General features: G+C 55.9%; 48 protein-coding genes, 1 tRNA gene, 1 pseudogene and 1 riboswitch (1 of these 51 only partly in view). Of the genes and pseudogenes, 16 read left to right on the plus strand and 34 right to left on the minus strand.

Annotated elements, in window-relative coordinates; translation table 11 throughout:
* The 6 genes from IDH45_RS21315 to IDH45_RS21340 all read right to left on the minus strand — a co-directional run.
* Positions 1 to 454, minus strand: partial view of a CAP-associated domain-containing protein gene (locus IDH45_RS21315; protein WP_190930157.1) — the beginning only. 1,061 nt of this gene lie to the left of the window's left edge; only the first 454 of its 1,515 coding nucleotides appear in the window; the start codon lies at positions 452 to 454; its stop codon lies off the left edge, out of view.
* A gap of 305 nt (positions 455 to 759) precedes the next feature.
* Positions 760 to 2,073: an extracellular solute-binding protein gene (locus tag IDH45_RS21320; RefSeq protein ID WP_190930158.1), complete on the minus strand. Its 1,314-nt coding sequence runs from the start codon at positions 2,071 to 2,073 to the stop codon at positions 760 to 762.
* A gap of 272 nt (positions 2,074 to 2,345) precedes the next feature.
* On the minus strand, positions 2,346 to 3,692 hold the full coding sequence (locus tag IDH45_RS21325; RefSeq protein WP_190930159.1) for an ABC transporter substrate-binding protein: 1,347 nt from the start codon (positions 3,690 to 3,692) through the stop codon (positions 2,346 to 2,348).
* Positions 3,693 to 4,575: 883 nt separating this feature from the next.
* Positions 4,576 to 5,451 (minus strand): carbohydrate ABC transporter permease, encoded by an 876-nt coding sequence (locus IDH45_RS21330; RefSeq protein ID WP_190930160.1) that lies wholly within the window; start codon positions 5,449 to 5,451, stop codon positions 4,576 to 4,578.
* A 28-nt stretch (positions 5,452 to 5,479) separates the two neighbouring features.
* Positions 5,480 to 6,430: an ABC transporter permease gene (locus IDH45_RS21335; RefSeq protein WP_190930161.1), complete on the minus strand. Its 951-nt coding sequence runs from the start codon at positions 6,428 to 6,430 to the stop codon at positions 5,480 to 5,482.
* Positions 6,431 to 6,558: 128 nt separating this feature from the next.
* Positions 6,559 to 8,214 (minus strand): extracellular solute-binding protein, encoded by a 1,656-nt coding sequence (locus IDH45_RS21340; RefSeq protein ID WP_190930162.1) that lies wholly within the window; start codon positions 8,212 to 8,214, stop codon positions 6,559 to 6,561.
* 488 nt (positions 8,215 to 8,702) lie between these two features.
* Here IDH45_RS21340 and IDH45_RS21345 point away from each other — a divergent pair, with 488 nt between their 5' ends.
* Positions 8,703 to 8,975, plus strand: a complete 273-nt coding sequence (locus IDH45_RS21345; protein WP_190930163.1) for a transposase — start codon at positions 8,703 to 8,705, stop codon at positions 8,973 to 8,975.
* A 269-nt stretch (positions 8,976 to 9,244) separates the two neighbouring features.
* Here the strand turns inward: IDH45_RS21345 and IDH45_RS21350 are convergent, their stop codons facing one another.
* From IDH45_RS21350 to IDH45_RS21370, 5 genes are all read right to left on the minus strand, one after another.
* On the minus strand, positions 9,245 to 9,433 hold the full coding sequence (locus IDH45_RS21350; RefSeq protein WP_190930164.1) for a hypothetical protein: 189 nt from the start codon (positions 9,431 to 9,433) through the stop codon (positions 9,245 to 9,247).
* A gap of 58 nt (positions 9,434 to 9,491) precedes the next feature.
* Complete coding sequence (locus IDH45_RS21355; protein WP_190930165.1) at positions 9,492 to 10,688, minus strand: acyltransferase domain-containing protein; 1,197 nt, start codon at positions 10,686 to 10,688, stop codon at positions 9,492 to 9,494.
* A 37-nt stretch (positions 10,689 to 10,725) separates the two neighbouring features.
* The gene (locus IDH45_RS21360; RefSeq protein WP_190930166.1) at positions 10,726 to 11,397 is read right to left on the minus strand and encodes a GNAT family N-acetyltransferase; all 672 of its coding nucleotides are present in this window, start codon (positions 11,395 to 11,397) and stop codon (positions 10,726 to 10,728) included.
* Positions 11,398 to 12,007: 610 nt separating this feature from the next.
* Entirely contained in the window at positions 12,008 to 14,449 is a 2,442-nt protein-coding gene (locus IDH45_RS21365; protein WP_190930167.1) for an EAL domain-containing protein, read from the minus strand.
* Between the two features lie 128 nt (positions 14,450 to 14,577).
* Complete coding sequence (locus IDH45_RS21370) at positions 14,578 to 16,521, minus strand: MFS transporter (RefSeq protein WP_190930168.1); 1,944 nt, start codon at positions 16,519 to 16,521, stop codon at positions 14,578 to 14,580.
* Between the two features lie 326 nt (positions 16,522 to 16,847).
* Between IDH45_RS21370 and IDH45_RS21375 the strand changes: the two genes are divergently transcribed.
* Both IDH45_RS21375 and IDH45_RS21380 read left to right on the plus strand, forming a co-directional pair.
* Complete coding sequence (locus tag IDH45_RS21375) at positions 16,848 to 18,602, plus strand: ABC transporter ATP-binding protein (RefSeq protein ID WP_190930169.1); 1,755 nt, start codon at positions 16,848 to 16,850, stop codon at positions 18,600 to 18,602.
* The gene (locus tag IDH45_RS21380; protein ID WP_190930170.1) at positions 18,599 to 20,356 is read left to right on the plus strand and encodes an ABC transporter ATP-binding protein; all 1,758 of its coding nucleotides are present in this window, start codon (positions 18,599 to 18,601) and stop codon (positions 20,354 to 20,356) included. Before IDH45_RS21375 ends, IDH45_RS21380 begins: the two co-directional genes overlap by 4 nt.
* A 999-nt stretch (positions 20,357 to 21,355) precedes the next feature.
* Here IDH45_RS21380 and IDH45_RS21385 read toward each other — a convergent pair.
* The 5 genes from IDH45_RS21385 to IDH45_RS21405 all read right to left on the minus strand — a co-directional run bounded on the left by IDH45_RS21385 (position 21,356) and on the right by IDH45_RS21405 (position 23,667).
* A complete protein-coding gene (locus IDH45_RS21385) occupies positions 21,356 to 21,682 on the minus strand; it encodes a hypothetical protein (protein ID WP_190930171.1) in 327 nt (108 codons plus the stop codon).
* A 167-nt stretch (positions 21,683 to 21,849) separates the two neighbouring features.
* Complete coding sequence (locus IDH45_RS21390; protein WP_190930172.1) at positions 21,850 to 22,362, minus strand: GNAT family N-acetyltransferase; 513 nt, start codon at positions 22,360 to 22,362, stop codon at positions 21,850 to 21,852.
* Between the two features lie 26 nt (positions 22,363 to 22,388).
* Positions 22,389 to 22,715 (minus strand): MazG nucleotide pyrophosphohydrolase domain-containing protein, encoded by a 327-nt coding sequence (locus IDH45_RS21395; protein ID WP_190930173.1) that lies wholly within the window; start codon positions 22,713 to 22,715, stop codon positions 22,389 to 22,391.
* 32 nt (positions 22,716 to 22,747) lie between these two features.
* Positions 22,748 to 23,356, minus strand: a complete 609-nt coding sequence (locus IDH45_RS21400) for a nucleotidyltransferase family protein (RefSeq protein WP_317891251.1) — start codon at positions 23,354 to 23,356, stop codon at positions 22,748 to 22,750.
* 14 nt (positions 23,357 to 23,370) lie between these two features.
* Entirely contained in the window at positions 23,371 to 23,667 is a 297-nt protein-coding gene (locus IDH45_RS21405; protein ID WP_190930214.1) for an antibiotic biosynthesis monooxygenase family protein, read from the minus strand.
* Positions 23,668 to 24,027: 360 nt separating this feature from the next.
* On the opposite strand from IDH45_RS21405, the gene IDH45_RS21410 reads away from it, so the two are divergent.
* Positions 24,028 to 24,981, plus strand: a complete 954-nt coding sequence (locus IDH45_RS21410; protein WP_190930174.1) for an SPL family radical SAM protein — start codon at positions 24,028 to 24,030, stop codon at positions 24,979 to 24,981.
* Between the two features lie 52 nt (positions 24,982 to 25,033).
* Here IDH45_RS21410 and IDH45_RS21415 read toward each other — a convergent pair whose 3' ends face one another.
* The 3 genes from IDH45_RS21415 to IDH45_RS21425 all read right to left on the minus strand — a co-directional run bounded on the left by IDH45_RS21415 (position 25,034) and on the right by IDH45_RS21425 (position 27,530).
* Positions 25,034 to 25,723 carry a glycoside hydrolase family 73 protein gene (locus IDH45_RS21415; RefSeq protein ID WP_190930175.1) on the minus strand — a complete coding sequence of 230 codons (690 nt, stop codon included), beginning with the start codon at positions 25,721 to 25,723 and terminating at the stop codon, positions 25,034 to 25,036.
* 144 nt (positions 25,724 to 25,867) lie between these two features.
* Entirely contained in the window at positions 25,868 to 27,130 is a 1,263-nt protein-coding gene (locus tag IDH45_RS21420; protein ID WP_449583248.1) for a DNA polymerase IV, read from the minus strand.
* Between the two features lie 10 nt (positions 27,131 to 27,140).
* Positions 27,141 to 27,530, minus strand: coding sequence for a hypothetical protein (locus IDH45_RS21425; protein ID WP_190930177.1), 390 nt, complete (start codon positions 27,528 to 27,530; stop codon positions 27,141 to 27,143).
* Between the two features lie 313 nt (positions 27,531 to 27,843).
* On the opposite strand from IDH45_RS21425, the gene IDH45_RS21430 reads away from it, so the two are divergent.
* Both IDH45_RS21430 and IDH45_RS21435 read left to right on the plus strand, forming a co-directional pair.
* Positions 27,844 to 28,254: a hypothetical protein gene (locus IDH45_RS21430; RefSeq protein ID WP_190930178.1), complete on the plus strand. Its 411-nt coding sequence runs from the start codon at positions 27,844 to 27,846 to the stop codon at positions 28,252 to 28,254.
* A gap of 15 nt (positions 28,255 to 28,269) precedes the next feature.
* Positions 28,270 to 28,896: a LysE family translocator gene (locus tag IDH45_RS21435; protein ID WP_190930179.1), complete on the plus strand. Its 627-nt coding sequence runs from the start codon at positions 28,270 to 28,272 to the stop codon at positions 28,894 to 28,896.
* Between the two features lie 344 nt (positions 28,897 to 29,240).
* Here the strand turns inward: IDH45_RS21435 and IDH45_RS21440 are convergent, their stop codons facing one another.
* From IDH45_RS21440 to IDH45_RS21450, 3 genes and pseudogenes are all read right to left on the minus strand, one after another.
* On the minus strand, positions 29,241 to 29,462 hold the full coding sequence (locus IDH45_RS21440; RefSeq protein ID WP_190930180.1) for a hypothetical protein: 222 nt from the start codon (positions 29,460 to 29,462) through the stop codon (positions 29,241 to 29,243).
* A gap of 319 nt (positions 29,463 to 29,781) precedes the next feature.
* Positions 29,782 to 30,276, minus strand: a pseudogene (locus IDH45_RS21445) (C40 family peptidase); the annotation flags it as partial.
* Between the two features lie 328 nt (positions 30,277 to 30,604).
* Positions 30,605 to 30,677: transfer RNA gene (locus tag IDH45_RS21450), tRNA-Thr, on the minus strand.
* A 285-nt stretch (positions 30,678 to 30,962) separates the two neighbouring features.
* Between IDH45_RS21450 and IDH45_RS21455 the strand changes: the two genes are divergently transcribed.
* The 8 genes from IDH45_RS21455 to IDH45_RS21490 all read left to right on the plus strand — a co-directional run bounded on the left by IDH45_RS21455 (position 30,963) and on the right by IDH45_RS21490 (position 43,406).
* The gene (locus tag IDH45_RS21455; RefSeq protein ID WP_190930181.1) at positions 30,963 to 33,263 is read left to right on the plus strand and encodes a helix-turn-helix domain-containing protein; all 2,301 of its coding nucleotides are present in this window, start codon (positions 30,963 to 30,965) and stop codon (positions 33,261 to 33,263) included.
* 583 nt (positions 33,264 to 33,846) lie between these two features.
* Positions 33,847 to 34,809 carry an ABC transporter permease gene (locus IDH45_RS21460; RefSeq protein ID WP_190930182.1) on the plus strand — a complete coding sequence of 321 codons (963 nt, stop codon included), beginning with the start codon at positions 33,847 to 33,849 and terminating at the stop codon, positions 34,807 to 34,809.
* A 55-nt stretch (positions 34,810 to 34,864) separates the two neighbouring features.
* Entirely contained in the window at positions 34,865 to 35,734 is an 870-nt protein-coding gene (locus tag IDH45_RS21465; protein WP_190930183.1) for a carbohydrate ABC transporter permease, read from the plus strand.
* Positions 35,735 to 35,862: 128 nt separating this feature from the next.
* Positions 35,863 to 37,440: an extracellular solute-binding protein gene (locus IDH45_RS21470; protein ID WP_317891252.1), complete on the plus strand. Its 1,578-nt coding sequence runs from the start codon at positions 35,863 to 35,865 to the stop codon at positions 37,438 to 37,440.
* A 114-nt stretch (positions 37,441 to 37,554) separates the two neighbouring features.
* Positions 37,555 to 39,360 (plus strand): hypothetical protein, encoded by a 1,806-nt coding sequence (locus IDH45_RS21475; RefSeq protein WP_190930184.1) that lies wholly within the window; start codon positions 37,555 to 37,557, stop codon positions 39,358 to 39,360.
* Positions 39,361 to 40,606: 1,246 nt separating this feature from the next.
* Positions 40,607 to 41,689: a sialidase family protein gene (locus IDH45_RS21480; RefSeq protein WP_190930185.1), complete on the plus strand. Its 1,083-nt coding sequence runs from the start codon at positions 40,607 to 40,609 to the stop codon at positions 41,687 to 41,689.
* 89 nt (positions 41,690 to 41,778) lie between these two features.
* A complete protein-coding gene (locus IDH45_RS21485; protein ID WP_190930186.1) occupies positions 41,779 to 42,363 on the plus strand; it encodes a DNA-3-methyladenine glycosylase I in 585 nt (194 codons plus the stop codon).
* A gap of 66 nt (positions 42,364 to 42,429) precedes the next feature.
* Positions 42,430 to 42,574: riboswitch (cyclic di-AMP (ydaO/yuaA leader) on the plus strand.
* A 7-nt stretch (positions 42,575 to 42,581) separates the two neighbouring features.
* Positions 42,582 to 43,406: a 3D domain-containing protein gene (locus IDH45_RS21490; protein WP_317891253.1), complete on the plus strand. Its 825-nt coding sequence runs from the start codon at positions 42,582 to 42,584 to the stop codon at positions 43,404 to 43,406.
* A 12-nt stretch (positions 43,407 to 43,418) separates the two neighbouring features.
* Here the strand turns inward: IDH45_RS21490 and IDH45_RS21495 are convergent, their stop codons facing one another.
* A complete protein-coding gene (locus IDH45_RS21495) occupies positions 43,419 to 44,438 on the minus strand; it encodes a polysaccharide deacetylase family protein (protein WP_190930187.1) in 1,020 nt (339 codons plus the stop codon).
* A gap of 54 nt (positions 44,439 to 44,492) precedes the next feature.
* On the opposite strand from IDH45_RS21495, the gene IDH45_RS35035 reads away from it, so the two are divergent.
* Positions 44,493 to 45,101 carry a DnaJ family domain-containing protein gene (locus IDH45_RS35035; RefSeq protein ID WP_190930188.1) on the plus strand — a complete coding sequence of 203 codons (609 nt, stop codon included), beginning with the start codon at positions 44,493 to 44,495 and terminating at the stop codon, positions 45,099 to 45,101.
* A gap of 74 nt (positions 45,102 to 45,175) precedes the next feature.
* Here IDH45_RS35035 and IDH45_RS21505 read toward each other — a convergent pair whose 3' ends face one another.
* The 4 genes from IDH45_RS21505 to IDH45_RS21520 form a co-directional block, all read right to left on the minus strand.
* A complete protein-coding gene (locus IDH45_RS21505) occupies positions 45,176 to 45,691 on the minus strand; it encodes an acyl-CoA thioesterase (RefSeq protein ID WP_317891254.1) in 516 nt (171 codons plus the stop codon).
* A gap of 253 nt (positions 45,692 to 45,944) precedes the next feature.
* Positions 45,945 to 46,379 carry a chemotaxis protein CheW gene (locus tag IDH45_RS21510; protein ID WP_317891255.1) on the minus strand — a complete coding sequence of 145 codons (435 nt, stop codon included), beginning with the start codon at positions 46,377 to 46,379 and terminating at the stop codon, positions 45,945 to 45,947.
* Between the two features lie 22 nt (positions 46,380 to 46,401).
* Complete coding sequence (locus IDH45_RS21515; protein WP_190930191.1) at positions 46,402 to 47,991, minus strand: methyl-accepting chemotaxis protein; 1,590 nt, start codon at positions 47,989 to 47,991, stop codon at positions 46,402 to 46,404.
* Positions 47,988 to 48,674, minus strand: coding sequence for an HD-GYP domain-containing protein (locus IDH45_RS21520; RefSeq protein WP_190930192.1), 687 nt, complete (start codon positions 48,672 to 48,674; stop codon positions 47,988 to 47,990). The genes IDH45_RS21515 and IDH45_RS21520 overlap by 4 nt, the downstream gene beginning before the upstream one ends.
* 316 nt (positions 48,675 to 48,990) lie before the next feature.
* Here IDH45_RS21520 and IDH45_RS21525 point away from each other — a divergent pair, with 316 nt between their 5' ends.
* Positions 48,991 to 49,554, plus strand: a complete 564-nt coding sequence (locus tag IDH45_RS21525) for a site-specific integrase (RefSeq protein WP_190930193.1) — start codon at positions 48,991 to 48,993, stop codon at positions 49,552 to 49,554.
* A gap of 592 nt (positions 49,555 to 50,146) precedes the next feature.
* Here the strand turns inward: IDH45_RS21525 and IDH45_RS21530 are convergent.
* The 7 genes from IDH45_RS21530 to IDH45_RS21560 all read right to left on the minus strand — a co-directional run bounded on the left by IDH45_RS21530 (position 50,147) and on the right by IDH45_RS21560 (position 57,044).
* Positions 50,147 to 50,665: a Ger(x)C family spore germination C-terminal domain-containing protein gene (locus tag IDH45_RS21530; protein ID WP_190930194.1), complete on the minus strand. Its 519-nt coding sequence runs from the start codon at positions 50,663 to 50,665 to the stop codon at positions 50,147 to 50,149.
* The gene (locus IDH45_RS21535; RefSeq protein WP_449583250.1) at positions 50,634 to 50,975 is read right to left on the minus strand and encodes a Ger(x)C family spore germination protein; all 342 of its coding nucleotides are present in this window, start codon (positions 50,973 to 50,975) and stop codon (positions 50,634 to 50,636) included. The genes IDH45_RS21530 and IDH45_RS21535 overlap by 32 nt, the downstream gene beginning before the upstream one ends.
* Positions 50,965 to 51,402, minus strand: coding sequence for a hypothetical protein (locus IDH45_RS21540; RefSeq protein WP_190930196.1), 438 nt, complete (start codon positions 51,400 to 51,402; stop codon positions 50,965 to 50,967). The genes IDH45_RS21535 and IDH45_RS21540 overlap by 11 nt, the downstream gene beginning before the upstream one ends.
* Before the next feature lie 195 nt (positions 51,403 to 51,597).
* A complete protein-coding gene (locus IDH45_RS21545) occupies positions 51,598 to 53,079 on the minus strand; it encodes a sensor histidine kinase (protein ID WP_190930197.1) in 1,482 nt (493 codons plus the stop codon).
* The gene (locus IDH45_RS21550; protein ID WP_190930198.1) at positions 53,076 to 53,759 is read right to left on the minus strand and encodes a response regulator transcription factor; all 684 of its coding nucleotides are present in this window, start codon (positions 53,757 to 53,759) and stop codon (positions 53,076 to 53,078) included. Before IDH45_RS21550 ends, IDH45_RS21545 begins: the two co-directional genes overlap by 4 nt.
* Before the next feature lie 326 nt (positions 53,760 to 54,085).
* Positions 54,086 to 56,326 carry a YhgE/Pip domain-containing protein gene (locus IDH45_RS21555; RefSeq protein WP_190930199.1) on the minus strand — a complete coding sequence of 747 codons (2,241 nt, stop codon included), beginning with the start codon at positions 56,324 to 56,326 and terminating at the stop codon, positions 54,086 to 54,088.
* A gap of 142 nt (positions 56,327 to 56,468) precedes the next feature.
* Complete coding sequence (locus IDH45_RS21560; protein ID WP_190930200.1) at positions 56,469 to 57,044, minus strand: TetR/AcrR family transcriptional regulator; 576 nt, start codon at positions 57,042 to 57,044, stop codon at positions 56,469 to 56,471.
* Positions 57,045 to 57,671 lie beyond the last annotated feature (627 nt).

Here is a 57,671-nt window from a genome sequence, read left to right on the forward strand (position 1 = left end):
GCAGGCGAGCGGCAAGCCCCCTCTTATATGGCGTATTCGCGCGTGCCTCATCGACAGGCCAATGCATCTCGCCGGCGTAGGCGTAATACTTGGCGTACCAGGGCGCGTTCGGCTGATCGGCAATCGCCGAGCTCCCGACGTAGGCGCGAAGCAGCATCGTGACGAACTCCGCCTCGCTGACGAGCTTGTCCGGCTGAAACGTACCGTCAGCGAACCCGTCGACGACTCCCTGCTTCACTGCCCATTCGATAGACGCTCTCCCCCAGTGGGTGGTGACGTCGGAGAAGACGGAAGCTTCTGCGGCTGACACCTGCAGGAGCAGCCCCGGTCCTTTTGCCCCGTCGGCACTTGGCCATCCGGATGAACCGGCGCTTACTAGCAGCGCGGACGCCACCAGGGCGGATAAGCTCCACCGAACCATTTTCCTATTTAACCGTACATGGCTTTCACTCATAAATAGTTCCTCCTTCAATACAAGCTCTGCGAATGCTTGCGACTCCCCATCTGCGTTCGCGTTCCCCTCTTTCTTGCTTTACCCGTTTCCTTGCGGCACTCTAGCAAAAACATAAGTATTCTTCATTATAATATTCGAAAGAATTGCAGAATAGAGTCTTTTTACGCAATACGCGGCCGATTGTTCTCGTTTTTGGCCGAATGACGCATACAGAAAAACCCGGCCGTGCTCTAAAGAGCCGCAGCCGGGGCAACGTTCCGAACATACCGCGCTCGCGTAAGCGGACGGCTGCCGTTCGTCCATCCTTACTTGTTCTTATCTTCCTGAATCACTTTCTTCACCGCTTCCTCCGCTTCCCGAAGCGCCGTGTTGATATCTTTGCCTTCGTACAAAATGCCGCGCAGCGCATGAACGCCGAGCTGGGTCGTGGCGGTAGAATAATATTTGCTTTGCGGAGAAGGCGCCGCCATGTTTTTGAGCGGAATGGCCGAGATGTTCTTCCCTTTGTACAGCGCCGTATCCTGGGCGAACACCTGCTGGATGTTTTGGCTGTTCAGAGCGGGAATGAACGTGGCCGCCTTCGCCTTTTCGGTCAGGAATTCCTCGGACGTCAAGTAGTCCATCACCTGGTACGCTTCATCCGGGTATTTGCTTCCAATGTTCAGATACACGAACGTCGGGTAAGGCTGCGCCCCCTTGCCGTTAAGCGGCGGATACGAGACGATGTCCCAGTTCAGCGGAGCCAGATCCTTCTCGACGTGCAGACCGCTGATCGGAGTCCACATCGCCGATACTTGTTCCTGGAAAAACATTTTGACGAGACTGTCCATCTTCGTCTTATCCGGATTAAAGCCTGGGATCTGATAAAACCGCGCGATGTTGTTCATCAGGCTTTTCACTTCGTCGTTCGCCAGCTTCACTTCCAGCGTCTTCGGATCGACGAGACTGAGCGACTGCTGGTTGCGCAGGAAGTAATGGGTCGGGGACAAGGTCAGCCCGTAATACTGCTTGCCGCCTTCGTTGCGCGTCAGCTTGACGGACATCTCGTACAGCTCATCCCAGGTGACCCCTTCTTTCGGATACGGGACGCCGAACTTGTCGAACAGATCTTTATTGTAATAAATAACGGCCGCCTGATTGTCGAACGGGAGCGCATACAGCTTGCCGTCGCTCATCTGCCGGATCATCTCCAGCGTCTTCGGCTCGAAGCGGGACAGATCGGTTTTATACTTTTTGGCTAGCGGCTCGATATCCACCTGCATGTTGTTCAGGAACACACTGTTGTACGACAAGCCGACCGAGCCGAATACGACGTCGATTTGCTCTCCTCCGGTCAGCAGCTTGGCGAGATTGCCGCTCGTCGAAGGGATGAAGTCCGGCGTAATATGAGGGAATTTCGCTTTAATATATTTGCCGAACTTTTCCTCCCAGTATCCTTCCGCGTTGAAGTTGCCGCCGACATTGTAGAAAACAAGCCTTACCGGATCTTTCGGCTTTGGCGGTTCCGCCGCGGCCCCGTCCGCCGGCTGCGGCTGGCTGCCGCCGGAACCCGAGCCGGAGCAGGCGGATACGAGCACCAATACCGCCGCCGCTGCAAGCATAACCGATCTTCTGAGCATGAGAAGCACCCCTTACGATCTGGAATCGTTATCAGATACGAGCATGAACGAATGGTCTAAGGCCAGATGACGGACAAGATGGCGGCCGCCCCGGCTGCGGCAGCTGTAGCTTGTTGCACGGTGCGCCGGTTTATCGGTTTATTACATGTATATGGGAATTAGCGGACGATTTTGCCAACACGCGGCCGGAAGTTAGTTTCAGCACCGGTTTAGAGATCACGGCAGAGCTCTTCCGAATAGCCGCAAGCCGGATTACACCGTTTGCGCTTTGCTTACTTGGCCTGCTTCTTCTCCTTCTCTTCCGCCAGCTTCGCTTTGAGCGTCTCGTCGAGCTTGCGGAGCACGGTGTTCAGATCGTCCTTGCCGGTGGCAAAGTCGACGAACGAAGCGATAATGAACGATTGCTGATTGCCGAGCGGGATGTCGATCAGGCCCTGCTTGCGCTTCACCGTCGGATCGGTCGGCGGGTAGTAGGACACCGCCTTCATGTTTTTACTTTTGTAGATCGGATGCTCCTTGCCAAGCGCTTCCTGAATCTGCTTGCTCGCCAGCGTAGTCGGAATGCCCTGCAGTGCGTCCTTCATCTGGATCTCGTCGGACAGCATCTCCATCACGACCTCGAACGCCTCGTCCTTATGCTTGCTCGTGGCCGTGATCGCCCAGTAGGCAGGCCCGCGCTGGCTTACCCGTTTAGGCGCCCCGTTCATCGTCGGCAGCGACACGATATCCCAGTTGATTTCATTCGGGATTTTCAAGTAGACGCTGTGCAGATTGGCCGCCATCGCCGACAAACCGGTTCCGAAAGCCGCCGATTCATCCGCCGAGCTTTTCAGCGCGTTGCCCGGTATATCGTAAAACCGTTTCAGGTTCATAAATACCGACTGCCATTTCTCCGGCGCGTGCAGCTGATCCTTCTCCGGATCGAGAATCGGCATCGAGAACGGATTGTCGCGCAGCATGCCGGTCAGATTTGCGGTGAACCCGCGGTACGTCGTGCCGCCCTCCGTGCGCGTCAGCTTTTTGGCGAGCTCATATACCTCATCCCAGGTCATGCCGTCGCGCGGATAGTCGACACCGAATTTGTCGAACAAATCTTTATTGTAATACAGCACGTTCGGGAAAAACGGTGGAACCGGCAGGCCGTACAGCTTCCCGTCGCGCGTATAATCTTCGATCTCGCGGATAAACACTTGATTGAACCGGTTTAAATCGTATTTATGCTTCTGAATATAAGGCTTGAGATCGACTCCCAATTGTAAATCCAAGTAACCGGAATACAAGGACGGGATGTCGGTGCGGATCAGATCGGGGATCTCCCCCCTGCTGACCAAATCTGTAATATTGTTTCCTGCCGAGCTCGTAGTGAAATTAAACGTAATATGCGGAAATTTCTTTTTTAACGCTTCGCCGAACCGGGTGTTCAGCTCTTCCACACTTACGCCGGGAGCAAAAATCGTCATCGTATACGGATCTTTCGGGACGGGTTTGGCGTCCTCCTTCTTCTCTCCGTCTCCCGGAGCGGGCGTACTGCCCGGGCTCGCCCCTCCTCCGCAAGCAGCCAGCGAAACGGCTAACATCGAGCACACGAATAATGAAAGCGCTTTATTTGTTCGATACATGAACAACTCTCCCTTCTATCGCATATTGGCATTTTCGGTTACGTAAAACATGATTTGAATATCGCAGCGGGTTCGTGGTGGTGGATAGACGGATAAGAGAAGAATGTCGGCCGCAGCCGTCTTGGATGAGCGTCTTAGGAAGCGTCTTTGCTCGGAGTGGTTGTCTGAGAAGTACTTGGGTTGTGCGGTACGGCGTGTGGACTGGCCGCTGTTTCTGGTCACGGTCCCATCGATCGCGCGCCTGTTGCCCGGATCTGCCCCGTACGGGGTCGGTTGCAGCATCGCCCTTGAAACGGGCTGAAGCAGATCGGGTGTCCGTGTATAAACCTTGCCCCCTTCTTGCAAGTTCGTATGACCTTAGTTGCCGGTTGGATCTTTTGTCGATGTACCTTCTTTTGCAACATGATTTGCGCGGCCCGTTACATCGCGACCACCCCTTTCCCGGCGGGGAATTTTCGTATCATCACGAGTCACCCATACAAGAAAAGTACAGGTATTTTATGGAGTTTGAATTCGCTTTCATGGGGTATTATAAGGGGCCTTTCAAAAATATTCACGCCAAATTCGTATGGAATATAGGCCAAAAATTGTAACCGGTTTCAGGTGTGAATAAATGTCAGCCTCCGAGGTGTCTCCCTCCCTGTAAGACGAAGAAAGCCCCTGCTCTCCCGGCGTTATCTCCGTCTCCTCTCCAAAACGGGTCCTTGGCTCTGATGCCACTTCCTGTGCTTCGCTGAGAGCTCCGGTAACCGGGAGCTGTGCCCTTTATGCAAAAAGAGCCGCTTCTAGAGCGGCCTTGGCGTTCGATCCCTGCTTCTGCCCGTCTCCATCTGCCTTACGCGTTACTCTCCTTCTGCGTCCTTTCCAAGGAACTGCCCTGCCGCTATCCTTTCACCGCCCCGACAAATTGGCCGTGTATGAAGTACTTTTGGACGAACGGATAAATGACGATAATCGGCAGTACCGTGACCATCAGCGCCGCCATCTTCAAATTTTCGGGGTGAATGATTTGCTGGCCGATCGGATTCAGCACTTCGTCCTCCAGCCGGGCGTTGTTCAATATTTCCCGCAGTTGGAACTGAAGCGTCCACATCGATTTTTCTTTGATGTAGAGCAGCACGCCGAACCACTGGTTCCAATACCCCACCGCGCTGAAAATGACAAACGCCATCGTCATCGGAAGTACGAGCGGAAGCACGATACGGAACAGCAGCCGAAACTCCCCGGCCCCGTCGATCTCGGCCGATTCGATCAATTCCTTGGGCAGCTGGTCGATCATATTTTTATACACGATAATATAAAACGGGCTGACGAGCCCGGGCAGGATGAGCGCCCAGTACGTATTGCCGAGGCCGAGGTTCATGACGTTCAGGTATGTCGGGATCAGTCCGCCGCTGAAAAACATCGTAATCAAGATAAACGTGAACGCCGCGCTTCTGCCGACAAACAGCTTGTGGGACAGCGCATACGCCGCGCACAAAGAGACGACGACAGACAATAGCGTATTGATCACCGTCAGAGCGGCCGTATTGACGAACGAGCGCAGAAACGTGTAGTTGAAGGCGATCTTCTGATACGAATCGAGCTGGAAATCGATCGGCCACAGCCCGACTTTACCCGACAGCACGCCCTGGTAGCTGCTGAGCGAGATGGCCAGCGCATTGATGAACGGCGCCAGGATGGAGATGCAGAAGACGACGAAAAACGTATAGTTGAAACATTGAAAAACGATTCGGGACGGCGACGAATAACGGTGCACTCGGATCTCCTCCTCCTTCTGACCTATACTAATACATGCCCAGACCGGTCAACCGTTTGGACAGCCGGTTCGACCCGATGAGCAGCAGGAAGCCGAGAACGCTCTGCATCAGCCCGATCGCCGTCGTTAAGCTGTACTGGGACTGCTCCAGCCCCATCCGGTACACGTAGGTGCTGATTACGTCGGACACGTCGTAAACGAGCGGGTTCTGCATCAGGAAGATCCGGTCGAAGTCGATGCTGAATAAATGGGCGAGCCGCAGCAGGAACAGCAGCGTAATCATCGGCACCAGATGCGGAAGCGTAATATGCAGCACTTGCCGCCATCGGCTCGCCCCGTCGATCCACGCCGCCTCGTACAAGCTGCTGTCGATGCCGGCAATAACGGCGAAATACAGAATCGCCGACCAGCCGACGCCCTTCCATATATCGGCGAAGACGAGAATGCCGCGGAAGATGCCCGGCTCGGTCATGAAGAAGATCGGGTCGACGCCGAACAGCCCGATAAACCGGTTGAACAGCCCCGTTTCCGGTGACAGGAACGAATAAAACACACCGGAGACGACGATCCACGATAAGAAATGCGGCAAATACGATACGGTCTGCATGACCCGCTTGAACGCTTTCTGGTACAGCTCATTGGCCAGTAACGCAAAGATGATCGGGCTCGTAAATCCGAACAATAAATCGTAGAAGTTCAAGATCAGCGTATTCTGAAACACGGACCAGAACTTGTCGTCTGTCAGAAAGTAAACAAAATGCTCGAAGCCGACCCAGTCGCTGCGAAAGATTCCTTTGTAGATCGAGTAATCTTTAAACGCGATAATGATTCCGTACATCGGGATATAGTTGAACAAAAACAGCAGGACGGCAGTCGGGGCGAACAACAGATACAGCGACAGGAGCGTTTGGACACGCACCCGTTTTCGCTTCGGCTTGTTCGTCCCGGGAACCGTTCCAAGAGCAGCGGAGTCGTTCATCGAATCGGCACCTCCTTAAGAGAATAGCAGGCGGGATGGAGCCGCCCGCTCCCGGGACGGATCTTGCTCCGGGAACGGACGGGGACGGGGGACAGGCCACAGGCCGTTTTCAGGTTTCAGGCTGCTTATTACCAGTCGACCATCGTGTAGCCGAGCTTGCGCAGACTCTCTTCGTTCGCGTCGATATACTTTTGCAGCGGTTCGTACTTCAGTGTCCGGTACTTCTTCTCCCAATCCTGGACTTCCTTGGTGAACTGATCCATCGTAATACGCCCCATAATCGCCTCGGACGTGAACTTATTGACCGCCTGCCACATTTCCGAGTTTTTCTTGACGACTTCGTCCGGCTCGGCATAACCGGGGATGGCCGCGAGCCCGATCTTCTGCGCATCGTTCTGCAGCACGTTCATGCTGCTGCGCACCTGATTGAACAGCGGAGTACCGATTTGCAGCTCATACAGCGCGTTTTGCGCGTCCTGGCCGTCGGTGAAGCCGAAAACAAACGCCAGATGCTTCGACCAGGTGCGTTCCTTCGCTCCGAGCTTCTCGGCGATCGGGACACGTTTCCCGTCTTTCATCGTATACGTCTCGCCTTCCTTGCCCCAGAAAATTTCCTCCTTCAGCTGCTCGGAAGCGAATGCTTCGATGACGTCCCAGGCGCGGTCCTTGTTTTTGGACGAAGCCGGAATGTACAGCCCGTGCGTGCTGATCGGCAGACCAAGTCCCGGAGTGGCATATTTTTTGTCGGCAAGAACGGAAGGGTATTTCGTCAGCGGCGGAGCGAATACGAATTTGTACTTTTTCTGGACGTCGGTGCCGGTCGTCATGTTCGCAGCGAGCCCAGGCAAGATTTGATCCGCCGTGTTCCATTGGAACAACACGTTGTTGTTGAGCCATTTGGTCGACCATTTGGTCGTGTCGGTCGTCGCAAACTCTTTGTCGAACAGTCCTTCCGCATACAGCGAGCGCATCAACTCCACGGCCGCCTTATATTCGGGCAGCACGACGTTCGGGATCACTTTGCCGCCCTGAATCCGGGAGCCGTACGGATTCGCCCCGTACAGCTGGAAAAAGACGGCCCCGCCGTAAGCGAACATCGTGTCGCCGATCACCCGGTTCGACATCGGGATTGCGTCCGGCTCCGCTTTTTTAATTTTACGCAGCAGCTCCACCCAATCCTCGACCGTTTCCGGCCACTTACCGCCGTTGTATTTCTCGACCAGGTCGTAGCGGGCGAAGATGCCGGCTCCTTGCGGCCCTTTGTCGTAGGCCATCGGAATGCGCCAGTATTTGCCGCTGATCGGGTCTTTGGCGAGCTCCATCATTTGCGGCGTAATGTACTTCTGCACGATCGGGGACTTGTCGTAATACGGCTTCAAATCGATGAATGCGCCGTCTCGCCCCGCCTTGTAAGTCGGATCGGGATAGTTCGTATGCAGCAGATCCGGCAATTTGCCCGACGAGAGGAGCAGATTAAACTTCGTCTGGTAATCTTTGTACGGCGGGACCTCGACCTTCAGATCGACATTGGCGATCTGTTCCACAATATTAAGGAACGGATTGTTGCTCGGATCGGTCGTATCGAGCGGGAAATGCTCCAGCCCGGAGTTGTTGTAAAACATCGACAGCTCGATCCGTTCCTTCGCCTTCGGATCTCCACCGGGAGCGGGCGTATCGTCCCCCGCCGTGCCTTTGCCGCCGGAGCAGGCGGAGGCGATCGTACCGGCCAGCAAGACGGCGGAGATCGCAGCCGGCCACTTTCTGCTTAGTTGGCTTTTGTTCATGGACCAGAACCCCTTCCCTAATCAAATGATCGTAATAGCATGGTCTTGGGCGGTGCACGTTCTCTCTAGTCTCGCTTTGGTTGGTCCGGACGCCGCTGGAGCCGTGTCCTGGGCGACCGTACAACGTTATCTTCGCGGTAACCGGGGACGTGCAGCCGATTGGCGCGTTGTTCCTTTTGAAACGGCTGATTTGTGAAGCGCTTTCAATACAGGTGAAACGGTGAAACTTATAAAGTGCTGCTGCCTCTCCGGTCCCCTCCTCCCCTCGTTTGGAGCTGTATGATACATGTATATGCCACTATCTCGTCTTTAGTTATGGTAAATCTTTCAAGCTTATAAGGAAAAAGCATGGATCTGCTAGGTTCCTTTATTCAGCGTACGCCGCAGGTTACGTCTCTCATGAAATAACCAAAATTGGGCATAGTAAAGTTGCCAGAGGCGAATGGAATTTCGCGGCAATTACGCATCGCAAGGAGGAACTTTCCCTAATGAGCGAACATGATCGCATGGAGCCGATGTCCGGCGAACCCGTCGAGGTCGAAGGCGTCTACACGAACGAATGGGGCCGCGAGCAATTTATGGAGCGGGGCGACGTCTTCCCGGCCGACCCGATGCTCGGCACGACTTCCTGGACGCTGGTCCGCTATGAGGTCGACAGCATCACCGGCGAAACCGAGCACCATCACCTCCATCTGCCCGACAAAAATGCCCAAACCGGCAAAAACTCTCCACGTAAGCATGTGGACCGCGGGGATAAGTGAGGTAGGCGAAACAAAGCGAAAATCCCGTCCGGATGGGCGGGATTTTGTGTTGCCTATTGGCTTCGTGCATCGAATAAATCTGCAATTCTACTTACTTCCATTAATACTACCTTCACAAATCTCACAGAAGTCAAGTTTATCTCCTGTCCCGGCTCTCTCCGGACAAACAATTAAAAAACCATCGGAAGCCGCGCCAAAACGGGTGAACTCCCAATGGTCTCGTCTCTGCCTCGCATTATGACGGCCTTTTTTGCAGCCGTTCCGTCTTTCTAATGAATATCCCGGTTGTCCACAAGCTCCCGCAAATACTCGTTCTCGCGTTCCCCGCCTGTCGAGTTGTTATTCTTGATCATACTGAGACGGCCGTTGCGCAGCTCGCCGTGTTCATTCGTCGACTTCTCCTGATTGTTGTCTTTCGGCGACGCGTCGTGCTTGTTGTTGTTGTATTGGTTGGACATGAGAAGTGGAGCCTCCTTTGGCAAAATCTTGCCTTAGGATGCTCCATTCGGCGGGGCATTATGTATCGGCTTGGCCGAGCTCCACTTCGGACGCCAGCGGAGTCCCGCCCGCCGAGTGGTCCTTCAGCAAAAATCCCGCCGCGCCGTATATACGTCCCCCCGCCGCAAGATGATCGTACACGATCCGCTGCAGCGTCGTCTCTCTCGGCAGACGGGGCAGATCGTCCAGCTTCGTACCGAAGCCGAACACCCGCTCCAGCGTCTGATCCTCGTCCGACTTGATTGGCGTCACATAATAATCCGACTGGAACCGGACGATATTCGAGTCCGCCGGCAGCAGTTGCTTGAACACCGGTCCGAGCAGCCACGAGCTGCAGACGAACCCTTTGTACGGCACTTCCGGAAAATGCCGCGCCGCAAACGTGACCGCCTGCCCGTAGGAGTCCCGACACAGCTCGTGCGACATTTTGCCGCCTTCAGGGATGTGCACGTCAAGCACCGTATCGCCCGGCTCCAGCACCAGCTCCCACTCCGCATCAGACAAGCGGACCGGACTCCGGACCGCCGAGCCGTCCTTCGAGATCAGGTGTCCGGTATGGATGTTCCCGTCATACGTATAGACGGACGTCCAGCCGTGCTCCGGATCGGATATGCCATTCGTTCCGTCCACTTGCCCGTCAGCCCGGTACCGGACTACGGAGTCACTTAAGGCGGCGATTCGTCCGGTCTGCCGGTGGCGGAACGCTATTACCGGCTTCCGGTACGTGGTGAAGATAAACTGGAGACGGCCGAGCCGGAACAGCTTGCCGGTCCAATGCTTGATCAGCCAATTCGTCTGGCCGAGTCCCCATTCTCCCTGATACCGCTTGTAATGGCGCATCCATACGGCCATATCCTGGAGCGTATCGACGAGCACGTTCTCCGGAATGCCCTTCGACTCGTACCAGGAAATCGTCTGCGGCAGCGCTCCCATGTATACAACCGCGGCCAGCATCCCGGAGTGCGGGCCGGAAGCGCGCAGCCGCTCGTTCACCTCTCCGTGCGGAAGCCGCTCTACGAACAGCTCCCGGTGAAATTGCCGGGCCTTGTCCGACAAGGCCGCGTCTTCGCGTATACGGGCGGCTCCGTGACGAACCGCCTCCGTGATCTCATCCGGCAGTCCGATCGCCGCGCACGCCCGCTCCACATAGACCGGGTTCAACAAATCGCAGTTGCCGTCCTCCCCGGCCAAATCCCCCAAAAAGCTTCCCAACATTCCGCTCCCCCGCTTTCCGAACCGGCGACGGTTCCCCTTAGATTGGCAGCAGCGGTACCCGGTCAAGCTGCTCCAGACGCCGGACCATCTCGTACCACTCCTCCGGCTTTTTATCCTGAATCGCGTAATACGTCTGCAAAAACCGGGCGACCAGCGCGGCCGGCAGTTCGTTCAAGCTCTCGTCATAGGTCAGGAAGCACAGATCGAGTCCGGTTACGGCCTCCCCGTTCAGCTCCCAGGACGGATGAACATAAGGGAAGTCGAGTCGGCGATAGCCGAGGTGGGACAACACTTCACGCCGTACGAACGGGTCCATCGGCTTGATGCCGCCGAAGGCGTGCTCCTCGACCAGATACGGATTATAGATCTCGGCGAACATGCCGCTCAGCTTGCCGCCGCTGCTTGTTACCCATTCGAACAAATCTTTCTGCCGCTCTTGAGCGAGGAACCGGCCTACGCCAAGCCCTTCCTGCCCGATAATCGTGAAGTCGGTCATCGCCACGCCCATGTCGGGATAATAGCGGTATTCCGTAGCTCCGACAACCTGATCTTCGTGAACCGCCACCATGACGCGCAACCCTTCATCCAGCAAAGGCTCGGCCCACAGATCGAAAGCGAGCACCTCCTCGGCCGGGAAGATCCGCCCCATTAATTCGTGCATTTGCCGGAAATAGTCGTCATCGATGCTTCGGATACGGATAAATTCCATGTTTTATTCCACCTTTCTTCTTAGCTGCTGATACGGTTCATTCTACCAAAAAAAAGCTCAAGGATAAACGCCTGCCAGCGTCTTTAACGCTGTGGTTTATCGAGATTTAGAGCCGCTTCCACGATATACTTTCTGATAAATGAATAAGAAAAACCGTCCGGAAAAGCGTCCAAACGGCCCTTTGACATACAAACCGATACGCTAACGCGTGAAAAAGGGAATGGATCCCCCTTCCTTCGCTCCAGCCGCTCGCCCTCAGGTCGTGTTGTCTTCCATGCGGTGGTATCGCTAACGAACCCGGCAACCGTTATAAGAGCCGAATGCGAGTGTTTGAATTTGTAACGAACTCTCGTATCGTTATTTCCGCGAATCGGATCGTTTGTTCTCCACTTTGGGTTCAATAACGATCCCCGGATTCGTTACGTCTGGAATAACGTCGTTTTGCAGCAATAAGCACCCTACGATTCGTTAGGCTGTACCTGAGTATACGTTCTCAAACGCCAGGGAAGGAAACTCCTCCATTCCCTTTAGCACCGTAAAGATCAGTAAAGCTTACACTTTGCGGCAGATCAGAAGCCCTTCTACCCACCTTATATGTAGAAAAAACCGCCTACATGGCGGCTTTCCGGCTCCCGTATTCGCGCAGCAATCTTTCGAACCGGTCTGCGGGCACCGGCGGACTGAAATAGTAACCTTGCAGCATATCGCACTGCTCGCGCCGCAAGTAATCGAACTGCTCCTGCGTCTCCACCCCTTCGGCGACGACCTTCAGCTGCAAGTGTCGGGCGATGGCAATGATTGCCGATACGATCGCCGTATCGTTGTCGTCATTTGCATTGGCAATATCCCGGACGAACGACTGGTCGATCTTGATCTTGTCGATCGGAAACCGTTTCAAGTAGCTCAGCGAGCTGTATCCGGTTCCAAAATCGTCGATGCCGATCCCGATGCCCAGCTTCTTGAGACCTTGCAGCGCCTGAATCGTCCGGGTGACGTCCATCGCCATGCTTTCGGTAATTTCGAGCTCCAAATAGTTCGGCTCCAGCCCGCATTCCGACAACACGGCTCCAACCGTCTCCGGCAGATGCTGCTCCTCGAACTGCCGGTTCGACAGGTTGACGGATACCGTGATCGGCTCATACCCCGCCGCTTGCCAAGCTTTCGCCTGCATGCAGGCAGAGCGCAGCACCCACTCCCCGATCGGCTTGATCAGCCCGGTTTCCTCCGCTACCGGAATAAACACGCTTGGGGGCACATAACCTTGCACGGGATGCTTCCACCGGACCAGCGCCTCCGCACCGACCAGCGCCCCGCTCTTCAGTTCGACCTGCGGCTGGTAATGCACGTCCAGTTCGCCCCGCTCGATCGCCTTGCGAAGACCGGATTCGATCTCCAGCTTCCGGTTGGCCGCCGCTTCCATCGCCGCATCATACGCATAGGCCCGATTGCCGCCTCGCCGTTTGGCGCTGTCCAGAGCGGTCTGGGCTTTTTGCAGCAGCGATTCGCCATCCGTTCCGTCCTTCGGATACAACGCATAGCCGATGCTGGCGGACAAATGAAACTCCAGACCGCCGATGACGACGGGCGTATCTGGATGGTTCATCTTCGACGCGATCTCCGCCGCCTCGCCTTCCGTGCGGAGCACCGCCATATAGGCGAACTCGTCGCCGCCCATTCGGGCCGGGATAAAGTCACACCCACCCGTAACGCCGCGCAGACGTTCCGCGAACGATTGGAGCAACTGGTCCCCGACCTTGTGGCCGGCCGTCTGCGAGAAGGATTTGAACCTGTCCAGGTTGAGGCAAAATAAAGCGACCGACTCTTGCGCCGACCTTCCCGAGTCCAGGCAGGCTTCCAGCGCGTCCATAAAGCTTCTGCGGTTCGGCAATCCGGTCAACTCGTCGTAATAGGCCAGATGATGCATCCGGCGCTCCGTCCGTTTGCTCTCCGTAATGTCTCTCGCCAGGCAATAGGCTCCCGTAACCCGCCCCCGTGCCGAGAGCGGCACCATATGAACCAGCAGATCAACCGCCCGGCCGTCTTCTCTGCTGTAGGCAATCTCGTAGCTTTGCGAGACGCCTCCCAGCGTCCGGTTGAAATGGTACATGGCCTGCTCCGGGTTAACGCCGGATATTTCGGTCAGATGTCGGCCGATAAAGCGGGAAGACGGAAGACCGGTCAGACGTTCGACAGCGGGATTGACACTGATCAGCACGCCGCTGTGGTCCATGGAGAACACGCCGTCCGAATTGTAGTCGAACAGCGACCGGAAATGATGCTCGCTCTCGGCAAGCTGCTCCGCGGCAGTGGCTAAACGTTTGTCGAACACGGCGGCAATGAGGACGAAGCTGAGTACGAACAACGTGACCAGCGCGATGCCGTAAGCAAGGAACGGCACACTCATGCCGTTGTCGGCGGCCGTATGAAGGGTGGGCGATTCGGCATGAAACCGGGCGGCGAGCATGCCGGTATAATGCATCCCGACGATCCCGGCACCCATGATGACACCGCCGCCCCATTTGCCGTATACATAATACCGGCTCCGGGGGATGCGGAAATACAGCGACAACGACAGCGCTCCAATCGATGCGGTGATCGCGATCGCCACCGACAGCCACCATAACGCGGCGTTGTAGGTAAGGACGATCTCGTGCAACTGCATGGCGGACATGCCGATGTAATGCATCGACGAGACGCCGGCGCCCATCAGTACTCCTCCGGCCAGAAGGCCGGGCAGCGGCATTTCCTTGCGGCTGACGATATAGAGAGCGATCCCCGAGGCCAATACGGCCAACAGGTAAGAAGCGAAGACGACACCGTAGTCATAGCGGACAGGAACGGGGAGATGAAATGCGAGCATCCCTATAAAATGCATCGACCAGATGCCCGAGCCCATAGCGAAAGCGCCGCAGCTTAACCAGAGCCTGCGGGCCGGACCCCGCGCAGCCGTAATGCGGCCGGCCAAATCAAGGGCGGTATAGGAAGCAAGGACAGCCACCAGATAGGATAGCGCCATTAATCCGTGATGGTATTGTCCCCCAAGCTGCTCCATGGCGTACCTCCGTGTATCGATCGTGATGTTAGCTCCATCATAGCACCTTTTCCGACATTTTCCATCATATTTTTACTTTTTTCGACAAAATTCTTCGAGAGCAAATCTGCCCCTTCAGGGGCTCTGATTCACTCTTCGTCCGCCCCCGCCCTCTTGCCGTTCATCCGGATCAGGAGCAGCGTCGTATCGTCGGTAACAGCCCCAAACCGGTTGAATGCGTCCACGATCCGCTTCAGCGCCAGCTCCGGGTCCCCTCCTTCGCCGGCTTCACTTAGCAGCTGTTCGAACCGGTCCAGCCCGAACCGTTCGCCGCCGCCGTTCTCCAGATCCAGCACGCCGTCGGTGTACATGACGAACAAATCGCCGGGCTCCATCACGACTTTGCCGCTCCACGGACGCAGCACCTCATCAATACCGAGAGGCAGGGAGTGGGTATCGAGCGCTTCCGCCGATCCGCTGCGCACGATGTAGGGGGCGACATGGCCGGCCGAGACGTAGGTGACCGATGACGATTCCCGGTCCACGAGCGCCAGGCCGAGCGTCACCATCGCCATCTCCTCCGGCTCGCGCAGCAGCATCCGGTTCATATGCTCCACAATCTCCGTAAGCGAATGGCCGTAATAAGCTTCGGACCGCAGTAGGCCGATCATCTTGGACATGACCAGCGCGGCGGCGAGCCCTTTGCCCGTGACGTCTCCGACGGCAAATAAAGCACGGCGCCCGTCGAGCGGAATCAGATCGTAGAAATCGCCGCCCACCTCCTTGGCCGATTCGGTCATCACGGCCGCCTCGATCCCGGGCGGAAGCCGCCACTGGGCGCGCAGCATGCCGGCCTGTACTTGACGCGCTTCGCGAAGCTCGGCGTCCTTTTCCTCATAATACGTGCCCAGCTTCTCCAGACGCTGCCGCTTCTCGATCTCGCGCGGCTCGAAATCGCTCACCCAATGAATGAGCAGCACGCTGATCAGCAAAATAAACAGCGCCGTCAAATAAACGACGATATAGTTGCCGTTCGAATATGGAACGACCAACGCATTCAATTCGGTCCCGAGCCGAATTGACAAGATGTAGAAACCGAGCCCCATCCCTGTGAAGAGAAACCGGCGGTCCGGCGACGATACGGCAGCTAGCGCATATAACACGAAGACGTCCAGCACGGCAAACCCGATCTGGATCAGCGTATTACCCGCAACGGCAGCCGGAAAAGAGGTGGAGAAGGCGAATGTCGTATACGCCAGCCCCAGCAGCACGACGCCAAGCGCCATGGCGAGCCGGAAGCCCCGCCTGTCGATGATCCAGCCGGCCAGCGGGATCGCCAGCACGTAAGGGATCGTCTGGTAATAAATCGTATGACTCCCGAACTCCTGCATAAACGGCTCGACGACCTGGTACATGATGCCTCCCAGCAGGAAAACGACGAAAATAAAAACAATGACCGGAACCGGATTCACTCCGGAATGTTCCGGTTGCTGCCGGCTGTCCCTGTCCGCGTCCCAGCCCGCATGCTCTCCCTCCAGTTCCTGGCGTATTCGGAGCAAAATATAAACTGCAACGAGCGGAAGCGCCGATACGATGGCAATCCCCGCTTGCGGCGGGATGCGATCGGAAATAATATGGAAGAAATACCGGACAAAGCTGACCAGCATGCCGTTAACGCCGAGAGCGAGTCCGATCTGCGCAAAAGGCACGGAGCGGGTGAGCATATACAGCCAGCTTAGCGACGGCAGCGAAGCGAACAACCCCATCGCACCAAAGACGGCAGGCCACGCGGAGCCGTCCAGCACGAGCAGCGCGAGGCTAAGGGCTGCACATAGAACCAGACAGCCGCTCGTAAGTGCCGGCAGCAGCCGTCCGATCGTTCGCCGCCACCTATGCAGGAGCACCCCCCAGCCGGCGAAGGAAAGGGCGTATCCGCTCAGAAAGGCGGTGGCCGCTTCAGCCGGGTCCACGCCCGCCGAAGCCGCGCTCGGGCCAAGAATCGATCCGAACAACGGAATCGATAACGTCCAGCCTTGCAGCGCTGTCATGAACAAAATTACCGGAACAAACCGTTTGATCAGACGCTCGTTCAATGCCTTTTCCCCCACATGAATGTCATGAATGTCATTCAGACGAATTCGCGTCCGGAGCGGCCAATCGGCTGCAACAGCTGCACCCGTGCGCCTGTCCGTTTGCTTCTCTGTGATCCGAGTCGAATTTTGCCAATGACATACTAGTTCGACAGAACTACTTCATTCCCTTCCGCCCTTATCGGGCTTAACGGGAAATGATTTCCCGGCTCCCGGGGAGATCGGTTGTATCCGAAATCTCCCGTTGACGCCCTGCCGGGAATCTTCTACAGTTACTATCATGGTTGCGACCCGGCTTTCGGGTCTGTCAGGAAGGGAGCACGTTTCGTATGCCCGAATTTAAAATACCTTTACGCCAATACGCCGGATTATTGCGCCATTACTTGCGTTCGCAGCGGCGATCGATTATTGCGCTGAGCGCCCTGCTCATCGCCGGGCTGATTATGCAGCTCGTCAATCCGCAATTCATCCGTTACTTCATCGATTCTGCGCAAGGCGCGGAGTCCAACCGGGCTTTATGGATCGCCGCCGGCCTGTTCATCGGGGTGTCGCTGCTGCAGCAGATCGTCACGGTCGGCGCGACTTATATCAGCGAAAATATCGGCTGGATCGCGACCAACAAGCTTCGGGGCGACGTAGCCGAGCATTGTCTGGGCCTGGACATGTCGTTTCACAAGTCGCATACGACCGGTGCGATCATCGAACGCGTCGACGGCGATATCAATACGCTGGCCAACTTTTTCTCCAACTTCGTCATTACGCTGGTGAGCAATCTGCTGCTGGTCGTCGGCATTCTCATCCTGCTGTACCGCGAAGGCTGGCTGGTCGGAATCGGCATGACCTTTTTTGTCGTCGCCGCCATTTATTCGATCCAATATATTCGTAAGTTCGCCGTCCCCCACTGGGGCAAGCTCCGTCAGATCAGCGCCGACTTCTTCGGTTTTCTCGGCGAGCATCTGGAAGGCACCGAGGATACCCGGGCTAACGGGGCCAGCGGCTTCGTCATGCACAAGTTCCATACGCTGCTGCGCACCTGGCTGCCGATCCGGGTCCGCGCCTTCCTCGGCTGGGCGGCGATGTGGATTACGACGCTGGTCGTGTTTACGATCGGCAATGCGATCGCTTTTGCGCTGAGCGCCTATTTGTGGCATAAAGGAGCGATCTCGATCGGCACCGTTTATATGATCTTTTATTACACCGAGCTGATGGCCAAGCCGATCGAGAAAATTCGCACGCAGATGGAGGATTTGCAAAAAGCGGACGCCAGTATCGTCCGAATCCGCCAGTTGCTCGATACGCAGCCGGCAGTTCGTGACGGAATCGGAACGCCGATTCCGGGCGGGCCTCTTGCCGTTACGTTCGACGACGTCACCTTTTCGTATGAGAGCGGCAAAGCTACGCTGGACGGCATCGATTTCCATCTCGAGAAAGGCCAGGTGCTCGGCCTGCTGGGGCGGACCGGCAGCGGCAAGACGACGCTGGCGAGGCTGATGCTCCGGTTTTACGATATCCAGCAAGGGGAAATCCGGCTGGGCGGCGTCCCGATCCGGGATACGCGGCTTCGGGAACTGCGAGGGCGGATCGGCATGGTGACGCAAAACATCGAAATTTTCCAGGGCACGGTCCGCGATAATTTGACGTTTTACGACACGTCCATACCCGATGAACGAATGATTCGCGTGCTGAACGAACTCGGCCTGGACAGCTGGCTGAGCTCCCTGCCGCAAGGGCTAGATTCGACGCTCGAATCAGGCGGCGGCGGACTGTCCGCAGGCGAGGCGCAGCTGCTTGCTTTTGCCCGCGTCTTTCTCACCGATCCCGGTCTTGTCATTCTGGACGAAGCGTCATCCCGTCTCGACCCCGCCACCGAGCAGCTTCTGGAGGCGGCCGTGACGAAGCTGCTCCGCGAGAGGACCTGCATCATCATCGCGCACCGGCTGGCAACCGTGCAGCGCGCAGACCGGATCTTGATTCTCGATAACGGCCGGATTTCCGAGTTCGGGGACCGCGAGGCGCTGGCGGCCGATCCGGACTCCCGATTTAGCCGGATGCTCGCGGCCGGAATGGAGGAGATGCTCGTATGACGACCTTTCAACTGTTATGGCGGCTGATCTGTTACCGGCCGCGCTGGTATATCGCCAACGCCTTGATGTGGACGCTGATCTATCTGACCCCGATTTTGCCGGGCCTGGTCACGAAAGCCTTTTTTGATACGCTGTCGGGCTCCGCGCCCGCGCAGCTCGGTTTGTGGACGCTGATCATCCTGCTGCTCGGCACGGCTCTGGTCCGGTCCGGCTTTATCATCGGCGGGTTTATTACCGACGTTAATTTCCGGATGCGCGTCGGCGGGCTGCTGCGCCGGAATATGCTGCATCATATCTTAAAGGAGCCGGGGGCCAAGGCGATTCCGATCTCCCCCGGCGAAGCGATCAGCAATTTCCGCGACGATGTGGAGCAGACGGAGGAAGCGATCAGCTGGTCGGTGGACGCGTTCGGCATGACGGTGTTCGCCATCGTATCGTTTGCGATTCTGATGGGAATCGACGCCCGTCTGACGCTGCTCGTCTTCGTTCCGCTCGTATTGGTCGTGACGGCGGTGCAGTTGTCGACGACGATGTTGCAGAAATACCGGGCGGCCAGCCGGGAAGCGACCGGGCAAGTAACCGAAGCGATCAGCGAGATGTTCGGCGCCGTTCAGGCGATTCAGGTCGCGGGCGCGGAGAGCCGGGTCATCGGACGGTTCAAATCGCTGAACGACCAGCGCCGGAGCGCGATGCTGAAGGACAAGCTGCTCAACCAGACGCTCGACTCGGTATTCTCCAACACGGTGAATTTCGGAACAGGGCTCATCCTGCTGCTCGGCGCCCAATCGATGCGGAGCGGCAGCTTCACGGTCGGAGACTTCGCTTTGTTCGTGTATTACTTGACGTTTGTGACCCAGTTTATCCAGAACTTCGGCAAGTTCATCACCTACTTCAAGCAGACGGAAGTGTCCAAGAAGCGGATGGAAAGCCTGCTGCAGAACGCGCCGCCGACGCGGCTCGTCGAGCCGCATCCGCTGTATCTCCGCGGCCCGCTTGAGGAACCGTTCATTCCCGCCAAGACGGAAGCGGACCGGCTGGATCGGCTGGATGTGAACAATCTGACGTATCGTTATCCGGAGACAGGCCGGGGGATTGAAGCGATCGATCTGAGTCTGCCCCGCCACTCGTTCACCGTTATTACCGGGCGGATCGGCTCCGGCAAGACGACGCTGGTGCGCGCCCTGCTCGGCCTGCTGCCGAAGGACGAGGGCGACATCCGCTGGAACGGCCGTCCGGTCGACGATCCGGGCAGCTTCTTCGTGCCGCCGCGCAGCGCGTACACGTCACAGGTGCCGCGCCTGTATAGCGACACGCTGAAGCGCAACATTCTGCTCGGCGCCGCCGACGATCCGGCCAAGCTGGATGCGGCGATCCGCGCCGCGGTGCTGGAGCCGGATCTGGCGGGGCTTCCCGCCGGTCTGGAGACGGTCATCGGCCCGCGCGGAGTGAAGCTGTCCGGCGGCCAGGCGCAGCGGACCGCCGCGGCGCGCATGTTCGTGCGCGAGGCTGAACTGCTCGTCTTCGACGACTTGTCGAGCGCGCTCGACGTCGAGACGGAGCGGCGACTGTGGGAGCGACTGTTCGAGCGCCGCGAAGCGACCTGCCTCGTCGTCTCGCACCGCAAATCGGCGCTCGCCTATGCCGACCGCATCCTCGTGCTGAAGGACGGGCGGCTCGAAGCGGAGGGCACGCTCCAGGAGCTGCTCGCCGGCAGCGAGGAGATGCGCAGGCTGTGGAACATGGAGCTGGAGTAGAGAGCGGGCTTGAAAGCAAATTGGTTTTTTGGGGGATGTATGGAAGGTGGGGTAGCTGCTGGTTGCGGGTTATGCATTGCTGGTGGAATAGGTATGGGCTGCAACAGACATTGGCTTGGACTAAACACTGGCTTGGAGATGAGGGGACCTGAACGTAACGTAACTTCAACCGCGAATCGTACAGCTAAGCTGCTTTGTAAGCAGGTCGTGTGCAGATGCGCCGAATATGGACGTGTACAGGGGATGGTGTGCGGGGGATGGTGTGCGGGGGATGGTGTGCGAGGTCCGGGGTATGCGCTCTGAACAAATTAAGAGCCTTTGGCATCCTTTATTTTCTGCCTTTTCGTAAATCCGGGGCCAATAGAGGCGGTTTGCACCCCTTATTTCAACCAACTGGCCCCATCTGCGCCCTCTTCGCCGATTTTAGAAGCTTCAAACCGCTCTTATTCCGTGGTCAAGCGGGTATTCGGACAAAATAAAGGGTGCAAACCACTCTTATCCACCTCGAATCCAGGGGGATGGCCCCCAGCTATTTATCGCGAAAGAATGCTGTCTCAAGCTGCGTAGCAACGGGATTTCTGCATGAGTGTGTTTTCAAACTGCACTTTTCTTGACAACTCCACGTTATTGCATGCCAACGATCGGGCGCCTCCATCTCTTCCCGCCTATGATAACCGGCCTTTTGCGAGCTGAGGGGCTGTTGCAAAAATCATTTTGCGTCTTGGAGTGCCCCACTTAAGAACCCATGTTCCTCGTCAAGAAAAAGGACCTCCGCCCCCACTCAACCGTGTATTTGGGGTCCTTTCGGTTTGAAAAATGAGACATGCTCCTGTCACGCGAATCCTTATTGGACAGCCCCATCCTTTCTTTCTTGGCGCTTATGAATAGTTCTACACGATACACGAAACGCGAAACCTTTCCTCCAGCAAAAAACCGCCGGAATCCAGCTCCGACGGTTCCTCTCTACTGCCGGCGCTTCCTGCCACGCGCCATCCGTACTTATCTCACTCGGCGATACGGGCCGGACGAATACCGATTGTCCTGCTGCGTCAGCGCGCTCAAGATCAGAACGATCGCCGAGATGATGTGCATGATCATGCCGACAATTGGAATAAAGCCGACGATGCTCGTCACAATCCCGACGACGCTGCCCAGCCTGCCCGCATTTTCTTTATGACAAATCAGCAGGGTGACCAGGTGCAAAGCCAGCATCACCCATAACGCCGTGTATCCGCTGAATATAACGAACGCGCCTCCCAGAACCGGGATGCCGAGGAATGCTTCCATGCCGCCCGTAACGAACTTCATCAATCGCGATAAGCTCATTGTGATACTCTCCTCCCGAATGCAGGCGCTGCAGCCCGCTCTTGATTATGTACTCAGTATAGCACCCGGGAGAAGCATCTACATCGGACCAAAGACAAAACCTCTTCCCCGTCCAAGGTCGGGTTTCCCGCTCGTCCATCTGACCGGAATCGACGTTAGATTATACGTTATACCCGATCCTTCAGCTCCAGACGGAATACGACGCGCCTTCCTCCCCGCCCGTCGTAATCGTCGCAAACGGGGAGTCCTTCCGCCATACGCTGCTGAGCGTCCATCCGGAACCCGAGTCTGGTGTGAAACGCGATCGAGCCCGACTTCGAAGGAGCGGTGACGCAGACGACCGCGCTTCGTCCCAGATCCCGGACCGTTTCGATAAACTCGTCGTACAAAGCGCGCGCAATCCCCGTTCCCCGGCAATCCGGGGCCACCATCACTAGACGGATGTAAGCCTCGTCCGGCAAGCTTTGCGACAAAAAGCCGAGCACAAAACCTACGATGCGTCCCTCCTTGACGGCGACGAAGCACGTCTGGCGGAAATGCCGGAAAAACCATTTCGTCAAACAATCGCTTTCCACCGGTCCTCCCCACCATGCTTCCGCTACCGAACGAATCGGAGCGCAGTCATCGGGCTCGATCTCGCGGATCGCATACAGCAGCCGGCTTTCTGGATACCGTTCCATTCCCGTCCCTCCCTTGTTCCTTCCGTTCATTCACCGCTTTGGGCCGGATACCGGGTACGGTTCAACTGCTCCTTCAAGCGGCAACTCGTCTCCAGATCGATCCCATATACATTGGCGATCGCCGCAACGTAGTACAGGACGTCATATAGCTCTTCATCAATCGTCCCTTTAATTTGCCCCGTTTCCCGGTACAGCTTGTCCTTGCGGACAGCTTCGGCCAGCTCGCCGATTTCCTCGAACAGCTTCAGCATATACTGGTGCTTCAGCTCAGGACGGTAATCTTTCTCTTTAATGTAGGCTTGCAGCTGTTTTAGCGTTAACGTTTGCTGTTCCTGCTGATCGCCGTTCCCCATATCCCGCTCCTCCCTGCTCGTCCGCCTAACGTTTATTGATCCCAAGGCAGGTTTGTCAGATCCGGCCACTTCGCTTTCCACTTAGCCGCTTTGTGTTCGTAGATCTCTTGGGTAATCTGCGTTTTGTTCGCTCTCACGATCATGCCGAACAAGTCGTTTAAGCCGTACGGAGCGTATACCGACGGCTGCCTCCGCCCATCCAGACGGATTCCGACGCAGGTCGCCGTCGTTGGCCAGCTGTTGATCGCTTCTTCCAGTGTCCGGTACGGGCGGATCGGAAACCCGAAACGCGACTCGTACCAGAGGTGGACGCGGGCCTGGTTTTTCACGTCGATCCGCACCGGGGCGTCGGCAAACAGTTCGTGCGCCTTACGTACCGTCCTATCCTCCGCTTCAAAGCTCAGATCGCTGTCGTCATAATAAACGAAGTCCGCATCCTCGATTCCGTAAAGCGGGTCGTAGCCCGACAAAACGTTCCATACCGTCTGGACGATACAGCCCGCCCCCAGATAATAGCTGTGCTGCCCAAGGGAAGGCGCCGCCTCGAGCATGGCGGACAGCCACCGCTGCCCGGACGCCATCGACCACAGCAGCTCGGTTTGGGCGGTTATATCGCGATTATAGCCTGCACATTCGCTCACACCGGCACCTCCTTTCAGGATGGATAGATGCGCCGGTAATGCTCGACGGTCGGGAACGGATCGTAGAAATGATGGAGCAGCCTTTCCCACTCCTGATACTTCTCGGAGCCGCGGAAGCCGATCGTATGGTCTTCCAGGGTGTCCCAGCGGACTAGCAGCAAATATTTGCGTTCTTCCTCAATGCAGGCATGCAGCTCATGCGAGCGGTACCCCGGCATGGACGAAATAATCGCCGACGCTTCGGCAAAAGCGGCTTCGAACCGCTCCGCCTCTCCCGGCTTAACTTGCAGCATGGCGGATTCCAAAATCATATTCATCTTCCTCTCTTGGCAGGACATTCGGCGAGTAGTCACGGACCGAACTGCCGGCACACCGACAATGGAAACGGCCTATTCGCGACATTATAAGCCACATCCCCTTGGAGGGACAACTATTTTGTGGAGTATGCGGTACCACGATCGTACCCAAGCGCCGCTGACGCAAGTGTCGCCTGAACTTATGACGAACTAATGCCGGTGCCGCCTAATAAGCCGCCGCTTCCGGGATCGGAAGCCTCGGATTCACAAAAGGTAACCTGCCTCCCCTGCTGGTGGAACATATCGATTGCGCGGCCGGATTGCTTTTGTTAATATAGGAACACACGTTCTTATTATAACAGGTGGTGAAGGTGAATGAAACGTCAAATTCGTTACGAGCCGATGCCCGTCAAAACCATGCTTAACGCCGTTAAAGCTCCGTCCATGCCGTTCGAGCAGTCCATTAATCCGTACCGGGGATGCCAGCACGGCTGCGCCTTCTGCTATGCCCGTTCCACGCATTCGTTCCTGGGCGCTGAAGCCGACGATACGTTTCAAAACCGCATTTTCCTGAAAACCAATGCGGCCGAAGCCCTTAAGGAACAGCTGGAGAAGATGGCTCGGTCGCGTAAAGGCATCGGAGGTATAGGCCGGATTGCGATCGGTACGGCGACCGATCCGTATCAGCAGGTCGAAGCCAAGGCCCAGTTGACCCGGCAGTGTCTGGAGGTGCTGGCGGATTACCCGGTCCCGGTGTCGATCACGACCCGCTCGCCGCTGATTTTGCGCGATCTCGACCTGCTTCGGCGCATGCCTGACGTGTCAGTCAACATCAGCATCGGCACACTGCGTACGGACATTTGGCGGAATTTCGAGCCCTCCACTCCTTCTCCGGCCAAACGTCTGGACACCGTCCGTCAGCTCGGGCAAACCGGCATACCGGTCGGCGTATTCGTTGCGCCGATCTTGCCCTTTCTATCGGATGGGGAGGAGGATTTGCACAGCCTCATACGAGCGCTGGCGGAGCATCGTCCCGAGTATGTCATGTCTTCGTTCCTGCGGCTGAGTACCCGGGAAGTGAAGGTGTGGTTCTTCCACACGCTGAGGGAGTTGTATCCGCATCTGACCGAAACGTACGCGGCCTTGTACAACGGCACCTCCTCGGCACCGGAATCGTACCGCCACCCGCTTAGGCATAAGATCCGGCAGTGGCTTGTCCAATACGGTCTTCGGGACTCCGAATCGGTCCGATTAGCCGCTAAACCGCAGCCCGACGATTCGGCTTGCTCTACTGCGGGTCCCGCCGTACAACAGTTATATTTGTTTTAGCTGTGGGCAACAAAAAAGGGAGGCAGCGCCAAGACAGCACCCCTCCTTTGTATCAGATTAACCCTTTGCGGTGCAGAACCGTGATAATCCGGTAAAAATCGTATGATCCGTTCTCCGGTGAATCGACCAGACCGGCTCGAACCGCCGCTTCAACGGCCGCCTCCGCCCAATCCGGCACTTCGGGCATGTTCAGCTGCTGCCGCACATCGGCCAGAGCTTGCTTCGTCCCGGCCAATTCCCCTTTTAGAGCCGCGAGCTGCGTTTTCAACTCTTCAATCGCTTGAATCATCTGATCCGCCTCCCGGTCGTAAGCTGTCAATCCGTAACTCTCAATGATGCTGATCAGCTTGGACGCATAGTTCGGGTCCGTCGCGTATCCGGCAGCCTGCAAGGCGCGCGCGGCACCGGCGTAATCTCTTGCGGCGCTGTGCGCAAAAAAGCCTGCGTTCGCATACCTGCGGTTTTCATGCAAAAACCGCGAATGATCCTGGATGCTGTCCTCCCAGCTGGCGTACGTACGGAAGCCTGCCCGAATCGTCACCCACTGGCCGTTTATATATTCCCGTGTATCCTGTGTCGTTCCGCTTCCTTTAATACCGAACAAATTGTTGCCGGGCACCGAAGCCCCCCAGCCGGTTTCCAAAGCCGCTTGCGCGATTGTAATGCTGGCGAGCACCCCGGATGTCACCATGTTCTCGACGGCGCCTTCGGCGATTCGTCCGATAAACGTCTGGTTCGTCATGATGCACCACCGCCATCTCGTCGAATTTCAAGGATTGGCCTCGTGTTATCTTATGAAAACGGAAGGCGCGCGGGAACGGCTTATACCGGGGGTGGGGGATGGAACTCATCCCGGGGCGGCAGAAGCTTCGAGGCCGGGGCTTCTCTACTTATAATGCCCTCCGATCATCTTGGATCTGCGCTGAGCCTGCCCGGCCGGGGTAACGGACGACGCCCTCATCAGCGCGGTATTGCCGAATTTCGTCTTGATCTCGTCGGCCGTCCGCTCCAAAACCATCTTCCGTTCGCGGTCGTCCGGGAACATGGACATCTGGTACACGTCGTCCGAAGTCAGATCGGACAAGGTGACGCCTACTTTGCGGACCGGCATGCCGTTCCAATGTTTCTCGAACAGCCGGCAGACGGCCTCATACACTTCCCCCGTCAAGTTCGTCGTATAAGCCAGCTTCATCTGCCGGTAAAAGCCCGTCGGCCGGTCGAAATCCGCGCCCTGGCATCCCGCCGCGACGACCTGCCCCATCAGCCCCTTCGAACGGCACCGCTGGCACACCAGCTCCGACAGCTCAAGCAGCACCACCTTCAGATCCTCCAGATTCCGGTAATCAACCGGAAGTGTCATCATGTGGCCGATCCCCTTCTGCTGCGTATTGAACGTATAGGGGGATACCGGGGAATCGTCGTGGCCGTTGGCGATCCGCCAGAGCACCTCGGCGTTGATGTCGCTATTTTTCCCAAACTTGCGTCCGAGCATTTCTTTGACTTTATCCAGCGGCGTATTTGCCAGCTCTCCGATCGTCGTAATGCCGAGCAGGTTAAAATGCTGCGTCATCCGCGAGCCGACCATAAACATTTTGTCGATCGGGAGCTGCCACAGCGTATCCTCCAGCTTATCCTTATGGAGGTAAAAGATGCCGGATGGCACCTTTTTCGCGTAATTGTCGCAAGCCGTTTTCGCTAAAATTTTGTTCTCGCCGATTCCAACTCGCGTCCGGATCCGCGTCTCGTTCCAGACCTGCTCCTGGATTGCCTTGGCGATTTGCTCCGGTTCGCCGTACAGGGCGCGGGAGCCGGTCACATCAATAAATTGTTCGTCGATGGAGTAAGGTTCGACCAGATCGGAGAATCGTTCATAGATATGGGTGATCTGCAAAGAAACGTCGATGTAGTACTGCATACGGGGCTTGATAATCTCAAGCTGCGGGCACTTGGCGAGCGATTCCCGGATCGACTCCGCCGTCGTCACCCCGTATGATTTGGCAATCGGGCAAGCAGCCAGAATGATCCCGGACCGCCGTTCCGGATCGCCTGCGACTACGACCGGCTTGTTGTCCAGATCCGGACGCGACGCTTTTTCGACGGAGGCGTAGAACGACTGGCAGTCTGCGAGGAATACGATCCTTTTGCTCAACGCGGTTCCCTTACAGACGTCCGTCATATAGGCCCAGATAATAATCCATCAGCAGCTCGAGCTCTCCCCCGAACATACCGCGTATGAGCGTATACTTGGCCCGGCGCCCCCGGCAGTCGTACTCCCGGGAAACCTCCCTGTAGTTCCGTTCCTCCCCGTAAAGGACGATTCCGCGTCTGCGCAGCTCCCGCTCGGTTATCACCATATCTTCGCCGATGCGGCTGATGGCCCGTTCCATTACGGCCAGATAAGGTGCGGAGAAGACGAACGGCCCCTCGTTTTCGGTTTTGTCCTTGTCTGCGGTAAAAATGGAAAGGACGACGGGTAGAAGGGTCGCGTTACGAAGTATTTGCATTTCCTCGGGAGAAGCGTCGAGATGCACATCAGATGATAAGGACATACGGAACACCTCCGAATAAAATAAGAACACATGTTCCTATTATAATCCGACCCGGCATTTTTATTCAACAAATAACCCCCGACAAAAAAGCCCAATTCACGTTTCGACCCAGGGACAAGCAGTTGGGCTGGGCATAAGTGGGGGAATAGGGGCGCTCCACAGGGCGCGATCGGATAAACAAATGGATATGCCGCATGCACAGCCTGCCCTCCCCTGCCCTGCCCGCCTCCCCTTGCCGGGTCGTGCTGGAATAAAGTCGTGCACAGCCGGAAACGATAAGGGAAATCATGTCATCGAAAGGAGACCATTCGCCATGACCGAGCACAGCACGGATCACAGCATGTTCGAACAAACCGCCTTTGAGACTGCCGGCATACCGACGCCTTACGATCAACAGGACATAGGCTCGACGGACGGTGTCAGCGATGCCATCCAGAGCATCATGGATCATATTGAGGAAGAGAATTCGGTTTCTTCTACCCATGAGCGGGGCAAGCCCCGACCAGCAGCGATAACGACTTGCGGCACTTCCTCCCGGGCCGTCCCCAGAAGCAGCGGATGCGCAGCCGTTGTTCAGACCCATGAAAACCGTGATATAATAACGCAAGGGCTTGGAGTTGATCGTTCGAGGAGCGTTCAGAGGGGTAGCAGCCCGAGCTCCGAATGTTTGTTTTTTCATTTCTCAGGCGGTTCAAAGTCAGAAAGAATAATGAAGGTTATATAAAGGGAGATGAAACGCGTGGAGCTTCTGACCGCCCTGTCTTTCTTGGGGGTAGCCGTTCTGCTTACTCTGATGCCGGGTCCCGACAATTTGTTTGTGGTGGCCCAAAGCCTGTCGAAGGGCAGCAAAGCCGGGATCGCCACGGCACTCGGGTTGTGCTCGGGTCTGATCGTTCATATAACGGCCGCCACTCTTGGAATTTCAACGCTCATTTATCAGTCGGCCGTGGCGTTTGCGGTGGTGAAGTACGCAGGCGCGGCCTATTTGCTGTATTTGGCCTGGAAGTCCTTCCGCGAGAAGGAAGCGGACCTGACACTCGCCGCTGACCGTCGTCCGGCGGACTACAAAGCTATGTACAAAAAAGGAATCGTCATGAACGTCCTGAATCCTAAAGTGTCGTTGTTTTTCCTGGCGTTATTGCCGCAGTTTGTCACAAGTTCGTCCGGCAGCGTCGCGGTTCAGATGCTGATCTTGGGAACGATCTTCCTGGTTCAGGCTTTGCTTATTTTTATCGGGATCAGCGTATTTTCCGAAAAAGTAGGGGGCCTCCTGCGTAAAAGTCCGGTTCTCTCGAAACGGATTAATATCATCCAGGGGACGTTGTTTGGCATCATCGGATTAAAGATTGCTTTTAGCGAGAAGTAGCCAGCTGCAGGCGGCTTATACAGCGGAAAGAGAAAGAACGATGAGTAAAGAACATGGGATGCATATGATCCTTTGCAGCGTTGTTATCCGTGCAGGGAAACGAGACTTCCGCTATAATGTGAAAACGTTCAGTACCAATTGGCCGAAAACGACGTTAATTCCGCGAATTTGCAAATCAAAGGCTGTCCCAAAAGCGCTCGCATGAGATGGTGACGCCAATTTTCAAACGACGAAAGGATCTCAACCCCCAACTATACAGTGGAGGCTAAGGTCCTTTCTTGAGGAAAATCATCTGAATTGGGGGCGCAAAAAATCGCAAATGACTTTGGAGATAGCCCCCGCTTTTACTCTTCCCGGTCGGCGGCGTCCTCGCCATTTTCAGCGGCTTCGCCCGCTTTGTCACCCAGCGAAGCTCCTACGATCCCGCCTACCACGGTACCGACCGGTCCCAAAGCGGAACCGACGACAGCTCCTAACGCGCCGCCGCCTACCGCCCCTACAACCTCTTCCGTGCTGGCTTCTCCGTTACCGTTACCGTTGCGGTTACGCTCGTTGTGTTCAGCCATTCCGCTCACTCCTTGTCCTCGTAATTAGAACGCTGCTGGATTCTACAGCAGACTACGAGGATAGGTTGCCCCAACCGGGCGGAAAAGATTCTTAACGAAATCAGGAAAAGGCGCGCTCCCGATCCTACGATTCGATTTCAGGTCTTTATTGGGTAAAGCTTCATTCAAAATCAAAGAGATCCCGCCAGTTCCATCCGTCGCTCCCCCAGCCTGAATCGTACTCCGGTTGCCCGGCTTCGGCTTCCGGTTCGGCCGGCTTTACAGTTTTGACAGGTGCCGCAGGCTTGGCAGGCTCAGCAACAGCTTGTTCCCCGGCAGGCAGCACACGGCGCGCCATGTTGTAGTGGCTGTCCCAAGATCCGGAGTTGAGATCGGAGATCGTTACGCCGGGAGTGCCATACGTATGAAGGATTTTACCATCCCCGATATAAATCGCTACGTGATGAATCGGGGAATAAAAGAAAACCAGATCGCCGGGCTGCAGTTGATCGCGCGGCACATAGGTCCCCACCTCAGACTGCTGACGCGACGAACGCGGTAATGTAATCCCGTTAAGCTTGTACACATGTTGAACAAAAGAGGAGCAGTCGAACGAACGGGTATCCCCGGATTCCGCCCCATATTTATAAGGGACCCCCATGAATTGTTGGCCCGTAGAGATGATCGCAGATGAAGCCGAAGCAGACGAGGATGAAGCCACGGCTGCATGCGCCGAACCGGAATTAAGGAACAAGCTGCCCGAAAACATCAAGGAAAGACTCATGCCCGCGACGACAACCGCTTTTGCAAACGAGTGTTTTCTTATGATATTCATAGTTTCCTCCTCGAAGTAAGATGGTCTTGTGAATCGCTGCAACTATCGTAACACAAGTCGAGCCGACTAAAATTTGGCGAAGCACGGAGAAGTTCTTCGCATCGGCGGGTTACACTCGAATTATGAGAATTTGATTAGAATAAACGTTCACGATTTGTATTGACAAATCCAACATGCAGGTTTCGGCACTTCCTCTGCGCACCGGCCGGCGTTTCGCCGCCTCTTTAATGTGCTTGCTCGCCACCCTTGCTGCAAGTTAATTTTCGATACAATAGAAAAACGCACCCCCCCGATCACGAGAAGCTGCGTTAGTGCTGAGATTATACGATGCTGATGAAGGGATTCGAACCCCCGACCTACGCATTACGAATGCGTTGCTCTACCAGCTGAGCTACATCAGCGCATCGGATATGAATCACACTTAATCTATATTACTCATTTTCAAACGAAAGTCAACACAAAAATTCACGTACAGAAACATCCCGCAGGATGGTCCCTATTATTCCCAACCCACCCAAAATTCAAGCTACCGCAAGGCGTCACCGGCCAGTCCGATCCGGCAATAACTCCGCTTACGCATTGGAACCTGTGACAAAATCGTGTATGATATATATATAAGCGCTTACATGAAGTGCTGCAAATTTAGGACGAAACGCTTCATCCACATCGTAGACGGAGGTTGTGCCATGATCAAGCGGTTCCGCTTGTTCCGCAGTCTTCCTTTCCAGAAGAAACTGCTTCTCTCCTCGCTGCTTTTAAGCGTACTGCCTGTGCTGCTGCTTGGCAGCGCCGCTTCTTATTTCGCCGCCTCCAGCATCCAGGATGAGGTCAATGCGAAGCATGCGTCGACGCTGCGGCAGCTTGAGAGCCAGGTGGACTCACTGCTGAAGCGGCTCGATTACATGTCGATACAGCTCGCCGGCGATTTGACGATCGAGAAGTCGGCCCGCCTCGGCATCTCGATGGACGACCGGGTGACGCTCGAGACGACGCTGGATATGGTCGAGACGTTTCGCAAATACCGCAGCTTGTCCGATCTGCCCTTCCACTCCTACTTGGTGTACAACCATTTCGATATCGTATACTCGAGCAGGGATGGACTGCTGAACACCTACCAGTTTCCTTATTACGACGCGTTGCGGCAGTATGTGCCCAAGTTTACCGGTTCGTTGTTCCTCCCTTCGAACACGTATCCGAATCAAAGGGATTTTCTGATCGTCCGGCCGGTCGGAAGCTCGTCCACAGTAGACGGCGTCCTCTTTTTGCAGGTGGAGCCGGAGCGCCTTTTCGAGCTGCTGCAATCGGTGGAAATCAGCGGCGACAGCCAACTGCTTGCGGTAGACAGCACCGGGCGCATCGTGCTAAGCCAGAAACCGATGGAAGTCGGAACGGCGCTTCCGGCTCCGTTCGCGAAGCGGCTGACGCAAACCGTCCAGCCTTCCCCAACCGATACGGTCGCCTACGGGGACGAGTTATATCACGTATCCGTTCACCGGTCCGGCTATAACGACTGGACGTACGTCATCATCGCTCCCCAGGGCGGGCTGACCGCCAAGGCGGACCTGATCAAGCAAGTCACTTGGCTGATGGCCGGCTGTCTGGCTCTCGTCTGGGGCCTGATCGCCCTGTTCGCTTCCAAGCGGCTCTATTATCCGATCCGCGCCCTGCTGATGAAGCTGCCTCAACGGACGAAGCCGTCCCAGGACGAGCTGCAGCAAATCGACGCCTTTATGCAGCAAATGATGGATACGAATCGCAGGCTGGACTACGAGCTTCGCGAGCAGATTCCCCAGCTCAAGGAAAATACGCTGCTCAAGCTGCTGCACGGAGAGCTGAACGACGCCGAGTTCGCGCTCAAAACCGAAGAGTATGCCTTGCCCCTTCGCGGGCGTTCATTTGCGGTATGCGTCTTTGAAGTAGACGCCTATATGGAGTTCCGGACCAGCTACATGGGCAAAGACCGCTCGCTGATGATGTACGCCCTGACGAAGCTCGTCGACGAGCTAGCGGCTCCATTATTTCCCGCCGTATGCGTCTCCCCTTCCTTCGGCCAGGTGGCGCTGATCGCGGGAACGGACGACCCTGCCGCTCTGGAAAGCGACATCGAAGACTTGTGCGGACGTGTCCGGATCAAGGCAAAGGAACTGTTCCGGTTCACGCTGACCGCCGGCGTCAGCCGCGTCCGGCCCGAGGTGCGTTGCATTCACGAAAGCTACATGGAGGCGGTCGAGCTGCTCAGCTTCCGGCTGCTGCTCGGTCACAATCTGACGATCAGCCAGCGTGCCGTTGAGTCGATGGACTCGGTCAAGCAGTCTGCCCGCAATTTGATCATGCGCCAGAAAGCGATCGTCAAGCGGATTTCCGAAGGAAATATAGCGGCGGCCGTAACCGAATTCGAAGATATGGTGCGGGAAATTCCCCGGCAGTTGACCGGGTTTAAGCCGGTCACCGGTATTTTTACGAACCTGATCGGCGAGATCGACCACTTGCTGAGTCAGCTCGGGTACGAACTGCATCAGCTGTTCCCGGACAATGTGTACGCCAAAGTGAACGAAGCGGAGACGCTCGACCAGTTGAAGGATTGGTTTGTCGATTGCTTCTTCCCGGCGTTCCGCCATCATTTCGAGCGGCTTACCGTCCCGAACCAGACCAAAATCGCCCAGCAGGTTGCAGAATACGTCCAGAACGGGGCTGAAGGAGAACTATCGCTGCAGGAGGCGGCGGACCGGTTCGGCTTATCGCCCTCTCAGCTTAGCCGGGTGTTCAAGGAAGAGATGCGGGTCAACTTCATCGATTACGTCATCGAGATGCGGATGTCCCGGGCGAAGGAATGGCTGGTCCACTCGGACATGCCGATCAAGCAGATCGCCGACCGTCTTCAATACACGACGACGCAAAATTTTTCCCGCGCCTTCAAGCAAACGACGGGCATGTCCCCCGGACAATACCGGGAATCAGTCCGGCACCAGCAAGGGGGTTCGGCCTAAATACCAACAACAGTCGGGCGGCGGGAGACGTTACGCTGGATCAGGTACAAGCGGATAAACGGGACCTTGCATCGCCCGGACGACATCGAGGAATACACCGCGCTTGACCCAAGCCCGCACTTATACGCGATCCGGAAGCTTTCCAACTCCTGTTTGCAGGGGGGCCGAAAGCTTTCTTTCACGTTTCCGGCATGTTTCTTGCCTTACTCTTTACTCTAGCTCCCCATCCGCTTTGACCTGCTTGCCCGCCCGAGCTGCAAGACATCCATTCCGACATTGCATTTGCATCCTCCCGCGCAGACTTGTATGCCTTGATGATCTTGTCCATCCCGGACAAGACCATCTGCCTGCCCACCCGCCGATCGTCACCCCCAGCCTCTCCTTCTCACCGCTCCAAAACCGCGTCATTACAAGCTTTCCCGGCATTATTCGGACATGTTTCAAATTTTGCATACCGGTATCCTTGTTTGCGGAGCCGCTTGAAAAAATAGATCGTTTACAGGCCGCATCCGTTTTTTCTATGATGACCTCATACAACCGACAAGAAACTATGGTCGTACCGGAAAGGGGGATAACCTACATTATGAGAACGGTTTCAAATGAAACAGCCGCGCAAGTCCCTGTCACGTCCGGCTCCAAATGGAACCTGATCCGGCGGAAACTATGGAGAAGCCGGATGATGTATTTGTTTGTTCTGCCGGGCACGCTGTACTTCCTTATTTATAAGTACGTGCCTCTGCTAGGCTCGGTTATTGCATTTCAGGAATACAGTCCGTTCCAGGGGTTTCTGCACAGCGATTGGGTCGGATTCGCCCATTTCCGGAAAATTTTCGACAATCCCGAAGTGGTGCAGGTGCTGATCAATACGATCACATTATCGTTTCTGCAAATCGCCGTCGCCTTCCCCGTTCCGATCTTGCTGGCCCTTATGCTGAATGAGACGCGGAACGAATGGTTCAAGCGGCTGATCCAGTCGCTCGTTTACTTGCCTCACTTCCTGTCCTGGGTCGTCGTGGTCGGACTCGTGACGATTTTCCTGCGCAGCGACGGCGTCGTAAACGGTCTTCTGGAGCATGTGTTCGGGATCGAACCGATCCTGTTTCTGCAGCAGCCTTACCTCTTTAAGCCGCTTATCGTGCTGGAGGTTATATGGAAGGAAGCCGGATGGGGCACGATCGTGTTCCTGGCCGCGCTGGCCGGGGTGAATCCGGAGCTGTACGAAGCGGCTATCGTGGACGGGGCGAACCGGTGGCGGCGCATCTGGCACATTACGCTTCCCGGCATCCGCAGCACGATCGTGATTTTGCTTATTTTGCGGCTCGGTACGGTGCTGGACAACGGGTTCGAGCAAATTTTCCTCATGCTGAATCCGTACGTACAAGAGGTCGGCAACGTGCTCGATACTTATGTGTACTATAAAGGTATTTTGCAATCCGACTTCAGCTTCGCTACCGCGGTAGGGCTGTTCAAGTCCGTCGTCGGACTCGTCCTGGTCGTGGCGGCCAACAAGCTGGCCAAGAAGTTTGGCGAAGAGGGCATCTACTAGTATCAAAAGCCTCCCCAAGGGGCTTACTATCACCACGAAGGAGGTGCAGCACGTTATGCAGCACCGGACTTGGCTCGGCCGGGCGGCCGACTGGGTGAACATCCTGGCATTGACTTTAATCGCGGCAGCCATGATCGTCCCGTTTCTGTACATTTTCTCGGTGTCGTTTTCCTCGATGGAGGAATATTTGCGCAAAGACTTTATTTTATGGCCGGACCGCTGGGTGACCGATGCTTATCAATACATTCTCGCCAACGACAAATTCGTCAAATCCGTTCTCATCACGATCTGGATTACCGTACTTGGCACGACGCTGAACCTGGTCTTTACGTCGACGATGGCTTATGCGCTGTCCAAACCGTTTTTCGGACAAAGAATGTTCCTGTTCCTGGTGCTGTTCACCTTCCTGTTCAGTGCGGGCATCATTCCGACCTATCTGGTCGTCAAGGAAACCGGCTTGCTGAACTCCATCTGGTCGCTGATCATTCCCGTCCTCATCAGCCCGTGGAATCTGATCGTGTTCAGCCAATTTTTCAAAAGCATTCCCGAGGAGCTGAACGAAGCCGCGCTAATCGACGGGGCCGGGGAATTCACCGTTTTCTGGCGAATCATCCTCCCGCTGTCGAAGCCCGCGCTCGCCACATTCGGCCTGTTCTACGCCGTGATGCACTGGAACTCGTACTTTACCGGCATCCTGTACTTGAGCAATCCGAACTTATGGCCGATCCAGATGCTGCTGCGCCAGATCGTTGTTGTCAACGACACGAGCTCGCTGATGACCGAACAGGTGCTGACCGACCCGCCTCCTGCGGAAACGATCCAGATGGCTGCGATTTTGCTCGCCACCCTGCCGATTCTGATCGTATATCCGTTTCTGCAAAAGCATTTCGCCAAGGGGGTGATGATTGGTTCAGTCAAAGGTTGATCGGAAAACCAGACTTTTTGAACTCGCACTTGAGGTGACAGACCGGGGGTCAAACAGGAACAGCTGAACCGTATCGGTCACGAACACGGAACGTACCGCATGTTTACCAATCTATGGAGGTGTCGCAAGTGAAAGGAAAAAAACTTGTCAGCCTGATGACCGTCTCCCTGCTCAGCATAGCCGTAGCCGCTTGCTCCGGAGGCGGCAAGCCCGCAGCCGACCCGAAACCGGGCGATGCGAACGCACCCAAAACGAACAAGATGCACGAGATCAGCTTCCTCAACTTCGCCTACACCATCTTCCCCGACCCGAACGGCAAAGGCGTCGAAGCGATCAAACAGAAGTTTAACGCGAACATTAAAGCCCAGTTCGTGCTCCAGTCCGACTACAAAGAAAAGCTGAACGTCATTATGGCTTCCGGCGATATGCCGGACGTCGTAGCGGTGAAGGACCTCGATTCCAACTATTACAAATGGGCAAAGCAAGGCGCTTTCCTGCCGCTCGACGACTATATCGACAAATACGCGACGTTTAAAGGCGTCCCGAAAACGATCTACGACCAGTTCCGCGTCAACGGCAAAATATACAGCATCCCGATGTACGCGCCGACCTATACGTTCTCGGGGACGATCCGTCAAGACTGGCTCGATAACCTCGGTCTGAAGATGCCGACCAACTACAAGGAATTACTCGAGGTCGCCATCGCCTTTACCAAAAACGACCCGGACAAAAATGGCAAAAACGATACGTACGGCTTCGCCCTCGGCCAGGACATCTCGCCGACGCATGCGATGGGCGCTTACTGGTCGCCGGCCTGGTACCATAAAGATAAAGACAACAACTATATCCCCGGCCTGATCGGTCCGGGACGCAAAGAAGTGATCGAGACGCTCGCCGCCGCTTACAAAGAAGGCGCGGTAACGAAAGACTTCGCGGTGCTCAACTGGGCGCAGACGAACAAGGAGTTTTACTCGGGCAAAGCGGGCATCTTCATCGGCACGCCTACCGGGATGGTCGAAGAATATTACACCGGCCTGCTGAAGGTGAACCCGACGGCCAAAGTAGCTCCGATCCCGTTCTTCAAAGCGCCTGACGGCTCGCAGGGCAATCCGAAGGCGAGAGGGTTCTTCGGATTGACGACGCTGTCCGCCAAGCTGAAGGACGATCCGGACAAAATCAACAAAATTTTGGAAATTCTCGATTACGGACGTCAATTCATCCCGGTTGCCGAGCGGACTCCGCAAAACCAGCAGTTTGACTGGATCATGGGCGGCAACGGCATCGGTTACGAGATGATCGACGGCAAAGCGGCTCCGAAAGCCGGACAGGAAGCGAACACGCCGATCCAGTATATGCTCCAGCGCCACGAGTTCTGGAAGCCTTGGTCGCCGAACGACGAAGCGAATCAATACTCGATCGCCTCCTACAGCTCCAAGGAAATGCAATCGTTCATCGCTACGATCGAGCAGATGGAGAAAACGTACAACAAAACGCCTTACGACGACCCGTCGAACCTTGTCTACTCCGAGACGCGAGCGGCCAAAGGAACGGAGCTGGACAAATATTTGCTCGGCGAACAAACGAAGATGATCTCCGGCCAGCGCCCGATCGCCGATTGGGACAAAGTGACCGAGGAATGGAAAGGCCGCGGAGGCTCGCAGCTGATGAAGGAAATCAACGACGGCATCAAAGCGGTTAACAAATAAATCCTAACAGCTAGGGCAGCCATCCGTACGGCGCCGCCGGGCTTGCGAAGCCGGCCGGCGCTGTTTCGGCCGTTTGACGGCAGCCGTTCTAGCTCATAGGAGGGGGAATCGAAGATGGAACGCCCTATCGAAGCCGGCGACATGGCAACGCTGAGCCGAATGCACGAGATGCTTAGGCAGTATGTGCCAGTCATCCGGCGCTGGACGACCCCGGACGGCAGACTGCCCGACCCGTTCGAGACCGTATACAGCGAAAATTACGCGCCTGCCAACGCCGCTGCGGTGCTCGCCTCCGTATGCAGCACCCGATCTTCTCAGGAAACTTCGAACTCGCTCAGTATAATGCTGGAGCGGACCGTGCAACTGCTGGGCGACAAGCAAGGGGTTAACCCGTTTTGCCGCGTCTTTTTGTACCATTACGGTCTGATGGCGCTGCTGCTCGCACCAGAAGCCGATCGCTCCAGGCTGATTGGCCGGTTCGGGCCGGATCTGGCAGCTTACGAGGACGACTGTGCCGTCGTGAACACGAATTGCGCCGCGCTTCAATGGGCGATGGAGCTGTTCACCGGCGCTCTCGGCCTGCGTGCCGTCGATTATGCGCTTCTCTCCCACCGGCTCAAATTTATCGCGGATGCGCAGCTGGAATCGGGCTTTATCAACGACGAGGTCAACGAAACGCACAGCCATGACGGCATGCCGATCGCTTACCACGCGTTCACGCTGTTCCTGCTTACCGGCGCGATAGCCGTAATCGAGCGTTGGCCGGACGAGTGGCTTGTATCCCGCCGTGAAGCGGAATCGATCATCCGCTGCGGAATGGATTGGCTTCGTCATGCGATCACGCCGGACGGCTCGTTCGCCATGGTCGAGCGCAGCAGCTACCAGACGTTTACCTGGGGCGCGCTCGTCGCCCTGCTCGCTTATTCTTCCGGCGAATCCGGAGACGAATACGGCGCGGCCGCCCGGGACGCCTTCCGCAGCTGGCTGCCGTACGCCCATGAGGACGGCACCTACGGCTGCACCCCGAACGTCCTGCCGCATTCGCTGCGGGTCGGTTACGAGACGTACACTCACCTCAATATGTACAATTTGCTCGGTTTGACCGGCATTGCCGTTGCGGTGAGGCTGCTGGAGCGGGGCGTTCGGCTGCCGGACGGAGACGATTCCGCAGCTACCGGGGATTCGCACGGGCTTGACAACGAGGCAGGAGACCTGGCAGGCTTGCAGGCCGGCGCCGAATCGTTCGTCGACAAGCATAGCGGGTACGCTTTTTACAGGGGCGAACCCGGAGGCGCGAATTTCTTCGGCTGTACGCTCCGGATGCATAACCGCAAGTACGCTCCGGCGATGCAAGGGTTCCACTTCCGCCTGGCCGGACAGCGGCTTCCGCTCGCCGAGCCGCGTCTGCCCGAGTATCAAGAGGTGAGCGACCGGGCTCTCCGGGACGGCGTATGGGAAGGATTCGCCGTGACGGACGAGAGCGGCGTCCTGCATATTCCTGCGGCGACAGACAACGTCGAGATTCGTCCGTCGGACGACGGGTTTACGATGACGCTGGAGACCGGTGTGCTCCGCTGCGAGAAAACGATCGCCGTCTCCGATTCCGGCATCGAATGGAGTTATGCCCTGACGGCACGCCAGCCGCTGCGTTCGTGCCAGCATGTCGTTCCTCTCCTCGTTCACGATGGACGGCACGCCCTGGAGATCGCTTCGCTAGACGGCGGCGGACTGCGGCTTCGTTTTGCCGGGCGGATGTACCTGCTCGAATGCCCCGAAGCGGTCTCGCTGGACATGGACCTGCATCGTTCCCTGCTGTCCGTCAGCGGAGTATCCGCCCAGGCGCGCGCCGTCGTGGCCGGTCCCCTGCAAGCGGGAGACACGGTGCGGTGGACGACATCCCTGCGTCCCGTCACTTTTTAAGCCCGCCGCTCGATCTCAGCCGGCTTCCGGCCCGATGTACCTTCGAATTCCGCGAGGAGTTCGAAGGTTTTTATTTTGGATCAATCTGTTCAAAAAATTGGACCGTATGTATAATGGAAGAAGAGGAAACTTCAATCTTTTACATCCTTGTGTGTTACCGATAACTCTTATCTTCCTTCAAACCGTTAGGCGAGTATTCGTTTTTAACGAAGGTTTTTTACGAAGCCGCTCCCCTTCGGCTCTCGCAAGACAGGTTGCCTCTCGCGCAATGGTGTTATACAAGGAGGGAATGGTTCGTTTCAATACCCACCCCTTATCGTGCCAGCAAGTGTCGCAGCCCTTCATCATGGGAGCTCGACCTGATGCGCCCGCTTATAAGGTCTAGGAACCGTATAAGCGGGCACATAAGAGCGGTTTGTACCCTTTATTTTGTCCGAAAACCCGCTTGGACACGGAATAAGAGCGGTTTGAGGTTTGAGACTGCTAAAATCGGCGAAAAAGTAGCACACTCCATCAGTTGGATGAAATAAGAAGTGCAAACCGCCTTTATTTACCTCAAACATCCCAAAACGCCGAAAATAGAGGGTGCCGGAGACTCTTATCAGCGGGTTCACATCCCGAAGGATGAAACTCCAAAAAATCACGACCTTCCTTCACCAACCGCATGGACTTCCTTCGACGCCTTTTGTTTTCATCTTGCTGCCGTGCCGCCCTGGACATCTTATTCGGTCAGCTAGCCCGCACGCGTTTCGTATCAGCGAAGCCGAACATGATCGACTCGCAACACATCTGTTTACAGGCCGCGTCTGCTGTCGAATTGTACTCTTACTCTCACCAACGAAACGGCTGGAGCGAGGGTACCTGTTCCCCTTCGCTTACAAACGTGTGGGTCTGCACCTCAAGGGGCCGTTCAGATGCCTGCCCCGGAAGGTTTTAGGTTAGACTTCAAGCTTTAAACTTACTTCAAGCTCTAAACTTCCAAGCTTTAAACTTCCTTCAAACATTAAACTAACTGCAAGTCTTAAACTTCAATCTTCAAAACTTCACACCCGCTTTCGGTCTCCATCCAGAGCACGAACCTCATCACTCGAATTCCACTCCAGACTCAATCACCTACAGTTGAGGCTGCGCGCTTCGACGAACCTTTTCGCCGGCGGACGGATGGAACGCCGTCGCTCTCTCGCCTGACTCACGCAGCAATCGAACCTGCACGCAACCTAATCGTATCAAACAGGAGGAACTGCCGATGAATTACTGGAAACCGGTCAAGCCGGACGGACTGGAGCATGTCGTCATTTACAGAAACGATAACGAGTTTTGTTCGTGGCCGTTTAATGCGGGGATGTGGAAAATAGCCGAAGACGACATCCTGGTCGGCTTCATGAACATCGCCTGCGACTACTCGGTGCCCGGCAATCTGAAGCACGACCGGATAGAGACGTACAGCCGGATCGCAGCCGTTCGCACCCGGGACGGGGGACGCACATGGACCGCCGCAACGGAAATCGCCGATAATTACAGGCTCGGCGAGAAACTGCTGTACGGCCGCAAGCACGAAATCACCGAGGGAAGCGATTTTGACGATCCTCACGTGCTGCTCGCTTGCTGGAGCACGCCCAATTCCGGCTCCGATCAGGCCCGCGCATGGGTCAAACTGTCGCGCGACGGCGGCGTTACTTGGGGAGAAGCCAGCATGCTGCCGGACTGCGGCATTCCCCGCTACCAGGGACGGCCCTCCTATATCGTACGCCCTGACGGAGTTATTTTGCTCTTTTTGACCGCAAGACCGAAGACGAATCCTCATGACCGTCCGGTCGTATTCGCCTCGTTTGACAACGGCTGTAATTGGAGCCTTGTATCCCTTATGCCCGGCAGCCAGGAATACCGCGTCATCTGCCCATCTCCGGTCCTGATGCCGGATGGGACGATTCTCGTTGCAGTCCGGTGCAAACCGGCAATGATCGCCGCCTGGAACGAGCTGTACGCTTCCGACGACGGAGGATTAACGTGGCGATTTATTAACCGCATCAACGATCATGGGGACGTTGTACACTTATCGCTCCTCGCTAACGAGTGTTTGTTCGCGGTCTGTGGCTACAGGCGTCCGCCGTACGGCATCCGGGCGCGTGTAAGCGAAGACGGGGGTGCGACGTGGGGGCAAGAGCTGATTCTGCGCGATGACGGCGGCAGCCGGGATCTCGGTTACCCGCGCGCCGTCGAGGTGCGTCCGGGGGAAGTGCTGGCCTCCTACTACTTTCACGGTGCAGACGATCCGGGCAGTCACATGGACGCGACCCGTTATATCGCAGGAACGATACTAAGACCCTGAGCCCGCCGTCGGGATAGGAATTTCGCCTTCAGAGGCATCCTCCGTTATACTGGAAGGACTGGGTGGAAACCTAAGGAGGCGATTTTCTCATGCAGGAACCTTTGAAACGCTGCGGCTGGGTCACAGACAGCCCGCTCTACCGGGATTACCACGACCGGGAATGGGGCGTGCCTGTTCACGACGATCACGCCCTGTTCGAGCGGCTCGTGCTGGAGGGCGCTCAAGCCGGCCTTAGCTGGTACACGATTCTGCGCAAGCGGGAACAGTACCGCGAAGCGTTCGACCGGTTCGATCCGGTACAAGTGGCTGAATATGACGACCGCAAAATAGAGGAACTGATGACCAACGAAGGCATCGTGCGCAACCGGGCCAAAATCGCGTCCGCCGTTCGCAACGCCCGATGCTTCCTTCAGGTTCAGCAGGAGTTCGGCAGCTTCGACGCTTACATCTGGCAATTTGTCGGAGGGCATCCGATCCGCAACCGCTGGGAAAGTCTGCAGGAGGTGCCCGCCTCCACCCCCATCTCGGAAGCGATGAGTAAAGATTTAAAAAAGCGCGGCTTTACCTTCGTCGGCCCGACGATTTGCTACGCACTCATGCAGGCAACCGGGATGGTGCAGGACCATGTGACGAGCTGTTTTCGGCACGGCGAAATTGCAACTGGCAAATTTTGAGGCTTTCCCCTTCCGTCCGACATATGTTAGCCTTCTACAAGAAGCCGAAACTTCAAAACTGCGAAGTTTTACCATTCGCCGTTTCCATAAGTGCGGGGGATTATCATCAAGCGGACAAGTCCGCTCCGGGGTGAATCGCGTTTCTGCGCGTAGGGTTGTATCCTCAGCCCGAATCCGACAACTAACCTCGTAGGCCGTCAAAAGGAGAGATGCCGTTCGTGAAGTACTTACCCTGGAAGCACGCTTTGCTTGCGGGCAGTTTCGCTTTGTTCGCCCTATCCGGAACCGGATCGTCAGCAACCGCAGGGGGGCGTCCCTACGACCCGGCCTTGATGCCGATGCTGGCTCCGTTTGTTTTTCAGACTCATTTATTTGCAGATGGCGGGACGTTGTCTCCCTCCGCATATCCGGCAAAAGGAATCGTGACGGTCTTGGCCTCAGCGGAACCAGCGGCTGCCGAACTCGCAGAGACGGTTCAGCAGGCTGCAGAACAGCAGCCCCAGGCGGCTCCCGCAGCATCTGCTGCAGTTGCCAGCGCACCCGCCAAGCCGAAGGCCGCCGCTTCAGCCGCATCCGATACAGCGAAGAAAGCGCAACCAAACCAAGCCAAAAAGGCAGCTCCGGCCGCAGTCCAACCGAAAGCCGCAACCGAAGCGAAAGCTGCAGACAAGCAGTTCTCGACGAACCAGCAGGTCGTCACGGTGTCGGGCAAAGAGATTAAACCTGCCAAAACCATCGCCGCAGTCGCCTCCGCTTATACAGGCAGCGCGGAGGAAAACGGCGGTTATGCCGGACTCGATTATTTCGGCAATACGCTGAAGGTCGGCACCATTGCCGTAGACCCTAAAGTGATTCCGCTAGGATCGACCGTATACGTCACCGGTTATACGTTCGACGGTTTGCCGGCCGGAGGCATGATGGCGGTAGCTTCCGACACCGGCGGCTCGATCAAGGGCAACCGGATCGACATCTTCGTGCCGAGTTCGGGCGAGCAAGCCAAATTGTTCGGTTACCAGAATGTAACGGTGTATGTCGTCGACTAGCAGTCGGCGGCATTATTTGCTTTTGGGCAGCTTCAGCAGTTCGGGAACCGTGACCAGCCCGTAGCCTTGCTCTCTCAGCTTCGCTATGATGCCGGGCAGCGCTTTGACGGTGCCGGACAAGTCTTGACTGTCTCCCCCGGCCGAATGCTGCAAAACGATCGCTCCAGCCTTCGTATGGCCAAGGATATTGCCTAACACTTGCTGTTCCCCGAGGTTTTTCCAATCAAGCGAATCGACGTTCCAGTTGACGATGACGTATCCTCTGTTTTTGGCCCACTGCAGCTCATCTTCATTGATCGCTCCATAAGGAGGACGCACCAGCTTGGGCCGGTAACCGGCGAGCCGGTTCAGCACTTCCTCCGCCTTCTTGATTTCCGAAGCAAATTCGTCCACCGTCAATTTGGTAAACTGCGGATGGCGGTACGAATGGTTGCCGATCGCATGACCTTCCCGCACGATCCGCTTTACGATATCCGGATGCTCCTCCGCCTTTTTGCCCAGCAGGAAAAAGGTTGCCTTCACGCCATTGGCCTTCAATACATCAAGCACTTGCGGCGTAAAGCGTAAATCGGGACCGTCGTCGAACGTCAGCGCGATCCGGGGCTCCTTCGCTGCGCCGCTTACCTTGAACCAGTCCGGGTACTTGGCTCTCAGCTCCGAGAGCGACAGCTTCCGTCCGGACGAGCTTTGCTGCGCGCTTACCGCCGGAGCTTTGGGCGGTGCTTTCGGCTTGGCGCTCGGCTTCGGCTTGGCTCGCGTCTCCTGATGCGGGGGAACTGCCGGCGGCTCCTGCTTGATCTCGATCGGCTTCGCCTTGGGCGAAACGGATACCGTATCGGACATCCTCTGCTCCCGCTCGGCCGTTTGCGCCATCAGCTCCGTAAGTTCCTCCGTCCTAACGATGCTGTGCGGAACGTCCGACGCATAGTCCCTCGGGGCCGGTACAGCCGGATTATTTTCTCCCGAACGCCCCGCGTTCCAGCAGCCGGACGCCAGCAGACAGCATACCGCGATTGCGGTCATCCGCTTCATAAGGCATTCCCCTTCCGTTTTAACGTTAGTATGAAGGTTCGGGGAACGATTTATGTGCCGGAACGCAGGAGCGGTCTCCTGCAAAATGTGGACGCGTCGGTTACCCGTCTTCCGCTTGACCCGGCCAAGCCAATCCGCTACGCTAGAACCAAACCGTTCTATATGAAAGCGGGGAATTACGCCATGTCGTCTTCTCGCAACAACCTTCCTGACGGTGGGGTTTATTCGGAACCTCCGCAGCGCCCGATCATCCCCTTGCCGGCCGATACGTTCGAAGACCGTCAAGTCGCCATCTTACATTACAGGCGGATGAACCACTGGCTTGATGAGGCGTTTGAGGAATGCAAGCGCAACGGCGGCTTCGATCACTTGCCCGGCAAAGGAAAACCGGTCGAGGTGCCGACCGAGGACGTGCTGCAGACGATACTGAAAAATGCCAAAGTTCCGCCCCCATGGATTATGCTGCGCAAAGATATTCAGGAATCGATCGAATATACGCTCGAGCTGCTGCAGACCCATCCGGATGAACCATCGATCGACGTCCATATTAAGGACATTAACAAAAAAATAACGCAGCTGAACATTCAGTCACCCAGCCTGTCGCTGCATCGACGCAAGGTGACGAGGGAAACGCTGGAAGCTGAATTCGAGAAGTGGAAGTAAACTTGTCCGCACACACCAACAAAGCCAGCAAGCCGTTTGAGGAAACGGTTTACTGGCTTTTGCTCGATATCCGGTCATTCCCAGGAATAGCTGGTCGTCAAAAAATCGGCGAACTTCTTGCTCTGCTCGCGGCGGTGGCGCCTCATATCCGCCCGTCCGTCTCCGGACTGGTGAAGCTGAATCTCCTCTTCGGATTCCGGCACGACCTGCGGCACGGGAATCGGCTTCTTGTTGTCGTCCAGCGCGACGAAGGTTAGAAAGGAGGTTGCGGCGATATGGCGTTCTCCGCTAAGGAGATCCTCGGTGATGACCTTGACGAACACTTCCATCGAGCTTCGGCCAGTCCAGGTTACATACGATTCCAGACATACGGAAGCGGTCATCGGGATCGGGGACAGGAAGTCCACCGAATCGGTAGACGCCGTTACCACAAAGCTGCGGCTATGCTTGGATGCGGCGATGGAGGCGATGTCGTCGATATGCGCCATCAGCTTGCCTCCGAACAGCGTATCGTAGTTATTCACGTCGGTCGGAAATACCCGGAACGTCTTGTAACATCTGGACTCTTTCGAGAAACGTTTCTCTACCACTTGATCACGCCTTTCCTTGCTGTCGGTCTCCACTAGGAGTAGGATACCCTAAAAACGGCTCCGCTTGTGTCATTATACCGCATTGGAAGCAAATAATACGATAACGTCACGGTTTCGCTCCCCTCGATAAAGGTTTGCCACAGCGGATACACGACCGGCACGTTCTAAAAATAAACAAGCACCGCTTCACCCCGAAGCAGCGCCTGCCGTTATGTTGTTTGTCCGGCCCTCCTTAGACAGCGCTCCACCGCCATTAATCCCGCAACAGCACTTCATCCAGGTTTAAAAGACCGACCAGTTCCCCTCCCCTGACTCCGATACCGGTAAAAAAAGCTCCGCTCAAATCGCCGACCCGCTCCGGCGGAGGCTGAACAACCGGGTACAGGGTCACCTTGTTGACCAAATCGACCCGCACCCCTACCGATTGCTCCCGATGCTTAATGACCACGATTCGCGTTGATTTGGTATCCGTATCGTCCGCCATGCCGAACAACCTGCGCAGCGAAATGACCGGCACCACGTGCCCGCGCAAATTAATGACACCTTTCACATACGGCTTCGAATGCGGAAGAGGCGTAATCGTCTGCAGCCTAATAATTTCATGGATGTGCTCGATGCGGATCGCATAGTTTTCCTCTCCTATGCGAAACTCGATATATTGCTCTTGCCGAACGGTAGCCACATTCACGCTCAAGCCTCCTAACGACAAATTAGCTGATCTTGAACACCGAGACGGACGTGTGCAGCTCATCCGCCAGCTGAGCCAGAGACTGGCACGTCGCAGCCGTCTCTTCGGAAGACGCCGCCGCTTCCTGACTGCCCGCCGCGATCGTCTCTACCGAGCTCATTACTTCCGTAGCCTGGGCCGACTGCTCCTCGCTTGCCGCGGCAATTTCATTCACTTTACCCGCTGTCGTATCGACCATGCTGGCAATCCGCTGGAACGCATCGCCCATTTTGACCGATTGCTCCGTACTGACGAGTACTGCGGAGACGCTTTGCTTCGTATTGTCCTGCATCGTCTTGATGATCGTCGAGATCTGCTTGGTCGCTTCGCTGCTTCGTTCCGCCAGCTTGCGAACCTCGTCGGCGACTACGGCGAAGCCTCTGCCCTGATCCCCCGCCCGGGCCGCTTCGATCGCCGCGTTCAGGGCAAGCAGATTGGTTTGATCGGCGATCTCGTCAATTACCTCGATAATATCTCCGATGCGCTGCGAATCCTCTTCGAGACGCGACATTTTTTCATTCACCGCCTGCATCCCGGCGACGGACGCCTCCACCGCTTGACCGCCCTCGCTTGCGGTACGCACCGTGTCCGAGGACAGCTCGGCCGCTTGCTCCGCGCTGCGGGCCACGGAATGAATCGCGGACGTCAGTTCGCCGAACAGGTCGGTGATCGTTTGCGCCGATTGGGCCTGGCTGGAGCTGCTGCTTGCGATCTCTTCCGTACTCGCCGATATTTGCTCGGACGCCGCCGCCACGCTTTGGGACGATTGGACGATTCCGCCGATCAGTCTTTGCAGATTATGAATCATCTCGTTAAGCGAGCCGGCCAATTGGCCGATCTCATCGCGCGTATCGATCTCGGATTGCTCCCGTAGGTCACCCTCCGCGACTTTCGCAATGAGTTGCACCATCCGTCCCAGCGGATTCGCGATCGTCCGCGCTATGTAATAACCGAGCAAAATGCTGATCACAAAAGCCAAGATGATGACCGCAACCGTTACGTTGCGCGCCGATTGATAAGATTCGCCGGATTCCACATACGTCGCTCCGGCAATCTCTACGTTCATGTCGATCAGCTTCGTCAGATGCGTTCTCATTTTCGTCCCGACCGGGTTCAGTTCCTCCAGCTGAAATTTGCGGAACGCTTCCCAGTCGTTTTGATACGTAATTTGGCGAGCCTGATCGAACAGCTTATCGTAAGCGGCGTATGCCGTATCGAACGCTTTCAGTTCGTCCTGCTCCTCTTTTGTAACGGCAACTTTCCGGTAAGATTCGATCTTGTCGACGAACTCTTTTTTGTATTCGTCGATTTCCCGGGACAGCTGATCCAACTGTGATTTGTCGGTCGTCGTGCTCATTTCCCGGATGGCTACACGCATCTGCTGATAGCTGATCTGCGCGGCCGACAGGTCTCGTACCGAGACGAGATTGTTGTTGTACACTTCCCGGACGTTTCCGTTTAACATACTCATATTGGATAAGGCATACATACCTACGGCCGCCAGCAAAACCGCAACCGTTACAAAAGCGGAAATCAGTTTAACGGATGTTTTCAAGTTCAGGAACCATCTCATTGTCCACTTCTCCTCCATGCTGTAGCATTCATTTGCGCCTCGTGAACATTTGTCTCCAAATTCCGCTTCCATCTCGAAGAACCCGGAAAGGGATACGTCTCGCAAAATTCAGTCGCCGCCCGAAATGACTCGAAAGGCACATTCAAAAACAATTCGACCGCGTCCGGATCGAATTGTGTGCCGCTTTGCCTGCGCAGCTCCTCTTTGGCCTGCTCGACAGACAACCCTCTGCGGTAGGGCCGATTCGACACCATCGTGTCGAAGGCGTCGATCACCGAGCATACCCGCGCCCATTCGGGAATCTCGCTTCCTTTCAAACCATGCGGATACCCCAGACCGTCCCATCGCTCGTGATGATATTGCACGATATCGGCTACAGGAGGGTGCATGTAGCCGTTGATATGAAGCAGTCTCATCCCGATTTCCGGATGTCTTCTCATGCTTCTCCACTCCTCGGAGGTCAGAACGGTCGGCTTGTGTAAAATCTCAAGCGGAATCATCCGTTTCCCGATGTCGTGAATGCAGCAGCCCGCGACAAAAGCTTCCTTCTCTTCTTCCGTCCACCCCGATACATGGGCGGCTACAATCCGCGCCAGATGCCCGACCCGCAAGCTGTGCTCGTAGGTCATCCGGTCGCCTTTGTCCAAGAAACGGCGCAGACAATCCTCCATTATGCTCTTCACCGGAACTCTACTCCTTTACGTCCAGAAGCCGGAGCCGGCCTTTCGCCTTTAGACGTAAGAGCTGCTGTACCAGGCCGGAATGCTTGATCCATCAAAGCAAGGTCCCTCCTTTATCAACATATTTACTATCCGTAACGAACTCCGCTTTCCTCAAATAGAACAAAATACCCATTTTGTTAGATCTGAAACCCTAAGTCTAAAGGCTCATTTCCCTTGTGGGAGTAAGGAACGTTGCAATTTCGACAATAATCGCCGATAATCTTATATAACATTATGTTTCAAAATATTGTATTTAATCTAACTAACGGAGACTCTCATGACCAACAGACGAGGTGCCAATGCCGTAGAACCGATACGCGACTTGGAGCAAATCCAGCAAATCAAAGAATATTTGCTTCACCGGTCTTACCGGGATTATTTTTTATTTGTTTTCGGCATTAATTCGGGATTGCGGATCAGCGATATTTTGCCGTTGCGGGTTATGGATGTGAAGTATACGAAGCATCTGAAAGTTCGCGAGAAGAAGACGGGCAATGCACGTAAAACGATCATTACCGACACGCTCCGGAACGAAATTGAAAAGTACACGAAACGGTACGCAGACTCGGATTACTTGTTCCCGTCGAAGAAAGGAGGCGTTCCGATCAGCCGGATTCAGGCCTGGCATATTATTCATCAGGCCGCCAAAGCATGCCGGGTAGAAGGGGCGATCGGAACACATACATTGCGGAAAACGTTCGGATATCACTTCTATCAGAAGACGAAAGATGTGGCGATGCTGCAATACATATTTGGACATTCCAGTCCTTCCATCACACTGCGATATATCGGAATTAACGACGATATGGTGGACGAGGCATTGGAATCCTTTTCCTTATAGAACGAAAATTGTCTGACTATGTCGAAATTCTAAATGACAACTTGTTCCATAACCAGTATAATGATACTGTCTATGCCTTCCTCCTAACCTAACAAAATGGGTATTTTGTTCAGCAACAGTATTGGTATCCCCTAAACCGGTTGGCACCATTCGATCGGACCGCCTGTTTACCATCGAGCTATGTCGTGAATCCGGACATGAAACCGCTTTTCTATAGAAGAAATTCGAAGTTCTTTCGATAACTCGATCCGCCTTGATCTGACGCATACGAGTTGTGCCCCGCTGGTTTCCTAGCTGCGGGGCTTCTTTTATATGAGAACAAACAGAAGGATAAGAGCGATTTACACCTTTTAATCTTCATCTTTTGTCCCTACGTCAGGGAATAGAGACGGTTTGCACCTCTTATTTCAACAGTTTTACCGGAACTCGGGTACTTTTATGAGACTTAGAAGCTGGAAACCGCTCTTATTTTCTCTTCGATCCTGATAACTGACCAAATAAGAGTTATAAACCGCCTTTATGCTCTATCCAAGCCTCTGCCAAAAATTAAAGAGCCTCTCGGACTCACTCCTCCGGAAGGCTATTCTTCAAACTAATATTGATTTTTCGGCTGCTTCGTAATCCGGTACATCCCCGAGTGCAGCAAGTCGACGCTCACCTCTATAGATCCGAGCGTATAATCCTCGAGCGGAGTCGTGCCGTTATGCGTCAGCCTGCTCCAGACCGGAAAATGTTGACGGTACAGCTCATGGTTGAGGTGAAACAAATCCAGCCCCTTCTCCCGGCCATGCTCGAACGTTTGCCGGATCTGCGAGCTTACCGCTTTGATCGTCTCCTGTTCGATTTCTTGTTCCGTCATCCCCTCCAGCAACTCGGCGATCGTAGCCGTACAGCTGAATCGGACCGAAAACCGGTTGCTGCCGCCCTGCTCGTCAAACCGGATATCCGCCCGGATATTCTCGATCGACATCGACACCGACGGCTGCCCGTCTTTGCTGATCACCAGATCGCCCCGTCTCGAATGGGCCTCCATCCAGCGAAGCCCAGTCAGCTCCGAATCTTTGACGAAGACCGGATCATTATGCTGAGAGAGGAAATAAATCCCCGCCACCACCAGCTTCGTATCGGCCGTCGATCGCCAGCATCGGCAGCAGCAAACTATTGCCGGGCTCGCGGAGTTGCGAGACCATCTTATGCAGCCGGAGCGGACGAATAAAAGAGCGCTGCCGGTAGTTGTCTTCCGGCTGGTGCAGAATCGATGCGAGCGGGGACAAATTAAAGAAAGGCGTGACCGTAAACAACCGGTCGATCGGTTCGTTCGTGCCATACACCCACTGCGTATACCGGATTTCGCGGAAACGGATCAATCCCTCCAAATACTGAAGGGCGCCGTGTTTTAAAGCCTCCTGGCTAAAGACGATCGACGATACTTGTCCCCAACACGCGCTGCTGCGACGTCTTGTACAGCCGGTTCATCGCATCGACGACGGTAATGCCCTCCTCCTTGCCCGACCACACGTTTCCGGTTGCACCGCCTTTGGAAAAGTCAGGCTTCGATACGTTGGAGAAGTCGAGCAGTTGGGCGTATACGACATATTTGCCGTCCCAGGTGATCGTATCCAGAAGCGACACAAATCCGACGATGGCGAAATAAACGATCAGGACGAATCGAAGTAGGGCACCGGGAACGATCCCGTACCGTTGGTGCAGCCAGTCGGTCAGCTTCTTCCGGTCGGTCGTGCGGATCGTGACATACAGCGGCGCTACCCATAGCAAAGCAGGCAGTATGGCGGCGGCCGCGCCGATCCAGGAATCTCTTTTGGCTGTCGAGAGCAGGACGGGAATCAACAGGACGTGATTGGAAATACCGATAAACGCATCGATTCTCTCCCGTATGGCAGGCTGGTCTTGGTAGATTCAAGTTATCTTTTGTAAGCGGGTCGCTTCTTATACCAAAATCCGGATACGTCAAAAAGAGCCGGAGAAACGTCCATATCGCTTCGCGCAATACGAACCGTCCTTCGGCTCTATCCGTTCCCAAGCTTATTCCGGCGTCCCGCTACGGGGAAGCCGGACGGTAAAGGTGCTCCCCGCTCCAGACGCGCTCCAGGCGTGAATCGTCCCACTGTGAGCGTCCACAATCGACTTCGTGATGGCAAGACCGAGTCCCGCCCCGCCCGACTTGCGGGTACGCGACGATTCCCCCCGGTAGAAGCGGTCGAACACATACGGGAGATGCTCCTCGAGAATACCCGGGCCGTTATCCGCTACGGCAAGCTCAACCCCGTCTTCCGTCCCGGTTAAAGTCACCCTGATGCGGCCCGACTTCGGATCGGTATGCTGGACCGCGTTCTGGAACAGGTTCAGCACCACCTGCTTGATCTTGTCCGTGTCGTACCGGCATTTCGCTGCGGATTCGATCCGGAGCACGACCTCCCGTTCGCCTGCCAGCAGCCGCAGCTGGGACTCCATCTCTGTCAGCAGCCGGCCCAGATCGCCTTCGCTCCATACGACGGAAGGCGCGCGGTCCAGCTTGGCGAGCAGCAGCAGATCGTGGACCAGCTTGTTGATTCGCTCCGATTCGCCGTACATGCTCGTCAGCGCTTTCTCCAGTTGGTTCGGTTGATACATCGCTCCGCGCAGCAGCACCTCGAGAAAGCCGTGAATCGACGTAAGCGGCGTCCGCAGCTCATGAGAAGCGTCCGCGACGAACCGCCGCATCTGTTCCTTGGCCTCCTTCTCCGCAAGGAAGGAAGCCTCCAGCCTCTCCAGCATGCCGTTAAACGACACGGCCAGCCGATCGATCTCCTGCTGGCCTTGCCGGGAAGGGAACCGTTCGTCGAGATTGCCGGCGTCGATCCGTTCCACGGTATCCACGATTTTGGACAAAGGAACGAGCGTCCGACGCAATACGGGAATAAAGGCAAGCAGGCCAAGCAGCAGCGCAAGCAAGGAGAGCGCGGAGAACACGAAGAGCTGATTAACCGCGACGTCGTGGAGCGGCGCCGTACTCATGCTTAGCTGGGCGACGCCGAGGATGCGCCCCCGGGAATCGATCGGCTGCAGCACGACCAGTTGCTCGGCTCCTTGCGCATCGCGCATCACGGAATAGTGCAGCCCGTCCTTCGGCTTCGGCTTCAGCTTCATCGCTTCCTCGTATTCGGCATCCTCCAGCCTCGGCGGCTCACCGGCCTCCGGCCATCCGGACATATTGGTGAACGTGCCGGACGCATCGATGACGGCGAACGTCATATCCGGGAAGTACAGCATCGGCTTGCGTCCTCCCGGCCCTTCGTACCCCCAGTCCCCCGTGCTCAGAAGCACCTCCCGGGGAACCGAACGAAGCTGGCCCTGCATGCTTTCCGCTTTGTTTTTAAACAAAAACTCGCGCATGAACACGTACTGGAATAACCCGATAAACAGTAAAATGACGGCTATAACAAGCAAAGACCGGGCCAGCAGTTGGAACCGCAGCGAATGCGGCGTTAAAGCCCGGGGAAACCGGAACCGTCCCCGCTTCTTCATGTCACATCCACCCTGTAGCCCGCTCCCCGCAGCGTGCGGATGACCCGATGCTCCTTGTCTCCGAGCTTATCTCTCAAGGACCGGATGTACACCTCGACGATATTTTCCTCGCCGCCGAAATCGTACCCCCACACCTTGTCCAAAATCATACTTTTGCTAAGGACGAGCCCGTGATTGGTCACCAAAAATTTGAGCAGCTCGTATTCGGTAGGGGACAGCTCCAGCACTTTATCCGCGTAACTGATCTCTTTGCGGCGATCGTCGATCCGGAACGGCCCGGCAGCCACTTCGCCCAGCAGATTCGGGAACTGATTCCGCACCCTGGCATGGAGACGGGCGAGCAGCTCTTCGAAGCTGAACGGCTTGACGACATAGTCGTCGGCCCCGAGCGTCAGCCCTTTCACACGGTCGTCCACCTCGTCTTTGGCCGACAGCATAATGATCGCGACATTTTCCGACTTTTTCAGCATCTTGCACACCTCGAAGCCGTCCATCCCGGGCATCATCACGTCGAGAATGGCGACATGCGGCTGAAATTGTCTGGCGACCGTGATCGCGGTCATCCCGTCCTGTGCCGTCTGTACGTCGAAACCTTCGTTCGTCAGTCCCAGCTCCAGAAATTGCAATATATTCGGCTCGTCGTCGACAAGCAGCACTTTAATCCCCTTAAGCTGGCGCATCCTGGAAACCTCCCCAGTGTGTACTTCTTCTATTATCGCCCGCCACCCTGAAACGATGCTGAGCGGAACCTGAATGGCAACTGAACGTTTATGAGAGCATCCTTTGAGCCCTCTTGAGCCTGCTGCCGCTATTCACCTTCAAACAAGCGCATCGGGTGTGCAGCGCCGTTTTAACCGAGGTCTAGCTTTACGATACACGGAACCGTGGACCCGATCAAGAAATCATGCGCCGACATGCAAAAAAACTGCCGAAAAGCCTCTAATCAGGCTTAACCGGCAGTTTTCGTTTTTGTTACGAGTTCCTCCGGAACCGCTTCTGCATCCGGTCAGTTAGCACCAGCCGGGGTTGCCGCAGCCGTCTGCTTGCGGCGCTTCATTCTGCGGTGAGCCGCCGTGAAGTAGGCATACGTCATCGCCGCACACAGTACCGCGAACACGCCGAGCAGCGCCGCCTGCTTCCACATCGAGCCGAAGTCGCCGCTCGAGATGACATCCTTTAATCCGGCAACCGAATACGTCATCGGCAGCCAAGGCGTTACGTGCTGCAGCCATCCCGGGATCAGCTCCAGCGGGAATGTGCCGGCCGAGCTCGTCAGTTGGAAAATAAGCAGCACGATCGCGATAAACCGGCCCGGATTTTGCATCGTAGCGACCAGAAATTGAATGAGCATCATAAAGGTAATGCTAGTAATAATCGAGAACAGAAGGAACAGCGGAACGCTCTTCACTTCCAGGTTCAAAATAAGCAGCAGCGCCGCATCGGCGATCAGCGCCTGAATCGTGCCGACCAGGGCAAGCGTCAAAGCTTTGCTCCAGAACCAGCTGCGTCCGTTCACCGGAACGACGGCCGGCTCGCGAACCGAATACACGATCGTCAGCAGCAGCGCCCCTACGTACAAGCCGAGCGACAGGAAATAAGGGGCGAAGCCCGTGCCGTAGTTGGGCACCTCATTAACCTTCTGGACGTCCAGCCCTACCGGTTCGGTGAACATGTCGTACATCGAGTCGTTTACTTGAAGTCCTGACGTTTTGGCAGCCGCCTCGCCCAGCTTATCGGACAGCTCATGCGAACCGTCATCCAGCTGCAGCAGTCCCGAAGCGACCTGCCGGGCTCCGTTCTCCAGCTGGGTGGAGCCTTCTACGAACGGCCCGATGTTCGCAGCCAGCCGGTTCAGACCTTGCTGAAGCTCCGCAGCGCCTCCGGCCAGCTGCCCGGCTCCCGCCGCCAGCTCGGCTCCGCCGTTTTTGGCTTCGGCCAGCTTGGTACCGAACATCGTCATGCCTGCCGTCCACTCGCGGGCACCGGCCGACAGCTTTTGTCCTCCGGCGGCGAGTTGCTGCCCTCCGGCCTGCGCTTCCTTCAGCTTGCCGTCGAATGTCGCCATGCCGCTCTTCATCTGGTCCAGACCGGCGTGCAATTGCTCGGCTCCACCGCTTAGCTTCTGCTGCGCCGTCTTGGCTTCGGCCAGCCCCGCCGACAGCTGCTTGCTTGCCGCCAGCAGGCTTTGGAAGCTGGCGTCCTGCGCCAGTCGCGGGTCGGCCCCGGCGAGCTGCTCGAGGCCCTGCGCCAGCCCGGCCGCGCCTTCCTCCAGCTTCGCAGAGCCTGCAGCCGACTTCGCCAATCCCGCCGCGAGTCGGCCGGACGCCTGCTCCGTCTGCGCAGAGCTTCCCGACAGCTTGCCGCTTGCCTCGGCCAGCTGCGTCAGCCCGCCGCTCAGGCTCTCTGAGCCGGAGCGCAGCGATTCCGCGCCTTCGCCGATCGTGGCGGCGCCCGCGCCAAGTTCCTGACGGGCCGCGTCCAGCTTGGCGAGCCCGTCCGCCAGTCCGGCTGCGCCTTCGCCGAGCGCGGCGGCGCCGTTATTCAGCTGGCCGCCTCCCGCCTGGAGCAGGGAGACACCTTCCTTCAGCACGACCGAACCGCTGACGAGCTTATTCAGATTTTGCTCGATCTGCACCGCTCCGTCCTTCGCTTTCGTCGTGCCTTCGGCGAGCTTGCCTGCGCCGTCGCTCGCCTGGCCGATGCCGTCGACGAGCTGCTCCATTTGTCCGAATACCGTTCTAGCATAAGCTTCCGTCACTTCTTTATTCAGCAGAGCCTTCATCTTCTCTACCGCAGTATTGCCGATTTGCGACGCCAGGAAGTTATAGCTTTCGTTCGGGAGAAACGCCAGCTTCGCCGCCGCCGGATGATCGGAAGTGAGCGTCGTCGTTTTCTCCGAGAAATCTTCCGGAATTTCGATCGCCATATAATACGTATTGTTCTTCAGACCGGCGTCCGCTTCTTCCTTCGTTACGAACCGCCAGTCAAACTGCGGATTTTTCTTCAACTGCCCCTCGAACTCCTGACCGATCTGCAGCTGCTTGCCGTTAAACTCGGCGCCCTTGTCGGCATTAACGACAGCAACCGGCAGGTCGCTCAGCCGGCCGTACGGGTCCCAGAACGCTCCGAGAAACATCGCCGTATACAGCACCGGGATCATCAGCACCGCAATAACTGGAATCAACACCCTGCGGTTGCGCATAACGGCGGTCAGTTCTTTGCCGAACTGCTTCCAACTTTTAAACATCGTTCCCCACTCCTATAGCTGAATATATATAGTCGGACGAATTCATCCGTTTCACCCAATAAACCGACGCATTTTCCCATTTGGTCCGATTGACCGTTTTAGTCATTTGGTCATTTTGCGGGTAAAAAAAACGGCATCCGGCTTAGTCCGGAGCCAGTCCTTCCTGTAAGTAAAACCGAAGAAGCTCAGCCACACGCGTTTTGTCCAGCGGGGGGTGCGACTTCTTCCAGTCGGCCGTAAGCGCCATGAACAGCTTCAACATGACGAACGCAGTCATCTTTGGGTCGCACGGCTTGATCTCGCCTTTATCGACAGCCGCCTGCACCTGCTGCTGAATGTAGCCGACGACCGCTTTCTCGATCTGGTAGATGCCGTCCTGCGCCATCTGGGTCCCGATCTCCTTCACTTCCTGGGACAGCTTGATCGCCAGCTCATGCTCCTCACGAAAATCGAGCAGCTGATCGAGTACGAGGTTCAAGTTATCGAAAAACTTGCGGCCCGGATCGACCACCTCTTCGGCGACACGCTTCATCTCCCCGATCAGCCTGTTCATAATTTCCTGAAACAGCTCTTCCTTGTTCGAGAAAAACGTATAAATCGTTCCTTTGCCCACATTGGCGATCTTCGCAACCTGATCCATCGTAGTGCCTTTATAACCGAATAAAGCGAAAGACTTGGCCGCAGCATCGATGATCAATCTTCTCCGGTCAATAGACATCAGATTCACCTCCCGATTAATTGACCAAAATACCATTTTAGTCATTTCGTCAGAAATTATTCTATCACGCTCTTGCGCGGATGGCAAGAGGCACGTTTCAGCCTTTTACCGCCAAAACAGAAATAGCCCCATCTGCGGCACAGCAGACGAAGCTATTTCTTGAGTATTCGATTCACTGGTCTTTCGTCTTTCCTTTCATCCAACATGCTTGGCACGCTTTATTTTTCCAATCCTTTACCTTTCCCGTTCAGAAGATTGTGCTGCAATTCCTTTACAATCCGGTCGGTTGATCCAATTGGTTCCCGATTCTCTGAGATCCCGCATACCGTGACGATTACGGATAAGCTCGTCAGCTTCCCTTGGATTGTAACCGATGCACGATTATGCTTCGCTTACCTTCTTCATTGGACTATCCCCTCTCCGTGTTGTACCCTCATTATACTTGCCTGCACATGTTGTGTAAATATTCTGATTTTTCTGTTATCTAGATTTTGTCCAGGTTTATCTCGGGTTTCCTTAGGCATTCGCCGGAATTTACAATTTTTTAACGTTTTTCTCCTTTTCGTTCGAACGTCCGAACTTGAGTCCCGAATGGCCCAAAAACTTTTTTTGCAACTAATCCCCCGC

Origin of the sequence: Paenibacillus oceani (assembly GCF_014705615.1) — a bacterium.
Classification (GTDB): domain Bacteria; phylum Bacillota; class Bacilli; order Paenibacillales; family NBRC-103111; genus Paenibacillus_AB; species Paenibacillus_AB oceani.

Bases quoted from the DNA above. Each gene is read 5' to 3' on its own strand.
- IDH45_RS21325 (WP_190930159.1), bottom strand. From the start codon at position 3,692: ATGTATCGAACAAATAAAGCGCTTTCATTATTCGTGTGCTCGATGTTA.
- IDH45_RS21515 (WP_190930191.1), bottom strand. From the start codon at position 47,991: ATGAGATGGTTCCTGAACTTGAAAACATCCGTTAAACTGATTTCCGCT.
- IDH45_RS21380 (WP_190930170.1), top strand. From the start codon at position 18,599: ATGACGACCTTTCAACTGTTATGGCGGCTGATCTGTTACCGGCCGCGC.
- IDH45_RS21495 (WP_190930187.1), bottom strand. From the start codon at position 44,438: ATGAAGCGGATGACCGCAATCGCGGTATGCTGTCTGCTGGCGTCCGGC.
- IDH45_RS21365 (WP_190930167.1), bottom strand. From the start codon at position 14,449: ATGGAGCAGCTTGGGGGACAATACCATCACGGATTAATGGCGCTATCC.
- IDH45_RS21320 (WP_190930158.1), bottom strand. From the start codon at position 2,073: ATGCTCAGAAGATCGGTTATGCTTGCAGCGGCGGCGGTATTGGTGCTC.
- IDH45_RS21465 (WP_190930183.1), top strand. From the start codon at position 34,865: ATGCAGCACCGGACTTGGCTCGGCCGGGCGGCCGACTGGGTGAACATC.
- IDH45_RS21485 (WP_190930186.1), top strand. From the start codon at position 41,779: ATGCAGGAACCTTTGAAACGCTGCGGCTGGGTCACAGACAGCCCGCTC.
- IDH45_RS21555 (WP_190930199.1), bottom strand. From the start codon at position 56,326: ATGTTTAAAAGTTGGAAGCAGTTCGGCAAAGAACTGACCGCCGTTATG.
- IDH45_RS21440 (WP_190930180.1), bottom strand. From the start codon at position 29,462: ATGGCTGAACACAACGAGCGTAACCGCAACGGTAACGGTAACGGAGAA.
- IDH45_RS21335 (WP_190930161.1), bottom strand. From the start codon at position 6,430: ATGAACGACTCCGCTGCTCTTGGAACGGTTCCCGGGACGAACAAGCCG.
- IDH45_RS21480 (WP_190930185.1), top strand. From the start codon at position 40,607: ATGAATTACTGGAAACCGGTCAAGCCGGACGGACTGGAGCATGTCGTC.
- IDH45_RS21425 (WP_190930177.1), bottom strand. From the start codon at position 27,530: ATGTCCTTATCATCTGATGTGCATCTCGACGCTTCTCCCGAGGAAATG.
- IDH45_RS21560 (WP_190930200.1), bottom strand. From the start codon at position 57,044: ATGTCTATTGACCGGAGAAGATTGATCATCGATGCTGCGGCCAAGTCT.
- IDH45_RS21525 (WP_190930193.1), top strand. From the start codon at position 48,991: ATGACCAACAGACGAGGTGCCAATGCCGTAGAACCGATACGCGACTTG.
- IDH45_RS21340 (WP_190930162.1), bottom strand. From the start codon at position 8,214: ATGAACAAAAGCCAACTAAGCAGAAAGTGGCCGGCTGCGATCTCCGCC.
- IDH45_RS21345 (WP_190930163.1), top strand. From the start codon at position 8,703: ATGAGCGAACATGATCGCATGGAGCCGATGTCCGGCGAACCCGTCGAG.
- IDH45_RS21385 (WP_190930171.1), bottom strand. From the start codon at position 21,682: ATGAGCTTATCGCGATTGATGAAGTTCGTTACGGGCGGCATGGAAGCA.
- IDH45_RS21475 (WP_190930184.1), top strand. From the start codon at position 37,555: ATGGAACGCCCTATCGAAGCCGGCGACATGGCAACGCTGAGCCGAATG.
- IDH45_RS21430 (WP_190930178.1), top strand. From the start codon at position 27,844: ATGACCGAGCACAGCACGGATCACAGCATGTTCGAACAAACCGCCTTT.
- IDH45_RS21410 (WP_190930174.1), top strand. From the start codon at position 24,028: ATGAAACGTCAAATTCGTTACGAGCCGATGCCCGTCAAAACCATGCTT.
- IDH45_RS21460 (WP_190930182.1), top strand. From the start codon at position 33,847: ATGAGAACGGTTTCAAATGAAACAGCCGCGCAAGTCCCTGTCACGTCC.
- IDH45_RS21375 (WP_190930169.1), top strand. From the start codon at position 16,848: ATGCCCGAATTTAAAATACCTTTACGCCAATACGCCGGATTATTGCGC.
- IDH45_RS21455 (WP_190930181.1), top strand. From the start codon at position 30,963: ATGATCAAGCGGTTCCGCTTGTTCCGCAGTCTTCCTTTCCAGAAGAAA.
- IDH45_RS21350 (WP_190930164.1), bottom strand. From the start codon at position 9,433: ATGTCCAACCAATACAACAACAACAAGCACGACGCGTCGCCGAAAGAC.
- IDH45_RS21360 (WP_190930166.1), bottom strand. From the start codon at position 11,397: ATGGAATTTATCCGTATCCGAAGCATCGATGACGACTATTTCCGGCAA.
- IDH45_RS21355 (WP_190930165.1), bottom strand. From the start codon at position 10,688: ATGTTGGGAAGCTTTTTGGGGGATTTGGCCGGGGAGGACGGCAACTGC.
- IDH45_RS21390 (WP_190930172.1), bottom strand. From the start codon at position 22,362: ATGGAACGGTATCCAGAAAGCCGGCTGCTGTATGCGATCCGCGAGATC.
- IDH45_RS21405 (WP_190930214.1), bottom strand. From the start codon at position 23,667: ATGATTTTGGAATCCGCCATGCTGCAAGTTAAGCCGGGAGAGGCGGAG.
- IDH45_RS21550 (WP_190930198.1), bottom strand. From the start codon at position 53,759: ATGCGCCAGCTTAAGGGGATTAAAGTGCTGCTTGTCGACGACGAGCCG.
- IDH45_RS21415 (WP_190930175.1), bottom strand. From the start codon at position 25,723: ATGACGAACCAGACGTTTATCGGACGAATCGCCGAAGGCGCCGTCGAG.
- IDH45_RS21395 (WP_190930173.1), bottom strand. From the start codon at position 22,715: ATGGGGAACGGCGATCAGCAGGAACAGCAAACGTTAACGCTAAAACAG.
- IDH45_RS21545 (WP_190930197.1), bottom strand. From the start codon at position 53,079: ATGAAGAAGCGGGGACGGTTCCGGTTTCCCCGGGCTTTAACGCCGCAT.